This window comes from Bradyrhizobium sp. BRP22 (genome assembly GCF_020194175.1).
Classification (GTDB): Bacteria; Pseudomonadota; Alphaproteobacteria; order Rhizobiales; family Xanthobacteraceae; genus Bradyrhizobium.
This window is the reverse complement of the sequence record NZ_JADYVX010000037.1, coordinates 1-56,431: the sequence shown is the minus strand read 5'-3', so window position 1 is coordinate 56,431 and position 56,431 is coordinate 1. Positions and strand designations below refer to the sequence as shown.

54 protein-coding genes (1 of these 54 cut by a window edge) are annotated in these 56,431 nt (G+C 63.0%); 24 read left to right on the top strand and 30 right to left on the bottom strand.

What is annotated here, in order from left to right:
- Nucleotides 1-1,488: the 3' portion of a beta-(1-6) glucans synthase gene (locus I6F35_RS32345; RefSeq protein WP_225121689.1), read on the top strand. Its footprint begins 138 nt before the window's first position; only the last 1,488 of its 1,626 coding nucleotides appear in the window; its start codon lies off the left edge, out of view; its stop codon occupies nt 1,486-1,488.
- Here the strand turns inward: I6F35_RS32345 and I6F35_RS32340 are convergent.
- Both I6F35_RS32340 and I6F35_RS32335 read right to left on the bottom strand, forming a co-directional pair.
- Nucleotides 1,448-1,828, bottom strand: coding sequence for a hypothetical protein (locus I6F35_RS32340; protein ID WP_225121688.1), 381 nt, complete (start codon nt 1,826-1,828; stop codon nt 1,448-1,450). The genes I6F35_RS32345 and I6F35_RS32340 overlap by 41 nt on opposite strands.
- A gap of 97 nt (nt 1,829-1,925) precedes the next feature.
- Nucleotides 1,926-3,239, bottom strand: coding sequence for a hypothetical protein (locus I6F35_RS32335; protein WP_225121687.1), 1,314 nt, complete (start codon nt 3,237-3,239; stop codon nt 1,926-1,928).
- Between the two features lie 181 nt (nt 3,240-3,420).
- Between I6F35_RS32335 and glmU the strand changes: the two genes are divergently transcribed.
- The 5 genes from glmU (at nt 3,421) to I6F35_RS32310 (ending at nt 8,087) form a co-directional block, all read left to right on the top strand.
- Entirely contained in the window at nt 3,421-4,779 is a 1,359-nt protein-coding gene (glmU, locus tag I6F35_RS32330; protein ID WP_225121686.1) for a bifunctional UDP-N-acetylglucosamine diphosphorylase/glucosamine-1-phosphate N-acetyltransferase GlmU, read from the top strand.
- 919 nt (nt 4,780-5,698) lie between these two features.
- Entirely contained in the window at nt 5,699-6,508 is an 810-nt protein-coding gene (locus I6F35_RS32325; RefSeq protein ID WP_225121685.1) for a DUF4145 domain-containing protein, read from the top strand.
- A 7-nt stretch (nt 6,509-6,515) separates the two neighbouring features.
- Entirely contained in the window at nt 6,516-6,998 is a 483-nt protein-coding gene (locus I6F35_RS32320) for a hypothetical protein (RefSeq protein WP_225121684.1), read from the top strand.
- Between the two features lie 73 nt (nt 6,999-7,071).
- Nucleotides 7,072-7,851 carry a hypothetical protein gene (locus tag I6F35_RS32315; protein ID WP_225121683.1) on the top strand — a complete coding sequence of 260 codons (780 nt, stop codon included), beginning with the start codon at nt 7,072-7,074 and terminating at the stop codon, nt 7,849-7,851.
- Complete coding sequence (locus I6F35_RS32310) at nt 7,848-8,087, top strand: hypothetical protein (protein ID WP_225121682.1); 240 nt, start codon at nt 7,848-7,850, stop codon at nt 8,085-8,087. Before I6F35_RS32315 ends, I6F35_RS32310 begins: the two co-directional genes overlap by 4 nt.
- 314 nt (nt 8,088-8,401) lie before the next feature.
- Here the strand turns inward: I6F35_RS32310 and I6F35_RS32305 are convergent, their stop codons facing one another.
- The 11 genes from I6F35_RS32305 to I6F35_RS32255 form a co-directional block, all read right to left on the bottom strand.
- Nucleotides 8,402-9,184 (bottom strand): hypothetical protein, encoded by a 783-nt coding sequence (locus tag I6F35_RS32305; protein ID WP_225121681.1) that lies wholly within the window; start codon nt 9,182-9,184, stop codon nt 8,402-8,404.
- A gap of 97 nt (nt 9,185-9,281) precedes the next feature.
- Nucleotides 9,282-9,701: a hypothetical protein gene (locus I6F35_RS32300; protein ID WP_225121680.1), complete on the bottom strand. Its 420-nt coding sequence runs from the start codon at nt 9,699-9,701 to the stop codon at nt 9,282-9,284.
- Nucleotides 9,698-11,290, bottom strand: coding sequence for a hypothetical protein (locus I6F35_RS32295; RefSeq protein WP_225121679.1), 1,593 nt, complete (start codon nt 11,288-11,290; stop codon nt 9,698-9,700). Before I6F35_RS32295 ends, I6F35_RS32300 begins: the two co-directional genes overlap by 4 nt.
- A complete protein-coding gene (locus I6F35_RS32290) occupies nt 11,291-11,440 on the bottom strand; it encodes a hypothetical protein (protein WP_225121678.1) in 150 nt (49 codons plus the stop codon).
- A 3-nt stretch (nt 11,441-11,443) separates the two neighbouring features.
- Nucleotides 11,444-11,935 (bottom strand): hypothetical protein, encoded by a 492-nt coding sequence (locus tag I6F35_RS32285; protein WP_225121677.1) that lies wholly within the window; start codon nt 11,933-11,935, stop codon nt 11,444-11,446.
- 234 nt (nt 11,936-12,169) lie between these two features.
- Entirely contained in the window at nt 12,170-12,574 is a 405-nt protein-coding gene (locus tag I6F35_RS32280; protein ID WP_225121676.1) for a hypothetical protein, read from the bottom strand.
- Nucleotides 12,575-12,834: 260 nt separating this feature from the next.
- Complete coding sequence (locus tag I6F35_RS32275) at nt 12,835-13,329, bottom strand: hypothetical protein (RefSeq protein WP_225121675.1); 495 nt, start codon at nt 13,327-13,329, stop codon at nt 12,835-12,837.
- 39 nt (nt 13,330-13,368) lie between these two features.
- Entirely contained in the window at nt 13,369-14,319 is a 951-nt protein-coding gene (locus tag I6F35_RS32270; RefSeq protein ID WP_225121674.1) for a hypothetical protein, read from the bottom strand.
- Between the two features lie 95 nt (nt 14,320-14,414).
- Nucleotides 14,415-15,371 carry a hypothetical protein gene (locus tag I6F35_RS32265; RefSeq protein ID WP_225121673.1) on the bottom strand — a complete coding sequence of 319 codons (957 nt, stop codon included), beginning with the start codon at nt 15,369-15,371 and terminating at the stop codon, nt 14,415-14,417.
- A gap of 113 nt (nt 15,372-15,484) precedes the next feature.
- Nucleotides 15,485-15,811 (bottom strand): helix-turn-helix domain-containing protein, encoded by a 327-nt coding sequence (locus tag I6F35_RS32260; protein WP_225121672.1) that lies wholly within the window; start codon nt 15,809-15,811, stop codon nt 15,485-15,487.
- Nucleotides 15,812-16,146: 335 nt separating this feature from the next.
- Nucleotides 16,147-17,394, bottom strand: coding sequence for an integrase family protein (locus I6F35_RS32255; protein WP_225121671.1), 1,248 nt, complete (start codon nt 17,392-17,394; stop codon nt 16,147-16,149).
- Nucleotides 17,395-17,666: 272 nt separating this feature from the next.
- On the opposite strand from I6F35_RS32255, the gene glmS reads away from it, so the two are divergent.
- The 3 genes from glmS (at nt 17,667) to I6F35_RS32240 (ending at nt 21,314) form a co-directional block, all read left to right on the top strand.
- Nucleotides 17,667-19,493, top strand: coding sequence for a glutamine--fructose-6-phosphate transaminase (isomerizing) (gene glmS / locus I6F35_RS32250; RefSeq protein WP_225121670.1), 1,827 nt, complete (start codon nt 17,667-17,669; stop codon nt 19,491-19,493).
- A 92-nt stretch (nt 19,494-19,585) separates the two neighbouring features.
- Nucleotides 19,586-20,368 carry a DUF502 domain-containing protein gene (locus tag I6F35_RS32245; protein WP_225121669.1) on the top strand — a complete coding sequence of 261 codons (783 nt, stop codon included), beginning with the start codon at nt 19,586-19,588 and terminating at the stop codon, nt 20,366-20,368.
- Between the two features lie 91 nt (nt 20,369-20,459).
- Nucleotides 20,460-21,314 (top strand): NAD(P)-dependent oxidoreductase, encoded by an 855-nt coding sequence (locus I6F35_RS32240; protein WP_225121668.1) that lies wholly within the window; start codon nt 20,460-20,462, stop codon nt 21,312-21,314.
- A gap of 106 nt (nt 21,315-21,420) precedes the next feature.
- Here the strand turns inward: I6F35_RS32240 and recG are convergent, their stop codons facing one another.
- Nucleotides 21,421-23,529: an ATP-dependent DNA helicase RecG gene (gene recG / locus I6F35_RS32235; RefSeq protein WP_225121667.1), complete on the bottom strand. Its 2,109-nt coding sequence runs from the start codon at nt 23,527-23,529 to the stop codon at nt 21,421-21,423.
- A 161-nt stretch (nt 23,530-23,690) separates the two neighbouring features.
- Between recG and I6F35_RS32230 the strand changes: the two genes are divergently transcribed.
- The 3 genes from I6F35_RS32230 (at nt 23,691) to I6F35_RS32220 (ending at nt 28,091) form a co-directional block, all read left to right on the top strand.
- Nucleotides 23,691-23,975, top strand: a complete 285-nt coding sequence (locus tag I6F35_RS32230) for a succinate dehydrogenase assembly factor 2 (protein WP_225121666.1) — start codon at nt 23,691-23,693, stop codon at nt 23,973-23,975.
- The gene (gene mfd, locus I6F35_RS32225) at nt 23,972-27,490 is read left to right on the top strand and encodes a transcription-repair coupling factor (protein ID WP_225121665.1); all 3,519 of its coding nucleotides are present in this window, start codon (nt 23,972-23,974) and stop codon (nt 27,488-27,490) included. Before I6F35_RS32230 ends, mfd begins: the two co-directional genes overlap by 4 nt.
- Nucleotides 27,491-27,647: 157 nt before the next feature.
- Nucleotides 27,648-28,091: a hypothetical protein gene (locus I6F35_RS32220; RefSeq protein WP_225121664.1), complete on the top strand. Its 444-nt coding sequence runs from the start codon at nt 27,648-27,650 to the stop codon at nt 28,089-28,091.
- On the opposite strand, the gene I6F35_RS32215 is transcribed toward I6F35_RS32220, so the two are convergent.
- From I6F35_RS32215 to I6F35_RS32185, 6 genes are all read right to left on the bottom strand, one after another.
- Entirely contained in the window at nt 28,085-28,738 is a 654-nt protein-coding gene (locus I6F35_RS32215) for a helix-turn-helix transcriptional regulator (protein WP_225121663.1), read from the bottom strand. The two genes, I6F35_RS32220 and I6F35_RS32215, sit on opposite strands and share 7 nt — an antisense overlap.
- A gap of 312 nt (nt 28,739-29,050) precedes the next feature.
- Nucleotides 29,051-29,278, bottom strand: a complete 228-nt coding sequence (locus tag I6F35_RS32205; RefSeq protein ID WP_225121661.1) for a hypothetical protein — start codon at nt 29,276-29,278, stop codon at nt 29,051-29,053.
- Nucleotides 29,279-29,448: 170 nt separating this feature from the next.
- Nucleotides 29,449-29,631: a hypothetical protein gene (locus I6F35_RS32200; protein ID WP_225121711.1), complete on the bottom strand. Its 183-nt coding sequence runs from the start codon at nt 29,629-29,631 to the stop codon at nt 29,449-29,451.
- Between the two features lie 126 nt (nt 29,632-29,757).
- The gene (locus I6F35_RS32195) at nt 29,758-30,984 is read right to left on the bottom strand and encodes a GGDEF domain-containing protein (RefSeq protein WP_225121660.1); all 1,227 of its coding nucleotides are present in this window, start codon (nt 30,982-30,984) and stop codon (nt 29,758-29,760) included.
- An 86-nt stretch (nt 30,985-31,070) separates the two neighbouring features.
- The gene (locus I6F35_RS32190) at nt 31,071-32,573 is read right to left on the bottom strand and encodes a class I adenylate-forming enzyme family protein (RefSeq protein WP_225121659.1); all 1,503 of its coding nucleotides are present in this window, start codon (nt 32,571-32,573) and stop codon (nt 31,071-31,073) included.
- A gap of 30 nt (nt 32,574-32,603) precedes the next feature.
- The gene (locus I6F35_RS32185; protein WP_225121709.1) at nt 32,604-34,319 is read right to left on the bottom strand and encodes an extracellular solute-binding protein; all 1,716 of its coding nucleotides are present in this window, start codon (nt 34,317-34,319) and stop codon (nt 32,604-32,606) included.
- A 378-nt stretch (nt 34,320-34,697) separates the two neighbouring features.
- On the opposite strand from I6F35_RS32185, the gene I6F35_RS32180 reads away from it, so the two are divergent.
- Entirely contained in the window at nt 34,698-35,525 is an 828-nt protein-coding gene (locus tag I6F35_RS32180; protein ID WP_225121658.1) for an invasion associated locus B family protein, read from the top strand.
- A 111-nt stretch (nt 35,526-35,636) separates the two neighbouring features.
- Here the strand turns inward: I6F35_RS32180 and hspQ are convergent, their stop codons facing one another.
- Nucleotides 35,637-35,969: a heat shock protein HspQ gene (gene hspQ, locus I6F35_RS32175; RefSeq protein ID WP_225121657.1), complete on the bottom strand. Its 333-nt coding sequence runs from the start codon at nt 35,967-35,969 to the stop codon at nt 35,637-35,639.
- A gap of 118 nt (nt 35,970-36,087) precedes the next feature.
- On the opposite strand from hspQ, the gene I6F35_RS32170 reads away from it, so the two are divergent.
- Nucleotides 36,088-37,041 (top strand): AEC family transporter, encoded by a 954-nt coding sequence (locus tag I6F35_RS32170; protein WP_225121656.1) that lies wholly within the window; start codon nt 36,088-36,090, stop codon nt 37,039-37,041.
- A gap of 6 nt (nt 37,042-37,047) precedes the next feature.
- Here the strand turns inward: I6F35_RS32170 and I6F35_RS32165 are convergent, their stop codons facing one another.
- Complete coding sequence (locus I6F35_RS32165; RefSeq protein WP_225121655.1) at nt 37,048-38,238, bottom strand: UbiH/UbiF family hydroxylase; 1,191 nt, start codon at nt 38,236-38,238, stop codon at nt 37,048-37,050.
- A 134-nt stretch (nt 38,239-38,372) separates the two neighbouring features.
- Here I6F35_RS32165 and pcsA point away from each other — a divergent pair, with 134 nt between their 5' ends.
- The 3 genes from pcsA (at nt 38,373) to I6F35_RS32150 (ending at nt 40,889) form a co-directional block, all read left to right on the top strand.
- Nucleotides 38,373-39,113, top strand: coding sequence for a phosphatidylcholine synthase (pcsA, locus tag I6F35_RS32160; protein WP_225121654.1), 741 nt, complete (start codon nt 38,373-38,375; stop codon nt 39,111-39,113).
- Nucleotides 39,110-39,853 carry a TerC family protein gene (locus I6F35_RS32155; protein ID WP_225121653.1) on the top strand — a complete coding sequence of 248 codons (744 nt, stop codon included), beginning with the start codon at nt 39,110-39,112 and terminating at the stop codon, nt 39,851-39,853. The genes pcsA and I6F35_RS32155 overlap by 4 nt, the downstream gene beginning before the upstream one ends.
- A gap of 61 nt (nt 39,854-39,914) precedes the next feature.
- Nucleotides 39,915-40,889, top strand: a complete 975-nt coding sequence (locus tag I6F35_RS32150) for a quinone oxidoreductase (protein ID WP_225121652.1) — start codon at nt 39,915-39,917, stop codon at nt 40,887-40,889.
- Between the two features lie 875 nt (nt 40,890-41,764).
- On the opposite strand, the gene I6F35_RS32145 is transcribed toward I6F35_RS32150, so the two are convergent.
- The 3 genes from I6F35_RS32145 to rimO form a co-directional block, all read right to left on the bottom strand.
- Nucleotides 41,765-42,961, bottom strand: a complete 1,197-nt coding sequence (locus I6F35_RS32145; protein WP_225121651.1) for an acetylornithine transaminase — start codon at nt 42,959-42,961, stop codon at nt 41,765-41,767.
- A 228-nt stretch (nt 42,962-43,189) separates the two neighbouring features.
- Nucleotides 43,190-43,831 (bottom strand): hypothetical protein, encoded by a 642-nt coding sequence (locus I6F35_RS32140; RefSeq protein WP_225121650.1) that lies wholly within the window; start codon nt 43,829-43,831, stop codon nt 43,190-43,192.
- A gap of 274 nt (nt 43,832-44,105) precedes the next feature.
- The gene (gene rimO, locus I6F35_RS32135) at nt 44,106-45,431 is read right to left on the bottom strand and encodes a 30S ribosomal protein S12 methylthiotransferase RimO (RefSeq protein WP_225121649.1); all 1,326 of its coding nucleotides are present in this window, start codon (nt 45,429-45,431) and stop codon (nt 44,106-44,108) included.
- 113 nt (nt 45,432-45,544) lie between these two features.
- On the opposite strand from rimO, the gene I6F35_RS32130 reads away from it, so the two are divergent.
- From I6F35_RS32130 to I6F35_RS32110, 5 genes are all read left to right on the top strand, one after another.
- Complete coding sequence (locus I6F35_RS32130) at nt 45,545-46,135, top strand: ANTAR domain-containing protein (RefSeq protein WP_027578578.1); 591 nt, start codon at nt 45,545-45,547, stop codon at nt 46,133-46,135.
- Entirely contained in the window at nt 46,132-47,295 is a 1,164-nt protein-coding gene (locus tag I6F35_RS32125) for a CmpA/NrtA family ABC transporter substrate-binding protein (RefSeq protein WP_225121648.1), read from the top strand. The genes I6F35_RS32130 and I6F35_RS32125 overlap by 4 nt, the downstream gene beginning before the upstream one ends.
- A 351-nt stretch (nt 47,296-47,646) precedes the next feature.
- A complete protein-coding gene (locus I6F35_RS32120) occupies nt 47,647-49,431 on the top strand; it encodes a NirA family protein (protein ID WP_225121708.1) in 1,785 nt (594 codons plus the stop codon).
- A complete protein-coding gene (locus I6F35_RS32115; RefSeq protein WP_225121647.1) occupies nt 49,428-51,026 on the top strand; it encodes a sulfite reductase subunit alpha in 1,599 nt (532 codons plus the stop codon). Before I6F35_RS32120 ends, I6F35_RS32115 begins: the two co-directional genes overlap by 4 nt.
- 175 nt (nt 51,027-51,201) lie before the next feature.
- The gene (locus tag I6F35_RS32110) at nt 51,202-51,354 is read left to right on the top strand and encodes a hypothetical protein (RefSeq protein WP_225121646.1); all 153 of its coding nucleotides are present in this window, start codon (nt 51,202-51,204) and stop codon (nt 51,352-51,354) included.
- A gap of 134 nt (nt 51,355-51,488) precedes the next feature.
- Here I6F35_RS32110 and I6F35_RS32105 read toward each other — a convergent pair whose 3' ends face one another.
- The 4 genes from I6F35_RS32105 to pxpB all read right to left on the bottom strand — a co-directional run bounded on the left by I6F35_RS32105 (nt 51,489) and on the right by pxpB (nt 54,569).
- Nucleotides 51,489-51,866 carry a hypothetical protein gene (locus I6F35_RS32105; RefSeq protein ID WP_225121645.1) on the bottom strand — a complete coding sequence of 126 codons (378 nt, stop codon included), beginning with the start codon at nt 51,864-51,866 and terminating at the stop codon, nt 51,489-51,491.
- A 125-nt stretch (nt 51,867-51,991) separates the two neighbouring features.
- Entirely contained in the window at nt 51,992-52,765 is a 774-nt protein-coding gene (locus I6F35_RS32100) for a 5-oxoprolinase subunit PxpA (protein WP_225121644.1), read from the bottom strand.
- 32 nt (nt 52,766-52,797) lie between these two features.
- Nucleotides 52,798-53,841, bottom strand: a complete 1,044-nt coding sequence (locus I6F35_RS32095) for a biotin-dependent carboxyltransferase family protein (RefSeq protein ID WP_225121643.1) — start codon at nt 53,839-53,841, stop codon at nt 52,798-52,800.
- Nucleotides 53,838-54,569: a 5-oxoprolinase subunit PxpB gene (gene pxpB / locus I6F35_RS32090; protein WP_225121707.1), complete on the bottom strand. Its 732-nt coding sequence runs from the start codon at nt 54,567-54,569 to the stop codon at nt 53,838-53,840. The genes I6F35_RS32095 and pxpB overlap by 4 nt, the downstream gene beginning before the upstream one ends.
- Nucleotides 54,570-54,779: 210 nt before the next feature.
- Here pxpB and I6F35_RS32085 point away from each other — a divergent pair, with 210 nt between their 5' ends.
- On the top strand, nt 54,780-55,478 hold the full coding sequence (locus I6F35_RS32085) for a ribonuclease activity regulator RraA (protein WP_225121642.1): 699 nt from the start codon (nt 54,780-54,782) through the stop codon (nt 55,476-55,478).
- A 23-nt stretch (nt 55,479-55,501) separates the two neighbouring features.
- On the top strand, nt 55,502-55,906 hold the full coding sequence (locus tag I6F35_RS32080) for a cupin domain-containing protein (protein ID WP_225121641.1): 405 nt from the start codon (nt 55,502-55,504) through the stop codon (nt 55,904-55,906).
- A 140-nt stretch (nt 55,907-56,046) separates the two neighbouring features.
- Here I6F35_RS32080 and I6F35_RS32075 read toward each other — a convergent pair.
- Nucleotides 56,047-56,431 (bottom strand): DUF2147 domain-containing protein (locus I6F35_RS32075; RefSeq protein WP_225121640.1); only part of this gene is annotated, 385 nt, incomplete at its 5' end.

Below are 56,431 nucleotides of genomic sequence, written 5' to 3'. Positions count from 1 at the left end.
GTCTCTTATGCGCCGTTCCGCGACACGCAGACGCCGCTGATCCGCACCACGCAGATTCCGGCCGAGCAGATCGCACAGGATCTGGCTGACCTCGCCAAGGTGACCGATTGCGTGCGCACCTATTCGATCGAGAACGGGCTCGACCAGGTGCCCGGCCTCGCCGCGAAGGTCGGGCTGAAGGTCATCCAGGGCATCTGGCTCGGCAGCGACCGGCTCAAGAACCAGGCGCAGATCGCGATCGCGGTCGGGCTCGCCAAGCAATATCCGGGCGTGATCACGGCGCTGGTCGTCGGCAACGAAGTGCTGCTGCGCGGGGAGATGACGACCGCGGATCTCGCGGCCTATGTCCGCGCGGTGAAGGCGCAGGTCCAGGTGCCCGTGACCTATGCCGATGTCTGGGAATATTGGCTGCGCAACCGCGAGGTTTATGACGCCGTCGATTTCGTCACCATTCACATCCTGCCTTACTGGGAAGACATGCCGGTGCGGGCGAAATTCGCCGCCGCCCATGTCGACGCCATCCGCAAGCGCATGGCGGTGGCGTTTCCGGGCAAGGAGATCCTGATCGGCGAGACCGGCTGGCCGAGCATGGGCAGGATGCGCGAGGGCGCGCTGCCGTCGCGCACCAACCAGGCGCGGATCGTCTCGGAGATCCTCGACCTCGCCAAGCGCGAGGGCTTTCGCGTCAATCTGATCGAGGCCTATGACCAGCCCTGGAAGCGCCAGCTCGAGGGCACGGTCGGCGGTTATTGGGGCCTGTTCGATTCCGTCAAACGGGTGGTGAAGTATCCGCCCGGCATCGCCGTCAGCAATTATCCGCTGTGGAAATGGTATATGGGCGCAGGCCTGGGCCTGGCCTGCATCATCTTCGTGGTGGCGTGGTTGACAGTCCGGCGGCGGCCATGGGCGCCGCGGATCATGTCCTGGATCGCGGTCGGCATCTCCGCAACCAGCGCCGGGATCCTGCTCGGCGTCGCCATCGACAAGATGATCTATGAGAGCTACGGCACCGGCGGGTGGGTGCAATGGGGTGCACTGCTGGCGGCCGCGGTCCTCGCGCCGATCCTGTCGGCTTACGCGCTGATGGCGGGGAAGTCGCTGCCGACCTTCCTCGAACTGCTCGGGCCGCGCCAATACCGGCAGGGCACGCTGCTCACCGCGCTGCTCGGGCTTTCGCTTGTTGTGACGACCGTGATCGGGGCGGAAACGGCGCTCGGCTTCACCTTCGACCCGCGCTACAAGGACTTTCCGTTCGCATCGCTCACCATGGCCGTGGTGCCGTTTGCGCTGCTGATGCTGCTCAACCGGCCTCAGGAAGGGATACGGCCGATCGCGGAGGCCGTGTTCGCCGGCCTTCTGGTGGTCGCGGCCGGCTACACCTTCTTCAACGAGGGCACCGACAACTGGCAGTCGGTCTGGACCTGCGCGATGTATCTGTTGCTGGCGATTACGCTGTGGCGGGCGCGGGTCGCGCAAAGCCCAAAATGAGCAGGCCGATCGCGATCCCCGACAGCGCGACATTGTAGAGCACGATCCCGAGCCCGGCGGCGATCAGCCCGCCGGTCATCAGGACGATCGACGGCCGCAGCACGTGCAGCGTCGCGATGACGAGCGCCACGATGCCGAACACCGAGTTCTTGAACAGGGTCGTCGCCAGCACCCGCATCTTGCAGTTCATGGTCTGCAGGCCAGCATCGCAGGCGAGCGCGACCGGCGAGAACTCGACCACGAGATAGCGCAGATACAGCGCGTAGCCGACGGTCAGGAAACCGACGATCAGCAGGAACTGCACTTGATAGGGCGTAAGGCGAAACGGGGGCTTTGTCATCGCGCGAATATGGTCGGGAAACAGATTGAGGACAAGTCGCTTCAGGCGGCGTGAAAGCGGGTGAAAATGTGGCCGCAACGTCTTGCGGTCACGCCGGTTATTGCTCCTTGCGGCCGAACAGCGACGTGATCGTCGAGACCGCGGAAGGAGCAGGTGGTGGCTCCGGCTTGTTGGGCGGCTCCTCGACCACCACCGCCGCCCGTTTCGGCGTTGCGTGCCGGCGTGGTGCAGGCTTGGCGGGCGCCGCGGTGGCCGGCGGCGGCTCGTCCTTGAGCGTCAGGCGCTGGCCATCAAAGATCGCCGTTTCGCAGGCCCGGCCGTTCTCGGCAAGCACTGCGCAGATCTTCGCCGCGGCGCCGGCGTCGCGGAGCGGGCCCGCGACCAGGCGAAGCTGCATGCCGAGCCCGTTGGTGCCTTCCCTGATCACGATGATCGGGCGCAGCTTGAACAGCGGTGCGTTCGAGCGCGATTTCAACAGTCCCCGCCATAGCGCGCGCAGCCCCGGCACCGAATTGGCGGTGCCGAGATCGACCCCGAATTCGGTGCGCTGTATCTCGGCTTTCGGCGCGTTCACGTCCTCTTTCACCTTCTCCCCGTCACCGGCGGCAGGCGCGGCGGCGACCACCTCCGGCATCGGGCTGGCCGTAACGGCTGCGGGCTTTGCTGAGTCGGCCGGCTTGCTCGCAGTCGGATCGGGCGGCCCGATCATCGGCGTCGGGGCGACCAGCGGCATCGTCGGCAGAGACGATGCCGCGGCGTTGGCCGGGTCCGGATTGCCTGCCGGCGGGGCGGTGGCCGGCGGCGTGTCAGCGGCGACGACTGGCGGTTTCTCCGCAGGAGGCTTCTCGGTCGCCACGGCCACTAGCTTGTCCAAGGCCGCCGGCTTTTCGGCGGCGGGCCGCTCCGGCGCGGCTGCAGCGGGTGCCGTTACGGCGATTGGCGCCAAAACCGGCGTTGGGATCGGCTGCGCCGCCGGCTCCTGCACAGACACGGGAACTGGCGCTGGAGCGGGCTGCGGCGCTGCTGCTGCGCTCTGCTTCGTAATCGCACCGGTGACGGAATCCAATCCCTGCTCCAACTCGGTAACGCGGGCGTAAAGCCGGTCGCGGTCGGAATTGAGCGTCTCGATCGCCGACGCAAGCCGCCGCGCCTCGTTCTGGCTCTCTTTGTTGAGCATCTGGATCTGCTGCGCCTGCCGCGTCACCGCCGCGGCGTCGCGGCGCCAGCCGAGCGAGGACTGGTTGGCGAGCACCGCCAGCGTGACGGCGCCCACGGCGGCAAAACCCCAGGAGCCGAGGCGCCACAGCGTGCGGCGGTCGAATTCGTCTTCCTCGGCAAGGAAGCCTGTGAAGAGACCGCCGGTGCTTTCTGCGCCGAGATCGCCAGCCAGATTGTCACGATCCTTGGCCAAAACCCCTTTGGCCCTCCTCAAGGCCCGCCGAATCACGCCGCAAAGATTAACAGGAAATGCGCGGGGAACTTGAATCCGTAACCAGCCGGGAGGCGAACAGGTTTCTTCTCCCCGGGAAACCAATTAAGACGGCTTGTAGGACGGTTTGGCGCGATCGGCGCACGATGTTTGAGGGTTCTTGATGACTGCACGATCCAGCCTGACGGTGGTGCTCGCGGCCGGCGAGGGCACGCGCATGCGATCCTCGCTGCCGAAGGTCCTGCATCCCGTGGCCGGGCAATCGCTGCTGTCCCACGTGCTCCATGCCGCTCCGAAGGGAGCAGGCGCTTCGCTGTCGGTCGTGGTCGGCCCGGACCATCAGGCGGTCGCGGATGAAACGCGGCGCATCCGCCCCGATGCCAGGACCTTCGTGCAGCGCGAGCGGCTCGGCACTGCGCACGCGGTGCTGGCGGCGCGCGAGGCGATCAGTGGTGGCGCCGACGATCTTCTTATTGCTTTCGGCGACACGCCGCTGATCTCGGCCGAGACCTTCGAGCGATTGCGCGCGCCGCTGAAGAACGGTGCGACGCTCGCCGTGCTCGGCTTCCGCGCCGCCGATCCCACCGGCTACGGGCGGCTTGTGGTCGAGAACGGCAGGCTCGTTGCCATCCGCGAGCAGGCCGATGCCAGCGCCGAGGAGCGCAAGATCACGCTGTGCAATGCCGGTGTGATGGCGTTCGACGGGCGCAAGGCGCTGGGCATCCTCGAGGCGATCGGCAATGCCAACTCCAAGGGCGAATATTACCTGACCGATGCCGTCACCATCGTACGTGAAAAAGGATTGGAGGCCGTCGTGATCGAGACCAGCGAAGACGAAGTGCGCGGCATCAACACCAAGGCCCAGCTTGCGGAGGCCGAAGCGGTGCTGCAGGCGCGGTTGCGCAAGGCTGCGATGGACGCCGGCGTGACGCTGATTGCGCCCGAAACCGTCTATCTCGCCGCAGACACCAAGTTCGGCCGCGACGTGACCATCGAGCCTTTCGTTGTGATCGGCCCCGGCGTGACCATCGGCGACGGCGCGGTGATCCACTCCTTCTCGCATATCGTCGAGGCCACGATCGGCAAGAAAGTCTCGATCGGTCCCTATGCGCGCCTGCGGCCCGGCACCTCGCTCGGCGACGGCGCCCGGATCGGCAATTTCGTGGAGACCAAGGCCGCGATCCTGGAGGAAGGCGTCAAGGTCAATCACCTTTCCTATGTCGGCGACGCGCATGTCGGCGCCAACTCCAATCTCGGCGCTGGCACCATCACCTGCAACTATGACGGCTTTCTCAAGCACAAGACCCTGATCGGCAAGGGCGCCTTTATAGGCACCAACTCCTCGCTGGTCGCACCGGTGAAGATCGGCGCCGGCGCCTATATCGGCTCGGGCTCCGTCATCACCAAGGACGTGCCCGACGAAGCAATGGCCGTCGAACGCAGCCCGCAAGTGACCCGCGAAGGCGGCGCCACGCGCTACCGCGAAATGAAGATGAAAGCGAAGGCGGCGAAGGGGAGTTGAGCGGGCTCTCGCAACCCGACAAGGTGAGCGGATAGATTGAGCAGGCCGCTCTCTCAACGTCATTGCGAGCGCAGCGAAGCAATCCATTGCGTCCGCGCGTGTGGAGGGGGTGGATTGCTTCGCTGCGCTCGCAATGACGGCGGTGGTTTGCGGCGGAACGGGAGGCGGCGGGACGGACATGTCTTTTGCCTGTCCGTTAATCTTCTCTTTAACGCTGTCTCAATCCGAAATAGGGTCAAATTCAAGTTAGCCCCGTCAAATCGGCACTTTCGACCTTTCCCTTGCGGAAGTTGAGTAAAGATAGAGAAGGTTTGATCTGCATTTTGATCCCCCGCTCCTTTAAGCCGGTAAGCAGGTAGTGCCAGTATTTTGACCCTTGTCCTAAGCTGATTTTGAGAGTGTCCTAATTTGCCATAGGCTGCCGCAATGGCTCACTCTTCATGGAAGCGAGAGGTTTACAAAGTCGCGGCACTCATCGCGGGCGCCTCGCTCGTGGTCGGCTTATCTGCTTGGTTTTTCGGGCTAGCTGGCGCCTTCGGAAGCTTGGTTGTGCTGGAGGTCTGTCGATTGGTCTATGACAGGCTTTCGTCTTCGAAAGCGGACAAGCCGCCTCAATTGCCTCCTTGAGCGTCCTAACTAGGACAGCACCGGTAAGGAGAGCTCTGGGGCGGGTTTTCCCCGGGGAGGAGGATTTCCCCTCCGGGACGGACTGGACGCATGAGGGACGCCCGCACTGCGTCCTCGGGGAACGTAAAACGATCTCCAGCTTTGAAATTTACGGTTGTGAATAAGTGTACGAACCCGGAATGGGTAGGGACTCCCGCCTCCGGTTCCGTGGCAGATTGATGGACAACGACATGGGTCGTTCCCCAAGCCCACCGGTCTGGAAGATCGGATTGCATCAGGAGCCTAGCTAGACATGTCCCGCGCGCCCGTGCCCCCGACGTTTGGGGGGGAGAGCTTTTCATGCGCCCATTGTGGCGCACTCGCCGACCAGCATTGGTTCAAAGTCATTCCAGAGCACTTTCAGAAAGACAAGAAACCAAGCGTATGCACGGCGCAGATGGCTGCCGATCTCAGGAAAACCTTGAAGAACGCAAATCGTGACGCCGAAGATTTTGACGAGAGAAAGCAGACTTCTCTGCTCAGCTTCCTAGATCGGTTTGATAAGAACGAGGTGACATATCTCGTCAATCGGCATTCGGTCTCATCGACCTGGGAGATGATCAACCTGAACCTCAGCCAATGTCATAGCTGCAAGGGGTTCACCATCTGGGTGGGCGAACGCATAGTTTATCCGTCGCACGACGTTGCGATCTTGCCTCATGACGATATGCCTGCGGATATAAAGCCGGACTTCATCGAGGCGGCGGAGATCGTAGACAGTTCACCGCGTAGTGCGGCAGCTTTGCTTCGTCTCGCGATACAGAAACTGATGCCTCATCTGGATGAGGATGGCGACAACCTTAACAAGTCCATTGGCAACCTCGTCAAGAAGGGGTTGGACAAGAGGGTTCAGCAAGCGCTCGATGTCGTCCGCGTTACAGGCAACAATGCAGTTCATCCCGGCGAGCTCGATTTGAAGGATGACAAGGCAACTGCACTACAGTTGTTCTCGCTCGTGAACATCATCGTGCAATCAACGATCAGTGCAAAGGCCCAGATCGAGGCGATGTACGCGAACCTGCCTCCGGGAGCACTAAAAGCCATCGAAAAGCGTGACAGTTGAGAGAATGATGAAGGATGACGAGATCGCCGCGCTCAACGAGCAGCTGCGCGAAATCAAAGAATTTCTTACTGGCTCTGCGACGTCTGACGACTTCCACATCAAAACCGAACGCCGAGTGGAGTTGTTGGCGAATGCATACACGGAACCGCCTGCGAAAAAGAAGCGGGGCCGCCCTTCGTTACCTGGGGGTAGCGACAGGACATGGTTCTCGTTCAACGCCTTCGTCATTGTTCAACAAGAGCTGCAGCGTTACCGAAAACGGATTGGTAGGCGGCGCGTGCCCGACGAAGTAGCGGACGCCTTCATCGATATTGCGCTCAAGATCTATCCCGAGGCGGACCGGGACATAGTCCGAGAACACATCCGGAAAAACAACACGCTACCAATCGAAGCCGAGCTCAAGGGGCCAAACTGGCGCGAATTCGACGCGGCTCGTCCTATGACAAATCTGCGTCAGCCATTTAACGATGATCTCATTGAGGAACCATAACTCCGATTTTATGCCAGTTTCATTGGTGATCGACTGTGCTTGATGATGTGCTCCTGAAGAACGGAGCACCGTCATGATCAAGCGATTATCACCACTCACCCTGTTCAAGTTGGCTGACAAGGAAACGGAATGGAGAGACCTAGAACGTTCTTCTGATCCGATCACACCAGACCTTCCCCACCACGCCGAGATATCCCAAACCGGGCTGTTCATGCCGCCCGGACTCCACATTGAGCAATGGAAAGCCATCGGAAAGAGGCTCATGACCATCGAAACGGGCATCCAATGGGCGCTGGGCGATTGGTGGGTCTACGGACATCATAACTACGGCAACCGCGCCGAGGCGGCAAAGAAGCTTCCTTACGAATTCGGGAGCTTGATGAACCTGGGCACCGTGGCTCGCAAATTTCCTCCCTCATTACGAAATGAGGCTCTGAGCTTCAGCCATCACGTCGCCGTCGCGGCGCTCGAGCCCAATGATCGGGTTAGTTGGCTGAAAAAGGCAGCCGCTATGCATTGGTCAGTGAAGCGGCTGCGTGACGAATTAGACAAGCAAGAGCCGCGGAAGGAAAATGACTATGACCGCGCTCGACGATGGGCCTATGACTTCGTGGCGCAGGCGGAGCGGCAAAAAGTTGGCCTTGGCTACTACAACGTGGACAGCAATCAGTTAGACCAATTGGAGGATAATGTGGTGACTGAATTGGTCGAGTCTTCCACGTCCGCGGCCAACACTTGGGCTGAACTCGCAACAGTTCTTAAGCGATACCAGCAACGCCGAACCGATAAATCTAAGCGGGCATTGCCTAGAGAGCGCTTAGACGTCGCCGCCCAGATTGAGAGTGTACAATGAACTTGGAGCTCGATGAGTTCGGTGAGCCAGATGAATATCATTGCTGGAGTCCAAGCCTGCGAGCGGGAAGGGGCATCGAAGAAGTGCTGTTCGACATGATCAATTGGCACTTTGATCAAGAGCACGTTACGCTCGTCGAGGATTGGCTACGCGAGCGTGCTGTTGCTTACGAGGTGATGACGGAATTCCTCGCCAAGCATGAAGACGGGTCGGCTGTACAGTTTCCTTGCGACTAATGGCCCGCCGTCGCTCGACTGGGAAGGACAAACAGCGAGACGACGGCGGGCTTTCGATCGCGGGACGCTCTCCGCAATCGACTTGATCGTCGCACCAGCGCGGGCACGCGAGCCACGATCAAGAATTGGTGTCGGCCACGTCGTCGGGCGGCGACTGCCGACTCTGGGGTCTGGTTTGTCTAACACCATCTCCCAGCCCACTCCGCGAACGCGATAAAGCCACGCCCGTGGAGATCGAGCCGCGTCGGGCCACTACCAAAACCCGACCGCCCGGACTCGACAGCCCGGAGACCAAAAGCCGTCGAGGATCGTGATCATGCTGCGCTCGCCATCCTGCGGACCGCGAGACCAAGCAAAGCTCGAATATCGACGTTCGGCCGGTGCTCGATCAGCGTCCCTTCCTCACGCGCTGCATCGATATGCGCGCATTCAAGCCGTTCGAGTTCGAACAATTCTGCCTTGATCTCATCGAGACGCTGCTTGCGATCGGCTGCATCCATCTGCAGCGAGGGTTTGGGTCTTGCGTCGATCATCTCATAAAGCCGATGCTGCACGAGTGCTGGGTCAATCCAACTGAGCACTTCCAAAGGCGTTGGTGCTCTCTCCCCGATGACGCCGCGCCCGAATTCTAGCTCAAATTTGCCGTGCTCAATGATGAGGCGTGCCGGATATTGTTCAGCGAGAGATTGAATATACCGACGTGCCGCAGCCTTCATTTCCTTGGTGGTTGGCGATGCCCGTTCGACACGGCCGCGCTCCGAGACAAGGCCCATAATCTCGCCCCGCAGTCGTTGCACTGCTTGCAAGTGCGTCTCGTTCGGTTTTGCTTTCAGCTTGATCGGCTTCGCATCATCGAGCGTGACATGCGCCGGCAATAGCTCCAGGTATCTCGCGATTTTCGCATTGAGGTCGGCGAGGGCCCTGTGGCGGGCGCTATTGGCAGGCTGCATTGACTCCAGCCGCTCGATCTCCTGTCTGAGTGCGTCCGCTTTGTCGCCATGGGGGTTGATGCCATAGGCATGCTTTGCCTCGGAAATGGTGCGTTGAGTTGACGTCAGGATCGCGAGCGCCTGATGCTCCGCATCCTTGAGGGTCATGATTTTCGATCGTACGCGGGGCGGTAGTTCGAACATTGATGATTACCTTCGTATGGTTGTGAGGCCCGCCATTCGCTTTGGCGAGCCTCTGGTTGCTTTAGCTTTTCCAAGCTTCCGAGATGCGCTTGTCCCTCGCAGCGATTAGTTGTTCGTGGGTCAGGGTCGCGTTCGATGGCGCCGTCGTGGGCGTCATCTGCTGTTGATCGATAATCGGAGGCGGGTTGCGCCAGCGGTTCGACATGGCCGCGTCGCGTTGTTCCCGAAGATGCTCGGCGGTGACGGTTACCGCAGCATCCGCGACACGAAAGCCGGGCTTGTGTCCCGCGAGCGATGCATCGAACTGTTCGGCACGTCGCAAAGCCTGCGTTACTGCCGTCGCTGACTGCAGTCCGGGATGTGCGCTGTCCATCATCGACACACGAACACTGAGACGGTCGCCGTCCTCAAGAATGCTGTCACGCCGAACGCGTCGGCCGTGCTTGTCGATCACTTCGATACTTTCTGTGGTCGTAGTCATGGTAACGTCCTCATGTTGATCATTGTACTCAGTCGTTCTGCAGCGTTGCTGCGTTCACTATGTTCGGGGCCTCCTACCCAACTCAAATCGGCCACGTATCTGTAGCGACGAGTGCCCATGCTGACCAAACAACCAGCAGCGGCATTCGCCACGTCGTCTTTCCCATTGATCGGGTGGTCAATCTGCTCTCGACCTGATCGCGTAGTGCGGCGTTCGAGCGCGAGTAGCTGCGAGTGCAATCGAGGGTGATCGATCAGTTCGCATTTCTTGGAGTTGATCAGGGGCAATAGCTCGGCGTAGAGCGCCGTCTTCGGCTTCTCACTGTGCTCGAACGTGATGCGCTGCTTCAGGAACGCTTCCCGGACCCATTCGCCAGCGTAACGATCGCCCTTGACGGTGGAAATCCGATAGCTCTTGAGCAGCGTCGCGTATTGAGCAACGATCTCCTCCGGAGAGAACGGCGGTCGTGCCTCCCGAACTAGGTCGAGGATCGCGATGCCATTCTCGCGATGTCCGATCGCAAGCGTAAATGAGTCGGATGCGCCGCCTGACGGATCGGCGAACGCGAAATACTTGAACTGCGACATGTACGGACGTTCACGCTCGTCATCGGCGGTGACGGCATCCACAGCCTCAATCGACAGGAACTGCTCGACATCGGTGCGGAACAAGGCTCCGAAGTTCGCGGAGGCCTGCGCGGGATCGTCCTGATAGGCTTGATCGATCTCCGCGCGGACATAGTCGGGCGCGGTTGGCCGCATCGTGAGGGTATCGGCTTGCCAGACGAGGATGCGATCGGACTCCCGTCCGAAATGCTTCTTGTAGGCCTGCCAGAGCGCTCCCCTGCGAGCGTGAGGAGACGATGCGCAGAGCAGCATGGAATTCGGGATCGTCAACATCGACGGTCTAGCAGACGCAATCACTTCCGTGTCGGGGTTGCTGCTGCTATCCTCGCTCGACCAAAAAGCCAGTTCGTCTGCCAAAACGGCGACGACAGTGCGACCTCTGGAAGTCTTGTAGGATGCGGTCGTGACTTCGATCGAAACCGCATTCTTCAATCGAACCCATTTCATCGTCGAACTCTCGACAAGCCGGGAGAGCATCCGCGACTCGGCAAGAAAGCCCTTGATGTAGTCCATGATCTCGCGGGTCTGTTCGCGGTCTGCGGCCATGACCTGGACGACCGCACGCTGTCCGCGCGCAATGAACGGCTTGTAGTTGAAGAAAGAAGCTAGCCAGACGGCTATCAACGCGAGGATGCGCGATTTGCCCCCACGTCTGCCGACAACAAGCCACGCTTCTTTGACTTGCTGCGCGGGAGGAACTTTCCGGCCTGTGCATTTCTCGAACAGGGCCAACTGTTCGGGCGTCATGTCATAGGCGAAGATCGCCGCAACGAAGGCCCACCAAGCTTCCCAATCGTCAGGGTCAGAGAACGAGGGAAGGAATATCTGCGGATCGTGAACTGCATCTAGCAGCGTGAGGCGGCTTGATTGTCGCGGTGTGTCGAGCCGGAGCCTGATCGGTGTTTTGGGTGTGGTGGTGGTCTGAGTGTCGTCAAGCCGTTCGCGATGACGACGCGTTCCCATTCAGGTCACCAGTAGGAGGAGAATGACTTGATTGTCATAGGCGATCGCCTCGGCTTCCGTCATTCGTCCATCGGACGATGCAGAGGCAGTGCCGGGCTTGATCGTGATCGACACTTCGATGAGGGCACCGGCTGCAGTACCGTCTTTCATGCGTCAGTCTCCCAGACGTTCGCGGTGTGATCGGCGAGAGCCGCCACGCTCTGCATAGGTGAGGGGGTCTAGATCGTCCTCGTCATCATCACGCTGTCCTGGTGTGGACGAGAGCAAGCCGATGTTCTTCATCAGACGAGACTGGGTGTTGGACAGGCGCTGATATTCAAGCCGTCCGCGCTGGCTGGTGCTGCCGGTCTTGACGTAGTCGGCTTCGCAATCTTCGAGGACACACTGCAGCAACGCAATGTGCCGGATATGATTGCGCGTGGCCTCGCTGATCCGATCGTCTCCGCCGAGGTCTTCCGTGTAGACGCGGACGAGATCTGTGAAGCGGCGTCCCCGGGGCGAGTCGGCAGGGATGCGATCCGCGAACAGGCGGCGTCGCGACGTGACGGCCGATCGATTACGGCGGGCTTTGGGAGGTCGTTTTATCGTCCCGTGCACAGTACTTGCCTCGTTTTCACGAATACTTTGCGTTGTTGGGACGTCCAATCACTCTACCTGTACGGTACTTTGTCAAGCCCAATAGCATAACAGGTTGTAAAGGCACGCCTATTCGATGACGAAATTGTCTCGGGGGACAATCGTGTGACGCCTCACTCCCGATTTCAGGTGTTGAGCACTTAATAGAAATGAAGATGAGTGCGTGGCCGCCACCAAATTTTGGATGTATTCGATCCTGACAAATCGGATGCCAGAAATCACATCATGCTTAGGCTTCACACTTCATCTGCGTGATTTCATCCTGCTCCTGTGGCGCTTGAGGTCTCGCCTGTCGATCAGACCCGCGTCTATCAGGAGCTTGATGCTCTGGATCATGTGGCTTCGCACACTTGAAATCATGATGACCGTTGCCGGATACCCATCGCGTTTCAATTGGGCCTCAATGTCGAGCGCACTCAGATCGTGATCGAGAACAAGTGCTCTGATCCGTTCCACGACGCCGCGCGCATTCTCGTACTGCTCCGATTTTTTCAGTTCCTTTTCTTTGCGTTTTTCCGATTTCGGTGCTCCCTGGTAGGGACGCCAGTGTTTGCTCCGTTCAATCTTCTGCGGGATTTCTTCGAGACGGACACGGCGTCGCTTCGCTCCCGGTCCCGCAAAGGAGTAGTCGTTTCGATTGTCGAGCATGTTGGGATTTCCCTCGGTTTGATGTCGCGAGGGAGCGGCAGGATAGGCGCCGATTGCTGTCCTGACTAGGTCTGGACGGATTTGCAGGGGAAATCTCTGTCCCTAGGATGCCGATTGCAGCGGGTAGGAGCGTCATGGAGCGGCGTTTCGATGTGCAGACGATCTCTGGCCCCCGGTCCTGCATCGCTGCGCCCTATGCTGGATGCATCCGGGCGTTAAGCACTGGCCATTCTTAGCGACTCACTCAAGTCAGCAACTTCCTAGAGCGATGATCGGGTAACAACTCTGACTGGCAAGCTGCGCCATTTCGGCTTGGGCTCTTTAGTCGAGTACGCCACCGTGACGGTCGCGATCTTCTTCGCGTTATGAGCAGGTTGAAATATAAGGAACTGTTTTGTCGTCGTTCCGCCAGCAGCGACTGAAAGGCTATCGAAGCTGAGCAGCAGGGATTGAGGATTTAGCTTGATCGTCGCGGGCAGGACACGGTTGCCGTAGCCGTCGTCAACGAGCACGTCATTCATGTCGGCAAGCCTAAAATCAGGCAGGCTGATGCTGACCTTCATTACCGCAATATCGAGATGTGACGGGTTCTTTACGGTCAGGGTTGCAAGGTGCCATTCACGCTCTTGGGTTGGGACAATATCGACCCAAGCATTAACGTTCGATTTTTGCGCTGTCCGCCACGAAATGTAGAGGCTCAATGCCGAGACGCACAACGCAAGTCCCGAGAAGACATCGCGTATCCAGTCTAGCATCTCTTCATCCGATCAGCTCTGCATTCTTCCTCGACTGGCTTATGCATCCGCCGTGCTTTTCTGTGCCAACTTGGGAAACTTCGATGCATCAGGTGGCTCTATCGTCCTGGTGTCACTTCCGCCTTCGAGGACAAGCGCCGGCTGAACACCGGCCGCCGCGTCTGCCATCTCTTGCGCCATCGCGATAATCAGGCTCTCCCCATTGGCGAAAAGCATCCGTGCATCACTTTCGGTGAGTACGACGCGCGGATGTACAATTGGATTGCGGTAGTCCTCCCGCATTTGATCGAGTTCGGTAAGCGTCTTCTTTGATGGGCACGGGGTAGGCTTGTTGTCGGCGATTTTTTGCAGAGCGTCGATGTATGCTTTCCAGCCGTGGAGTGTTGCGCCGGGCTTACCACTGAACAATTGATAGTACGACTCCAGACAAGCTTCGACTGCACGAGCCACGTGAAATCCCGACGCGGAAAGCAAATTGAACGCTAGGCAGCGTCCAGCCGCCTTCCAATCATCCTTTGCTTTCTGCGGAATAATAGGCTGAAGCTCGGCGGGGAAAGTGCCGTCTGCCTCGTCTACGAGAGCAGGGGTGTGATAGATGCCTCGACGTGGTACGAAGTACGTGGCAGTTTCCCGCATTTCTTCGGCGAACACCGTTTCGAATTCTGCGACGGTTCTTCTGACCCAATCCATTTGCCATACAACGACCGGCTCATCGCTAGGGTCCGGCATACGAAACACAGGCGCGCCGTCTGCGCCTTTTGTCTGAAAGCGGGCATCGAAGATCGCGTCGATGCTCTCTAGGGCACTTCGAACTTTACCCGCCGAGATACCAACTGGGATTGGCTTTCCAACTAGGAGCGCCTGTAGTTTGCCGCGAACTTGGAATAACGGCCAGAATAGGTGCTGGGTCGAGACGTTTCCTTGCAGTGCGATGAGCGCTTGTATCTCTTTGCCAAATTCGTAGAAAGAGAATGGATTGATACGTTCCAATTGTGTGCCCCCCGACTCGCCATAAGTCGCGTAATCTTACTACAGGTTGCAGCAGAGGACATTAAACATTCGGAGAAGATCGGTTCTTTCAAACGCTACAGTCTTTCACGCTGTACCTTCGGCTTGAATGACGTAGGGGGTAACAAACAACGCAATTCCCCCACTTTGTCATCACACTGCAAATCCGGCGAAGCCCAATTCCAGCCTTCTTCAACGTCCATGCAATCCCAATGCTTCAGACGTTCAAACTGCTTCGGATAACGTCGTGCAAAGATGGATGCGTGATCCAGACCGATCCTGCCGTAGATTGCGCGAATGCGCCTTTCAATGTGTTTGCGGTCTACGTCCGGATAATCTGCGCATGTGAGCTTGATCCCGCGTAGCGTGATCTTTTTGAGCATGTTCCGGATATCTTTTACGACGATTTGCTTTGCGACGATTTCGATGGGCTTGATCTTGAGGAGATCGGCAGGCTCCTCGATCCCCGCGGCTTGAACAGACCGCTTCCTTTCCAATCTGATCTCCAAATGGATTGCGTCGAGCTCGCCAGTGATCTTCGAGTGTTTTCCGTCGTAGAAGATCGTGTTGCGATATGGGCGTGATTTCCGGCCTCTGGTACGGATCGAATATAGGCTGCCTTCCTCGTAGTGCAGTTCGTCCTTGCCTCTGCGGTATCGCAGATGCACGAGCTTCGTCAGTACTTCGGCGACGTCCTCTCGCGCCAAGGCATCATAGATGGTGATGACGTCGAATGCGGGATGAACGCGATAGACCGATAGTTTGGGATCGTGCAGCTTATAGCGCTGAAGCAGTTCGATGCAGAGCCGCGACGGCTGATTGATCTTGAGGAGATGTCTCCGGACCCTCTTGGGATCGAGCCTGTCGTAGACCTCATCGGGCTTCATGCTTCCGCAATTCGCGCGGACGCATGACATCAGTTCCGGACGGAGCCAGTGAGGCGTGGATACCTCGATGCTGTCGATATAGGGCGCGAACAGCGCGATTTTCGGAGGCTTGTTCTGTGTAGGGGCAGCAGATATTATTCTCGACATCGACGATCTCTTCAGCGGTGATCGCTCGTTTCATGAGCTGGACTTTGGACGGTCTGCGTTCGTGATGTTTTCGAGGCCCCCGCGTCGGATGAAAACGTGGGGGCCTCTTTCTTTCAGGCGGATGCCTCGTCAACGACCTCGCGATAGGTCTTGCCGTTCACGACGATGACGGAGCCGAGATCGGGGAGAAGCCGACTAACTTTGTTGACTTGCGCGAGGGCGAGAACGTCAGTGACGGCGAACATCCATCGCGAATGTTTCGCTTCTGTCAGCTTGCGGCCCTTGAGCTTGCCGCGTCGCTCTAGATTGCGGATGGATGAGTAGGACACGCCGAGCAACTGCGCAGCCTGCATCCGATCGCAGAGCTGGGCATCTGGACTTAGAGGACGTGGGGGAGGGGCTTGAACGGTCTTGCAGGCGGGCTTCTTCGAATACTCCATGGCAACAATCCAATAGCTACCGCATCTCGCCCAGCGATGGACGAGCTTGCGATGGTTACTGGTTGTTGCCTGAGCTTTGTAAGCACGAGCGCTAACAACGAGAGGCCGGGAACTTCCCCCCGGCGTCGCCACTCATGTGGCCTGTCAATATTCTGCACGAATTGACAGCAGGCGCAATACGTCGATGGACGGACATCCTGTCCTCCGTGCGTCCGGAGGGCGATTGTCGGCCAGTACGGAGGGCCAGGGGAGCGTTTTCGAGGAAGGAGGGGCTCCGGACAGGGGGACGTCGAGAAATCGCCCCTGTGCTGCCCCGTTGCTGGAGCGATCGGATGTCAGTTCTGGCGACTACGTTTGGTCCTGAGACGGACGACATTCGCAGGCGGCGGATTGACGAGGTTCGACACGTAGCTGTTGAGCGCGGCTACAGCCTGCGCGATCTCGGGGAGGAAGTCGTAGTGGGAGTAAGTCCGCGAGACCTTCGAGCCGACGGCATGCCCGATCGCGTGCTCCTTCACTTCAAACGGTATCGCGGGTTTCAGCGTATCCAGCTTCGTCCGGAAGGTGCGCCGCAGATCATGAATGGTGAAAGGCCGCATATGCGGAAGATGCTGACGCATTCTGTCCTGCAATGCCTCCGTCATCTGGCCCCATGCGTTGAACGCCCCCTTTCCACGCGCCGCGGCGAAGACGAACGGGCATTTATAGATTTCGGGCTGCGCCTCGGCGATCTCGAGCGCTAGCGGAGGGAGCTTGATCTCGGCCGGATGGCCTTTTGCGCCCTTGATGACGGGAAGATGCCAAACGCCGTCGCGCAGATGCTCCCACTCGAACTGGTTCGTCTTCTCCCTCCGCTGGCCTGTGAGAAGCAGGAAACGACAGAGCGCCCCAAACGTCCCCATTTCCGCCGTCACGCGCCACAGGACAACGATCTCCTCATCGGAGAGGATGCGGGTTCGGGCGCGCTTATCGTATTTCGCCATCCCCCGGATCACGGGGTTCACATACTCTTCGGTCGGATCGAGGTTGAGCGCATAGTAGTTAGCCATCGTCCGGAAGATCGTCAGAATGGCGTCGCGCATCGACGGGCTCTTGATCGTATCGTCAAGGTGCTTGACGAGGCTCGCGCGCCGGACGAGCGCGAACTCCTGATCCCGGAAGGCAGGGATCAGATGCTTGCGGATGCGCTGCTCCATGACGTCGCCTGTCAGCAAGCCGCCTTCCTTGACGTGCTTCGTGATGAAGGTCTCGGCGACGTCCTGAAACAGGGAGGGAACATCCTCGGCCAGCGCCTTCTGGGGATCACGGAGGAAGTCGATCGCTTTGTCCCGAGCCTGCGCGATGCTCATCACGGGATAGCGGCCGAGCTTCGTAACGCGCGTCCGCCCATCGGAGAGGTACCACATGACGCGCCAGGTCACGGTTCCCTCGGGATTGACGCGCAGGATGAGGCCTCTCACACGGTCGTCATAATAGTCTTTGGCGACGACTATAGGCTTGCCATCCTTGTCCGGCTTGTGCGCGGGCTTGAGGCTCCGGATTTTGAAATCCGTGAAATCGATCCGTTCGATGCGACGTGACATTGTTCTGAACGCAAACAATTATTGAGTGTAAGTTGAGTACAATGCGGTGACAGGCAGCGCCTGATCGCGACAGCCAGTATAGTCCAAATCGACGAAAATGTCAGTAAAATCATTAGCTTAACTGCAAGGAAAAGCAGGGCTTGACAGCGCTTAGCAGGTTAACGGAATGACAATCCGCAATAATTATTGAGTTTGTTGCTGCCCGCGTTTCCCGTTAAGGGAGCGTGTCGTCGGTTTGGCAAATTTTCGGCGATTTGGGGATTTTCATCCGCATGTGCGGCATTATCGGAATTCTCGGAACGGCTCCCGTCGCGGAGCAACTGGTCGACTCGCTGAAGCGGCTCGAATATCGGGGCTATGATTCTGCCGGGGTCGCCACGCTTGAAGGCGATCATCTGGTGCGCCGGCGCGCCGAAGGGAAGCTGAAGAACCTGGAAGCGCGGTTGCGCGCCGAGCCGCTCGCGGGCCACACCGGCATCGGGCATACGCGCTGGGCGACACATGGCCGGCCGACCGAGGGCAACGCGCATCCGCATGCGACCGAGAATGTCGCTGTCGTCCACAACGGCATCATCGAGAACTTTCGCGAATTGCGCCAGCAGCTCGAGAAGCAGGGCGCGAAATTCGCAAGCGAGACCGACACCGAGGTCGTCGCACATCTCGTCAATTCCTATCTCCTGAAGGGCCATTCGCCGCAGGAGGCGGTGAAGGCGTCGCTGCGGCAGCTCCGCGGCGCGTTCGCGCTGGCGTTCCTGTTCAAGGGCCACGATGATCTCCTGATCGGCGCCCGCAAAGGCTCGCCGCTCGCGGTGGGGCACGGTGACGGCGAAATGTATCTGGGATCGGATGCGATCGCGCTGGCGCCGTTCACGGATACGATCAGCTATCTCGATGACGGTGACTGGGTGGTGCTGTCGCGCGAGGTTGGCGTGATCTATGACGAGCATGGCGCGGTCGCCAACCGCGACGTGCTGAAATCCGGCGCATCGGCATTCCTGGTCGACAAGGCGAATTACCGCCATTTCATGGCCAAGGAGATCCACGAGCAGCCGGAAGTGGTCGGCCACACGCTCGCCCGCTATATCGACATGGCGACCGAGCGGGTGACGTTGCCGGTCAAGCTGCCGTTCGATTTCAACGATATCCAGCGCGTCTCGATCTCCGCCTGCGGCACCGCGAACTACGCGGGCTATGTCGCGAAATACTGGCTGGAGCGGTTCTCGCGCCTGCCGGTCGAGATCGATATCGCTTCCGAATTCCGATACCGCGAGGCGCCCCTGCGCAAGGGTGACCTTGCGATCTTCATCTCGCAATCCGGCGAGACCGCCGACACGCTGGCCGCGTTGCGTTACGCGAAAGAGCAGGGCGCGCATACGATTTCGGTGGTGAACGTGCCGACCTCGACGATCGCGCGCGAGAGCGAGACCGTGCTGCAGACGCTGGCCGGCCCCGAAATCGGCGTCGCCTCGACCAAGGCCTTCACCTGCCAGCTCATGGTGCTGGCGGCGCTCGCGGTTGCGGCCGGCAAGGCGCGCGGCGAACTGTCCGATGCGGACGAAGCCAAGCTTGTGCACGGCCTCGTCGAGATTCCCCGCCTGATTGCGGCGGCGCTGACCACGGAGCCGCAGATCGAGAAGCTCGCGCGCGAAATCTCCAAGTCGCGCGACGTGCTCTATCTCGGCCGCGGCACCAGCTATCCGCTCGCGCTTGAGGGCGCGCTGAAGCTGAAGGAGATCTCCTATATCCACGCCGAGGGCTATGCCGCCGGCGAGCTCAAGCATGGCCCCATTGCGCTGATCGACGAGAACGTGCCGGTCGTGGTGATCGCGCCGTTCGACAAGGTGTTCGAGAAGACCGTCTCCAACATGCAGGAAGTTGCGGCCCGCGGCGGCGGCATCATCCTGATGACCGACGCCAAGGGAGCGGCGGAGGCGACCATCGAGTCCCTGGTCACGATCGTGCTACCGGACATGGCGGCGGCGTTTACGCCGATAGTCTATGCCATTCCGGTGCAGCTCCTCGCGTATCATACTGCCGTGGTCATGGGCACCGACGTCGACCAGCCGCGTAACCTCGCGAAGTCCGTTACGGTCGAATAGCCGCAACCGCCGGGATTACATTGGCCCTTCAAAAACCTGCTAGGATGGCTTAGCTGGCAGATTCTGGCTGCGCCTCGCGACCTGGAACCCTAATGAGCCCCGACAAATCGCCTCCGATCCCGCCCCCGGACGAACCCTCGGCAGACGACCCGCGCGGCCTGATGGCCCGCTTCCGAAACTATTTCCTGACCGGGCTGGTCGTTACGGGGCCGGTAGCCATCACGCTGTATCTGACCTGGTGGTTCGTGACCTGGGTCGACGGCCTGGTGCGGCCATTCGTGCCTTCGGCCTATCGTCCCGAAACCTATCTGCCGTTCGGCGTGCCCGGTTCCGGGCTGGTGGTTGCGGTGGTCGCGCTGACGCTGCTCGGCTTCCTCACCGCCAATCTGATCGGGCGGACGCTGGTCGATCTCGGCGAGCGGCTGCTTGGCCGGATCCCGGCGGTGCGCGCGATCTATCGTGGCCTCAAGCAGGTGTTCGAGACGCTGTTCTCGGGCAACGGATCGAGCTTCCGCCGCGTCGGCCTGGTCGAATTTCCCTCGCCGGGCATGTGGTCGATCGTCCTGATCTCGCAATCGCCGAGCGCCAACATCGCAGCGAGCCTTCCAGGGCAGGAGGAGCACATCTCGGTGTTCCTGCCATGCTCGCCGAACCCGACTACCGGCTTCTTCTTCTACGTGCCGAAGAGCAAGATCATCGAGGTCGAGATGACCGCCGAGGACGCCGCGACATTGATCATGTCCGCCGGCGTCGTGCAGCCCGGCTCCGGCGATGCAAAGCGCGTCGCTGCGCTCGCCGGGGTGGCCAACGCCGCCCGGATCGCCAACTCCGCCTCCACGCTGCAGACCAAGCCCGCGCCTGCAAAAGTGGAATAGGGCTCTCCTGATTTTGAAGGTGAGGCGAACTCGTGTTCGCCGGCGGATCGTTCTACAAAGTGCGATCTGCCCGAACCCTTCAGGATCCATCATGTCCAATACGATCGCGATCCTCGCGCCAGGCGCCATGGGCAGCGCGGTGGCGCAACGCCTGGCCGAGCATGGCGCACGCGTCCTGACTTCGCTCGGCAGACGGAGCGAAGCGAGCGTCAAACGAGCCGCTGCCGCCGGCATGGTCGCGGCTGACGACGCAGATATTGCCGGTGCAGATATCATCCTTTCGATCGTGCCGCCCGCGGAGGCGATCGCGCTGGCCGAAAAGCTGGCCGCCGATATCGTGAAATACCGGACCACGCCTGTCGTCGTCGATTGCAACGCCGTCAACGTCGAGACGGTGCAGAAAGTCGGCGAGGTTATTGCTTCCTCCGGCGCGCGCTTTGTCGACGGCGCGATCATCGGCTTGCCGCCGAAACCGGGCAGTGGCGGGCCGGCGTTTTATGTCTCCGGCGAGCATGCGCCAGACGTCGCCGTGCTGAAGCAGCTCGGCCTCGATTTGCGCGTGGTCGAAGGACCCATCGGCGCGGCGTCCGCGCTGAAAATGTCGTATGCCGGCATCAACAAGGGATTGACAGCCGTCGGCGCCGCCATGGTGCTGGCGGCCACGCGCGCGGGCGCCGCCGAGGCGTTGCGCGACGAACTGGCGCTGAGCCAGCCGCATATCCTGGCGCGGCTCGGCAATGCGCTGCCGGACATGGTGCCGAAGGCCTACCGCTGGGTCGCCGAGATGCGCGAGATCGCGGCGTTCCTTGGCCCCGATCATCCAGCGGGTCTCGTCTACGAGGGATTCGCCAGGCTGTTCGAGCACATCGCCGCCGACGCCAACGGCGCGGGCACGGACGTGGCGAAGCTGAAAGCATTCGCCGAGAGCTGCAAGAAGAAGGACTAAGGCGCATCCCCGTCATTGCGAGGAGCGAAGCGACGAAGCAATCCATCTCTCCGAACGCGCGGTGACAATGGATTGCTTCGCTGACGCTCGCAATGACGGAGGTGCGTCAGCCCGCGCCGATCAGCGGGATCGCTTCGTCGCGTTCGAAGAGATAGAGCAGGCAGCGCAGGGCTTCGCCGCGCTCGCCTTTCAGCTTGGGATTATCCTTCATGGTGCGCAGCGCCTCCTCGCGGGCCTGCGCGATCAACTGGCCGTGCACCTCGGGCCGCGCGATACGGTAGCCGGGCAGGCCGCTCTGGCGGATGCCGAGCACGTCGCCTTCGCCGCGCAGGTTCAGGTCCTCCTCGGCGATGCGGAAGCCGTCGGTGGTTTCGCGGATCACTTTCAGCCGCGCTTTGGCGATCTCGCCGAGCGGCTCCTGGTAGAGCAGCAGGCAGGTCGAAGCTTCGGAGCCGCGCCCGATCCGGCCGCGCAATTGATGCAGTTGCGCAAGCCCGAAACGTTCGGCGTTCTCGATCACCATGATGCTCGCCGCCGGCACGTCGACGCCGACCTCGACCACCGTGGTGGCGACCAGCAGCGTGATCTCATGCGCGGCGAATTGCGCCATCACGGCGTCCTTCTCCGCGCCCTTCATCTGGCCGTGGACCAGGCCGACGCGGTCGCCAAAACGCTTCTGCAGGCTTTCGAACCGTTTGGTCGCGTTGGTGAGATGCTCGGTGCCTTCGGCTTCGGATTCCTCCACCAGCGGGCAAATCCAGTAGACCAGCTTGCCGGCCTTCAGCGCGCGGCCGACGGCGTCGATGACATCGCTGATGCGGCTCGCCGGTACGGTGCGGGTGTCGATCGGCTGGCGGCCCGCCGGTTTCTCGCGCAGTTCGGAGATGTCCATGTCGCCGAAATAGGTGAGCACCAGCGTGCGCGGGATCGGCGTAGCGCTGAGCACCAGCACGTCGACAGCTTCGCCTTTCGATGTCAGCGCCAGCCGCTCGCGGACGCCGAAGCGATGCTGCTCATCGACGATCGCAAGCGCCAGCGACTTGAAGATCACGTCGTCCTGGATCAGCGCATGCGTGCCGACCAACAGGTCAATCTCGCCGGCCTCGAGCCGGGCGAGCAGTTCGCGCCGCTCCTTGCCCTTCTCGCGTCCGGTGAGGATCGCGACACGAAGACCGGCGCGCTCGGCAAGCGGGGCGATGGTCTTGATGTGCTGCCGCGCCAGGATTTCGGTCGGCGCCATCAGCGCGGCCTGCTTGCCGACTTCGGCGACGGCGGCGGCCGCGAGCAGCGCCACGACGGTCTTGCCGGACCCGACGTCGCCCTGCAGCAGGCGCAGCATGCGCACCGGCTGGCGCAGATCTTCCGCGATCGCCGCCATTGCGTCGCGCTGCGAGGCGGTCAGGGCATAGGGCAGCGCGTCGATGATCCTGTGGCGCAGATGGCCATCGCCGGCATTGCGGTCGCCGGCAGGGCGGCGGAGCTGCGCGCGGATCAGCGCCAGCGCCAATTGCCCGGCGAGCAGCTCGTCGAATGCGAGGCGCGACCAGAACAGGCCGTCAGGCAGGATGTCGGTCAGTTCGGCCGGCACATGGACGCGCTGCAGCGCTTCGGCGATCGGCGGAAAGCTGCAGCGGCGCAGCACCTCAGGGCTGATCCATTCCGGCAATGCGGGGAGCTTCTGCAGCGCCTGCGCGATCGCGCGGCGGAGCGAGCCGATCGCAAGCCCTTCGGTCAGCGGATAGACCGGATCGATACCGGAAAGTTTTGCAAAGCCTTCCTCATCGACGACGCGGTCGGGATGCACGATCTGCGGGATGCCGTCATACATCTGCAAGGTGCCGGAGACGTAGCGCTTGGCGCCGACCGGAAGAAGCTTTTCGACATAGCCCGGCTGCGCGCGGAAGAAAGTCAGCACGACGTCGCCGGTGTCGTCGCTGGCATAGACGAGATAGGGCGCGCGCGAACTGCGCGGAGGGGCGGGGCGATGGCGGTCGATGGTCACCTCCAGGGTCACCACCGTGCCCGGAACCGCGTCGCGGATCTTCGGCCGCGCGCGGCGGTCGATCACGCTTGCGGGCAGATGCAGCAGGAGATCGACCAGCCGCGGCGTCTCGCTGCGGTCGAGCAGATAGCGTAACAGCTTATCCTGCTTCGGCCCGACGCCCGACAGGCTCGTGACCGGCGCAAACAGGGGATTGAGCAGGGCAGGGCGCATCGGTGCATCCGTCATCACGCAGCCGCGTGTCGTCAAGCCCGGCAATGACGCGGGCAGTTGATAAATCCGGGAACAAGAAGGGCTGACATTCGTCAAGTCAGTCGCTATATCACCCCCGCCCGGCACGTCCGGGCTTTTGGCGTTCGGATGGATTTGGCGACATGACGGGAACGACACGGTCGAGCGGCGGGCTCGACAACCGCCGCAAGCGGCTATTGTTTCGCTGCTGGCATCGTGGCACCCGCGAGATGGACCTCATCCTCGGCCGCTTCGCAGACGCCGAAATCGGCAATCTCTCGGACACCGAACTGTCCGAACTGGAGCACCTGCTCGAGTTGCCCGATCCCGACCTTTATGCCGCGCTGACCGGCGACAGGCCGCTGGAAGGGACCGGCGCGCTGTTTGCCCGCATCAAGGCGTTTCGCGCGGTGGAACACGACGTATGAAGCAACAAGTCAAATCGCCCGCCGCACTGCTGGCCCCCGGCCGCGCGGTGACCTTTGCCAATGTCGCCGAGGGGGCAGAGGGGCTGGTCATCGCCGATCTCGCGCGCGCGATCGCGGCGAAGCCGAAGCGGCCGGCGGTCAGCCTTGCCGTGGTGTGCCGCGACGGGCCGCGGATGCAGCAGCTTGCCCGCGCGCTGGAGTTCTTCGCGCCCGATCTGGCCGTGATGCAGTTCCCGGCCTGGGATTGCCAGCCCTATGACCGCGTCTCGCCGCATGGCGGCATCCTGGCGCAGCGTCTGACCACGCTGGCGCGATTGTCGCGGCTTGCCGGCAGTGACAAGCCGCTGATCGTGCTGACGACCGTGAACGCCATCGTCCAGCGGGTGCCCGCGCGCGAGGTGGTGGCGGCGCAGGCGCTGTCGGTTGCGCCGGGCCACGTCGTGCCGATGGATTCGATCGTCGCCTGGCTCGAGCACAATGGCTATATGCGGTCGTCAACCGTGCGCGAGCCCGGCGAATATGCGGTGCGCGGCGGCATTCTCGATTTGTTTCCCGCCGGGCTCGACCAGCCCGTGCGGTTCGATTTCTTCGGCGACTCGCTGGAGTCGATCCGCACCTTCGATGCCGAGACCCAGCGTACGCTCCTGGACATGCGTGGGCTCGACCTCGTTCCGGTTTCGGAATTCCAGCTCACCACGGAGACCATCCGCCGCTTCCGCATGGGCTATGTCGCCGCTTTCGGCGCGCCGGAGCGCGATGACGCGCTCTATGAGGCCGTCACCGAAGGCCGCCGCCATCCCGGCATGGAGCACTGGCTGCCGCTGTTCCAGGAGCGGATGGACACGCTGTTCGACTATCTCGATGACGCACCTGTTGCAATCGAGCCGCAGGGCGAGGACGCCGCGCGCGAACGCTTCAAGCAGATCATTGACTATTACGATGCCCGCCGCGAGGCGATGGAGCATCCCGGTGGCGGCGCGATCTACAAGCCATTGCCGCCGGACCGGCTCTATCTGACCGAAGCGGAATGGACCAAGCTGTTGAATGACGGCGCGCTGGCGCGGCTGACGCCGTTCGCCGTGCCGGAAGGCAGCACCGAGGTGTTCGATGCGGGAGCGCGGCAGGGTCGCAATTTCGCGCCGGAACGCGCCGATACCTCGGTCAACGTGTTCCAGGCTGTGGTCGCCCATGTGCAGGCCCTGCAGGCCCAGCGCAAGAAGGTCGTGATCGCGCTGTGGAGCGAAGGCTCGCGCGACCGCATGGGCTCGATGCTGAGCGACCACAGGCTGCACAACGTCACCAACGTCAATACCTGGCGCATGGTGCAGGCCACCCCGCGCAACGAGGCGATGCTCGCCGTGCTCGGCATGGAATCGGGCTTCGAGACCGACGATGTCGCCGTCATCAGCGAGCAGGACATCCTGGGCGACCGCCTGGTGCGGCCGCGCAAGGCGCATCGCAAGCTCGACAACTTCATCTCGGAAGTCACGAGCCTGTCGGCCGGCGATCTCGTCGTCCATGTCGAGCACGGCATCGGCCGCTTCGTTGGCCTGCAGACGCTCGAAGTTTCCGGCGCACCGCATGATTGTCTCGAATTGCACTATGCGGCGGAGACAAAGCTCTTCCTGCCGGTCGAGAACATCGAGCTGTTGTCACGTTACGGCTCCGACGGCGCCAATGTCGAGCTCGATCGCCTCGGCGGCACGGGCTGGCAGGCGCGCAAGGCGAAGCTGAAGAACCGCATCCGCGAGATTGCGGGCGAATTGATCAAGATCGCCGCGGAGCGGATGCTGCATGAAGCGCCGAAGATGCCGGTGCAGCCGCATGTCTATGACGAGTTCTGCGCGCGCTTCCCCTATGAGGAGACCGAGGACCAGCTCGGCGCGATCACTTCCACGCTGAAGGATCTGGAAAGCGGCCGTCCCATGGACCGGCTGATCTGCGGCGACGTCGGCTTCGGCAAGACCGAAGTGGCGCTGCGCGCGGCGTTTGCGGTCGCGCTCGACGGCAAACAGGTCGCGGTCGTGGTGCCGACCACGCTGCTGGCACGCCAGCACAGCAAGACCTTTGCCGAGCGTTTCCGCGGCTTCCCGGTCAACGTCGCCCAAGCCTCGCGGCTGATCCCGGCGAAGGAGCTGACGCAGGTCAAGAAGGGGCTCGCTGACGGCAGCGTCGATGTCGTCGTGGGTACCCACGCGCTGCTCGGCAAGTCGATCAAGTTCAAGGACCTCGGCCTCCTGATCGTCGACGAGGAACAGCATTTCGGCGTCGGCCACAAGGAACGGCTGAAGCAATTGCGGGCGCAGGTCCATGTGCTGACGCTGTCGGCGACGCCGATCCCGCGGACGCTGCAACTGGCGCTGACCGGCGTGCGCGAGCTCTCGATCATTGCCTCGCCCCCGGTCGACCGGCTCGCGGTGCGCACCTTCGTTGCGCCGCATGATCCCCTGATGATCCGCGAGGCGCTCTTGCGCGAGCGCTATCGCGGCGGGCAGGCGTTCTATGTGGTGCCGCGGATCGAAGATCTCGCGAGCGTGAAGGATTTCCTGGACAAAAACGTGCCGGAGATGAAGGTCGCGGTCGCGCACGGCCAGATGCCGCCGACCGTGATCGAGGACATCATGTCCGCGTTCTACGACGGCAAGTACGACATCCTGCTGTCGACCACGATCGTCGAGTCCGGGCTGGATATCCCCAATGCCAACACGCTGATCGTGCACCGCGCCGACATGTTCGGCCTTGCCCAGCTCTATCAGCTCCGCGGCCGGGTCGGGCGCTCGAAGCTGCGCGCCTACGCGCTGTTCACGCTGCCGGCGCAGCAGAAGATCACGCCGCAGGCGGAGCGGCGGCTCAAGGTGCTGCAATCGCTGGAAACGCTCGGCGCGGGCTTTCAGCTCGCCTCCCACGACCTCGACATCCGCGGCGCCGGCAACCTGCTCGGCGAGGAGCAGTCCGGCCACATCAAGGAAGTCGGCTTCGAGCTTTATCAGTCGATGCTGGAGGAGGCGATCGTCAATCTCAAGGCCGGCGTCGCCGAGCCCGCCGCCGACCGCTGGTCGCCGCAGATCACGATCGGCATGCCCGTGCTCATTCCCGAGGATTACGTCAACGATCTCGCGGTGCGGCTGTCGCTGTACCGGCGGCTCGCCGATCTCGACACCGAGGAGGAGATCGACAATTTCGCGGCCGAGATGCGCGACCGCTTCGGCGTGCTGCCGGACGAGGTGCGCTATCTGTTCAAGGTGGCCACGATCAAGGCCTATTGCCGTAGAGCCAATGCCGAGAAGGTCGACGCCGGTCCAAAGGGCGCCGTGATCTCGTTCCGCGACAATGCCTTTGCCCAGCCCGACCGCCTGGTTGCCTTCATCCGCCAGCATGGCCAGGCCGCGAAGGTGCGCCCCGACATGAAGGTCGTGTTCTTCCAGGAATGGAAGACTCCGGAAGAACGGCTTGCAGGCACAACGGAAATCCTGCGGCAATTGGCCAATCTCGCCGAGGACAAGAAGGCGGCATAGGATCGCGCTTGGCGGTTCGTGATCTCAATGTTTTGAGACAATGGCGCCCTGTTAAGATTACTGCTTAACTACCAGTTAACTGTGTGTTTGCCGGCGCATTGGCGTCGGCCTAGCGTGCGCCGAGTGCGGCTCCGTAACCGGCGAGTTGGTGCGTACCATGAGCTATCGAATGTTCGGCGCGTTGATCGCGTCTGTCGGCGCAGCAGCGCTCCTGTTCGCTGCGAACGATGCATCCGCGAGGTCGGGAGGAGCACCGCGCGCGGGAGTTGCTTCGGCTCCGCCCGTTGCGCGTCCATCGGTCGGCCCTGCGTTCCGGCCACATCGGCGAGGCTTTGTTGGCGTTGGTGGCTTCTGGCCGGGCGCAGCGGGTTATCTCGACGCGCCGACGGCTCGCGAAGCCATCGCCGAGGTTCCGCAATCTGTCTCCGGCGATTTCCGCTACACCTACACCTATGATGTTCCCTGGGATTGGGCCCATCGCTACCCGCCGATGGTCGCTCCTTCCGATCGTCCCTACGTGTCGAGTTGCCCCGCCGAGACCGTGACAGTGCCCGGGCGCGGCGGCGGAGAGCACACCGTCAACATCACGCGCTGCTACTGACGAAGACGATCAGGGCTGCGCCGGCCGCCCCACGCCTCAAGGCCAAGCTTCCATAACGGCGGCAGATCGGCGAAAGGTGGCGTGGTGTGCGCGATGACGATGGCCGCACGGCGGCTGTCAGAATCGATCTTGCTGTTGATCGCTTTGATATGCGCCTTGATCGCGTCGACCCCGACGTCGAGGATGCCTGCGATCTCGTCGTTCGACTTGCACGGCGCAATCCACGACGCCACCTCGATCTGGCGCGGCGTCAGCGAAGGGAACGCCAGCCGCGACCGATCGGCCGGAGTAAGCTTTGCGAGCGGGTTCATCTCGACGCCAACGGCTTCAATGAGATCGGCGCCGGCATCACACCAGTTTCCGACTGACCACGGCATGCGGCTTGGCAGCCGCGCCCAAAGCGGTCCAACATATGTCGACCGTTCCGATGCGTTGACGTGGGACTTTGAAGAAGGGACTGACAAATGCTCTTCAAGGGTCAGTGTCACTGCGGTGCCATTCGTGTCGAGCTGACGACCGACCGGCAGCCGAGTGAGCAGGTGATTGGCGCATGCCAATGTTCGTTTTGCCGCAAGCACAATGCCAGGGCTTTCTCCGATCCCAAGGCGCAGGTGACATTGACGGCTGCCGATCCGCAGCAGCTTCAACGCTACTCGTTCGGCCTTAAGACCTCCGATCAAATCATCTGCCGACGGTGCGGCGTCTATGTTGCAATGACCTTGACCGTCGACGGCCGGGTGTGGAGCGTCGTCAACGTCGATACTCTCGATGACCGTGCACTGTTCACGCGCGCGCCCGAGGCACGCGATTACAGCGCCGAGGATCGCGAGGGACGCATCGCCAGGAGAATGGCTCGGTGGTGTCCGACGAAGCTCGTTGGCTGGCCTGCGCCTGCTTCTGTGTAGGCGAGGAGGCTTGCTCCGCGTCAAGAGCGGCGGCGCGTGCGAGGTTGTTTCAACTCAGACGGCGGCTCCAGCCAGCAGGAAAGCGCCGCCGAGCGCGACCAGCACAAGTCCGGGCCAGTTCGATTTGAATTCGAAGCCGCTGCCCGGCCTTTCAGGTTCTAGCGTGTCGCGCCCGGAGCGAAGCCGCCTTCCGCCGCTCAATCGGCCGCGCCAGATTGGCTGAAAGGCCATCTGGAGCACGCCGCCGAAAACAAGGAGCACGCCAAGCCATATGAGGGTCATGCTCGTCTCCATCAGTGAATGCCGAGAGCTTGCTCCGCCGAAACCGACGTTCGTTCGATGTCTGGCCGGTGCACTCGGGATTGGAAGAGCCGTCGGATCCGGCAGCGTGCCGCATGTAGGGGATCACGCTCTCCAAAATCTCGGGCTATGCCAATCCTGAAGCCTGCTGCTTAGCCTTCGTCCGGCTCGCGCACGACCGGCGGTTCGTCGGCTCCGTTCTCTTCGTCGTCTTGGTCGTCGTCCTCGTCCTCTTCGTCGTCATCAGGATCTCGGGGCGGCATCGTGTTGCCCATGATCGCAAAGACACGCCATTCGATCCTGGTGGGAACTACCTCTCGGATTTGTAGGGTCATGTTGTCGCTCCTCGCATGTGACCCCGGGGGCCTATTTTACCCCTTTTTCGGAGTGCGGTCACAAGCGGGATTGGAGGCCGCGCCGACGTCCAGAATGGCCCAAAAGCCGCATTTCGCGGTGCACCGCTACGACGCCGCGCGATGGGCCTCGTCATGTAGCCGCGCGAGCAGCGATTTCGCCGTATCGCTCGGCAGCAGCGTTGCGACGCTCACGCTGGGATCAGCGCGCATGTCCCGCTTGCCGTGGCTGGTGTGGCGCATGACGCTGGAGAGGCGCCGCGCGATCGCGTGCGCATTGCGCAGGTCGGCGCCGGCGAAGGCGACGATGACCGATCCGTCGTCCTGGGCCGCGCCGAAATCCATCTGCCGCATCAGGCGGCTGATGATACGCGCGCCATCGAACTGCGCGCGGGGATGAGCGGGATCGAAGGCGAAGCGGGCCACGCTCAACGCGCCGCCGCGCTCGACGGTCTGATAGACGGCGGTCGCGAAATCGCGTTCGAAGGCGGTACGGGTGAGCAGGCCGGTGCGCGCATCGATCAGGCCCTCGGCATCGATAGCGCGCAGCGTCCGGCTCAAATGCACTTCGAACGCATGCTGGCGCACCAGGGGCAGCGCGATCGCGGCGACATCGGCGGGCTCGCCCGCGACCAGCTCGAGATGCGGCAAGTCATAGCTCGGAGCGAGCCCGTCCGGCGTCACCACGACCGGGAGGTTGCGAAAGCGCGCGTCCTCAGCGAGCACCGTGAGGAAAGCATCGATTACCCGCAGCGTGAATCCTTCGCCGAGCACGATGCCGTCAACGTCGCGGGAATTGAGATGCTTGGCGGCCGCCTCGATGCTGAGCGCGCCGACCACGCCGCAGCGCTCGCCCAGCACGACCGAGAGCGCCGGGTAGGCGCCGCCGCGGCCGATCAGCAGCACGGTCGCGTCGCGGCTGGTATCGATATCCGAAAGCAGGATCGGCGAGGGCGGCACCAGCCGGCGCATCACGGTGGAATGCAGCGAGCGGATGCGCAGCACCGCGTTGAGACGCGCGAGCAGGCGGCTGGAATGTCCCTGGGCGTGAAAGAACGGAATGGCATTGTCGGGCAACGCCACCTCCGGATCGACGGCGACCAGCGGCAGATAGGGCTGGCGCGGCCCGACCGCCGCGGCCAGTTCAGCAAGTCCAGCTTCGTCTGCGGTCGAAGCCGCAGCGATCACGGCGGCCGGCTGCACCTGGGCAATGGCACGCGCGGCATCGGCCCATGTGGTCTCGACCACTGGAAACAGCCTGGCCTCATCGAGCGCGCGCGCAAAGGCCGGCCGACCCGTGGTCGAGGCAATCAGGATCGGGCCTTGCTGGGGCATTTGGCAACTCGGATCGGGCGGAAGCTTTGGCCGCGATGCTAGTTGCCGCCGCTTAATGCAGCGTCAACGCTGCGCGCCGGGTTCGCCTAGATGCCGCCGGTCCGATCGCGAAAGGCTTCGACCATCAATGGGTTGAGACCGAGTTCTGCCATGGCGTTGCGGGCGCGTGCATTGTCCTGCGCGCGCCCGGCAAGGCGATGGCCGGCGAGGCGGTCGGGCAGCGCGGTGAGCAGCGCGCCCTGTCCGAGCCGGCGCGACCATTCCTGCAGGTCGTTGGCGAGAAAGCGGTAACCGCCCACCGCCATGATGCCGGACGGCGGGGCAGTGATATTGATGGCACCAGTCGAACGGTCGAGCCGCGCAGCATATTCGGTATCGACGTAATCGCGTGGCGCAGGCTCGATCAACGAGTCGTTCGGCCGTTGTGGTGGCGCATAGGCCGCAGCCGGTACCATCGGCCCGCGCAGACCGAGCGTTCCCGTGGGCGTCAGCAGGATCTCGCCGGCAATCGAGGTGCCCGGGACATCGCGCGGGGCGCCATGCGGGCCTGGCGTGATCGGCGCCGGCGAGCCGTCCTCGGCAGTCCGGCGCGCGCCGAACAGACCAGCTTCGCCAAACAGATAGACGTCCGTCAACGTCGCCCGCTGGGCGATCCAGGATGCGCTGGAAGCGATCTGTTCGGGCGCCCGCCACAGCCCGATCACGTTTCGCAAGCTCGGCATGCTGGCGTCGAGGTCGAGTTCGGCCAGTCGCAGCGCCAGAGGCGCCGGCGCAACCAGCGTGTCGCAGGCATGATCGTTGATCTGGGTCTGCAGCACCTCTTCATCGAACGGGTGGTGCAGCACCAAGGTGCCGCCGGTGAGCAGCCAGACCGCAAGCGAAGACGCTAGGCCTGCGAAGGACATCGGGGCAAAAGTTGACATGATGGTTGCGCCCTGCGGCACGTCGCTCTCCAGCGACATCGCAAGTCCGCCGGCGATCAGGGCGAAATGCGCGCGCGGCACCGGGCGAAAGCCATCGGCGGTCACATCGAAGGAGATCAGCGAGGCCTTGCGGCCGTCCTGGATCACCGACCGCGTGGTCGCGGATTCCCGCAAGATGGCCTGGTCGAGCGAGGCCATGCCTTCGGGAAGGTCGCTGCCGAACCCGCAGACATGACGGATCGAGAACGCCTCCGCCGCCGCGTTCATCGCGACGTCGGCATACATGACGCCGTCGATCCGGCTTGTCGTCACGATCGCGCGCGCCGCGGTGCGGTTCAGTGCAGCGGTGAGCTCGGCGTGGCGCCAGAGCAGCGGCATCGGCGCGACCACGAGGCCGCAGCGATGGGCGGCCAGTACCGTCAAGGCGAACTCGACCGTGTTCGGCAATTGCACCGCCAGCACGGAATTGGCCGGCAACCCCGCTTCGATGAAGTGCGCTGCGATCGCCGAGATCGCGCGGTCGGCCTGCGCATAGGTCAATCGCTTGCGCGTCTGGCCGGTGATGCGCTCCTTGTTGAGCGGATCGACCAGCGCCAGCGCGTCCGGCTGCCGCGCCAGCACGCGCTTGAACAGCGAATCGAGCGTGGGCGAAGCGGGCTGGGTCACGGGGTCAATGTCGGTTGCATCGGCAGGCGGCTACTTCGGTTGCGGCTCTGGCTTCTGCCACCAGGTTTCCGGCAGGTAGCCGGTCAGGGCAGTGCGCTCCGGCCGTTCTATCCGATTCCAGCGCGCGATCCATTGCTCCGCGACGTTAAACACCGGAATAGCGTAGAAGCCGGACATCAGCGTGCGGTCCAGCGCCCGTACCGCCGAAACGAAGGCGGGGCGTTCCCGCGCCTCCAAAAGCGCGGCGATCAGGGCGTCGATGGCGGGATCCTTGGCGCCCATGTAATTCCTGGTACCGGGAATGTCGGCGGCCTGGCTGCCCCAATAGAACGACTGCTCGTTGCCGGGCGAGAGTGATTGATCCCAGCGATTCTGGAGCATGTCGAACTCATAGCCGAGCCGGCGCTGATCGAACTGGACCGGATCCACCGCGCGCACCCGCGCCTCGATGCCGGCACGCTTGAGGTCACGCTGGTAGGCGAGCGCGATCCGTTCCTGGTCGCGGGTCGTCACCAGGATCTCGAAGGCAAACGGGGCCTTGGTCGCGCGGTTGCGGAGCACCGTGCCATTGAGTTCGTAGCCTGCCTCCGACAGCAGCGCGAGAGCGCTACGAAGCGCCGCGCGGTCGCGGCCCGAGCCGTCGCTGACCGGCAGGTGATAACTGCCGTCGAGAATGTCCGGCGCAACATGTGCGCTCGCCCGCTGCAGCAATTCTCGTTCGCGTTCGTCGGCGGGGCGGCCATAGGCGGAGAGTTCCGAGCCGGCGAAGAAGCTGCCGCTGCGGGCATAGAGGCCAAAGAAGTAATTGCGGTTGATCCATTCGAAATCGAACAGGAGCGTCAGCGCCTTCCGCACGCGGACGTCTGCAAACAGCGGACGGCGGGTGTTGAACACCAGGAATTCGGAAGGCTGCGGCATCCCGGTCTTGATAGTGTCGCGGATCACCTCGCCGTCGCGGGCGGCGGGAAAATCATAGCCTTCGTGCCAGCGCAGAGGCTCGGCCTCGAGGCGGAAATCATAGAGGCCGCGCTTGAAGGCTTCGAACTGGCCATTGGCCTCGCGGTAGAAATCGAGCCGGATCTCGTCGAAATTGTAGAGCCCGCGATTGACCGGGAGATCGCGGCCCCAATAATCCGGATTGCGCACCAGCGCGACGCTCGCGCCCGGCTTCACCGCGCCGACGCGATAAGGACCCGAGCCGATCGGGCCGGTCATCGTGGTGTCCTCGAAGGTTGAGGGATCGACCGCGTGTTTCGGCAATACCGGCATCAGTCCGAGGATCAGCGGCAGTTCGCGGTCATTGGCGCCTGAGAGGTCGAAGCGCACGGTGAGCGGGTCGGGAGAATCGGCCTTCGCGACCTTCGCATAATACTGCCGATGGTTGGGACGGCCGTGGTCGCGCAACAGCGCCCAGGAGAACAGCACGTCCTCGGCCCTGACCGGCTTGCCGTCGGAAAAGCGGGCGCGGGGATCGAGATGGAAGGTGACATAGCTTCTCGCATCGTCGGTCTCGACCGTCCTGGCGAGCAGGCCGTAGAGCGTGAACGGCTCGTCATTGCCCCGCGCCAGCAGGCTCTCGACGACGAAGCCCCTGATCTGCTGCACGGCGAGGCCCCGAACGATCAGCGGGTTCAGGCTGTCGAAGGTCCCGAGAATGCCCCAGGTCAGCCGGCCGCCCTTGGGTGCATCGGGATTGGCGTAGGGCATATGGCTGAAATCGGCGGGCAGGGCAGGCACACCGTGCATGGCGATGGCGTAGCTTTCCGCCGCGCGCACCGGGGTTGTCCCGACCACTGCGAGGGCGATGCCGAAACCCAGCGCGGCGAGGGCGCCACGCCGAAATGCAACCCAGGAAACGCGCCGAGGAACGCGTCGATCTGATTCGCGAAATTTCACGGAACGAGCTTTATCACAGGACCTTGCAACTCGCCGTGACGTTGGGGCAAACATGCTTGTCGGCATTGATCTTTTCGTCTGCCGCTGTATTGAAGGCGTGCAATTGACCAGAGCGGCAACGCCTGTCACGTATCCGCCTCAATTGACTAGGAGACAGCCGCCCCAAACGGCTAGGTGTCGGTGCCTGCTGCGGTTTCGGGCGCCGCCGTTGAGAAAGGGTTTTCCGCAATGAATTTCCGTATCTTGGCCGCGTCGGCACGGCCGCGTGGGCGAATTTTCGCCGCCTTGACAGCGACAGCACTGTCCGCCGCCGTGCTTGTTCCCGAGGCGGGAGCCCAGCAGCCGGCGGCCCCGGCTGCGCCGGCGGCACCGAAGGCCGCGCCCAAGGCGGCGCCGAAGGCTGCCCCCAAGGCGCCCGCGCCGGCAGCCCAGGGCCAGCCGCCCGCGCAGGGCGCGCCGGCCGCGCAAGGCCAGCCGCAGCAGCCACCCCAGGATCAGCAGGTCCAGCTGATCTATGCGCCCTGGACCAAGTTCTGCCTCAAGGGCCAGGATGCCAACGCCAAGCAGGTCTGCTTCACGGGCAAGGACGGCCGCATCGAGTCCGGCCAGCCGGTGATCGCCGCCGTGATCATCGAGCCTGAGGGTGAGCCGAAGAAGATCCTGCGCGTGACGCTGCCGCTCGGCATGCAGCTCGTGCATGGCACCCGCATCATCGTCGACAACAACCCGCCGCAGCAGGCGCCCTATGTGATCTGCTTCGCCAATGGCTGCATGTCAGATTATGAAGCGACCCCCGAGTTGCTCAACAATTTGAAGAAGGGCCAGAACCTGGTGGTGCAGGCGATCAACGCCAACGGCGCGCCGCTGACGCTGCCGCTGCCGCTTGTGAACGAGTTCGCCAAAGCCTATGACGGCCCGCCGACCGACCCGAAGGTGTTCGAGGAGAACCAGAAGAAGCTGCAGGAAGAGCTGCAGAAGCGCGCGGAAGAGGCCCGCAAGAAGCTCGAGGCCAATCCGCCGGCGACGGGTGTTTCCAACGCGCCTCCGGCGAAGTAACGGCAGGGTTCTGCGAATGAACAAAAGGCGCTCCGGGAGGAGCGCCTTTTTGTTACAGAAGACATCCAATCCGCTTTGCCGCGGTGCAGTACGGCATCTACGGTGCGCGAGCTAGTTCAGCGAGGGGTTGCGCGGGCGGTAGCCGCCGGATTTGTCCTGAATGAAGATCTCGGCCACCTGGGAGTGTCGGATCGGTTCGCCGGAATTGTCGGGCAAAAGGTTCTGCTCGGAGACGTAGGCGACGTATTCGGTCTCCGCATTCTCGGCGAGCAGGTGATAGAAGGGCTGGTCCTTGTTCGGTCGCACCTCTTCCGGGATCGACAGCCACCATTCCTCGGTGTTGTTGAACTCCGGATCGATGTCGAAGATCACCCCCCGGAAGGAGAACACCCGGTGGCGGACGATCTGCCCAATCTGGAACTTGGCGGTACGCGCTTTTATCATAGCTCGTCGATAGACCATGATCGCGGCCGATGCTAGGGGCAAGCGCGCGAATTAACCTTTCGCTGCCTGCCCGATTTTCCGGCATTTCCTCTGGAAAACCCTCGAAGAGACGCCTTCCGTGGTCGACGTCCTCAATCTTGCGCTGCCGTATTTCGGCCTGATCTTCATCGGTTTCGCCTGCGGAAAAGCCAAGGCCCTGCCCGAATCCGGGCTCGCCTGGATGAATTTCTTCCTGCTCTACGTCTCCCTGCCGGCACTGCTGTTCGGCATCATGTCGAAGACGCCGTTCTCGGAGCTCAACAATCCTCCGTTCCTCATTGCGACCACGCTCGGAACAGTGCTCGCCTTCTTCCTGGCCATGCTGGTCGCCAAGTTGTTGGGGCGGCTGTCGCTGCGGGAGGCGACGCTCGCGGGGCTCTCCGGCGCCTACGGCAATATCGGCTACATGGGCCCGGGCCTGGCGCTCGCAGTGCTGGGGCCGAAGGCGGCGGCGCCGACCGCGCTGATCTTCTGCTGCGACAGCATCTTCCTGTTCTCGATCGTGCCGCTGTTGATCGAACTGACGGACCGCGACCATCCGTCGCTCCTGCATGCGCTCGGGGTGGTCGCGCGCCAGATCGTGCTGAACCCGCTGATCATGGCCGCGTGCTTCGGTGCGCTCGCCGCCGGCCTGCACCTGCGTTTTCCGGTTGCGCTGGATAACACGCTATTGTTCCTGCAGAACGCGGCGGCGCCGGTGGCGCTGTTCGTGCTCGGCGTCACGGTGGCGCTGCGGCCGCTCGATCGGATTCCGTGGGACGTGCCGGGCGTGATTGCCGTCAAGCTCCTGATCCATCCGCTGCTCGCGTTCGGTTTGATGCTGCTGTTCGGCCCCTTCGCGCAGCCTTGGGCCGCGACCGCGGTGCTGATGGCCTCGCTGCCGCCGGCGTTGAATGTATTTGTCATCGCGCGGCAGAACGACAGCTGGGTCAAGCCGGCCTCGGTTGCCGTGCTGCTCGGCACGTTTGCCTCGGTGGTGACGCTCACCAGCGTGATGTGGTTGCTGCAGACGGGACGGCTGAGTTTTCCGTAGGAGAGCTCAGCCGACTTGCCGCCATGACGGCGCGAGCCCCTCGCGCATGGCGAGCCGCCGCAGCGGGCCGATCGATCCGATCAGATGCATGCCGGCGGCGCGGATCGACTGCATGGGGAGGAAATCGCTGAGCAAGGAGCGGTTGGCGAGATCGATGACGAAGGTCCGGCTCAGGACATCGCTCCGCCGCGCCGAGTGGTAGCGCGCCAACACCTGCGGCGAGCCGGGGTCCTCGCCATGCGCGAGCGCTTCGCCGGCGAGCCTGGCGATATCGGTGGCATCACGCAGCCCCAGGTTAAGACCCTGCGCCCCGATCGGCGGCACCACATGGGCGGATTCGCCGACCAGCGCGATCCGGTTCCTGGCGAACTGCCTGGGCTGTTCGATCGCGAGTGGAAACAGATTGCGCCCAGGTTCAACCTCGACGCGGCCGAAAATCGAATGCGACTGCTTCTCGGCGGACTCGGACAGCTCCGCATCGGTGAGCGCCATCAGCCGCTCGGCTTCCGCGGTCGAGCAAACCCAGACCACGCTGCAGCGGTTGCCGGGCAGGGGCACGAATACGACCGGGCCCTGCGGCGTGTGGAATTCGGTCGAGATGTTCTTGTGCGGGCGGGCGTGGGTGAGGTTGAAGGTCACGGCCGACTGCTTGAGGTCGCGTCGGCTGATTTCGATGCCGGCCGCCTCGCGCGACTGCGACTGCCGTCCGTCGGCGCCGATCACCAGCCGCGCCGCCAGCGGCTCGCCCCGGCCGGACCGGATCGTGACGATGGCTTCTTCCGGATTGATGATCTCGGCCTCGTCATCGAAGCGCGTCAGACCGGGCAGTTCCGCTGCACGTTGTTCCAGCGCCGCGATCAACGAGCGGTTGTCGACGTTGAAGCCGAACTGCTCGAGGCCGATCTCATCCGAAGCAAATCTCACCTCGGGCGCCCGGATCAGGCGCCCGGTATCATCGACCAGCCGCATCACCTTCAGCGCTGCGGCCTTGTCGGCCAGCCGCCGCCAGACATCCAGCCGCTCGAGCAGGTCGACGGAGGCGCCGAGCAGCGCCGTGGTGCGGTTGTCGGCATAGGACGCGCGGCGGGCGAGCAGGGCGGTCTTCGCCCCGGCATCCGCAAGCGCGATCGCGGCGGTCAGCCCTGCGGGGCCGCCGCCGATGACCACTGCGTCATAGACATGCGGTGCATCGTTCATGTCGGGACATTTGACGGGATTGGCGGCATTTTCAAGCCGTCAAATTCGCTAAAATCTTTCCACCGATTTGCGCGGCGGAACGCCGCAAGCGCCGATATGCAAACATGGTCGATTCCTGATAGCACTGCCCGGCGATGGAGATCGACCAGACCAGCCAGCCAGCTACGTTTCCGGCATCGCTGCGGATGCGGATGGCGGCATTCTCCGTGCACATCTTCACGGCGATGGGGGCGGGCGTTGCGCTGCTCGCACTGATGGAGGCGGTGCGCGAGCACTGGGCCAATATGTTCGGCTGGCTCGGGGTGGCGCTGGTCATCGATGCGATCGACGGTCCGATCGCGCGCAGGCTCGACGTGGTGCGGCTGCAGCCGAACTGGTCCGGCGAGGTGCTCGACCTCGTCGTTGATTTCGTCACTTATGTCTTCGTTCCCGCCTACGCGATCACCGCCAGTCATTTGCTGCTGCCGCTGGCGGCGCCGATCCTCGGCATCGGCATCGTGATCTCGAGCGCGCTGTATTTCGCGGACCGCCGGATGAAGGCCGCCGACAATCATTTCCGCGGCTTTCCGGGCCTGTGGAACGCAGTGGCATTTTATCTGTTCCTCCTGCACCTGCCGCCAGTGTGGTCGAGTCTTGCCGTGGCGATCCTGATCGCGCTCACTTTCGCGCCCTTCCACGTGCTGCATCCGGTGCGCGTGGCGCGGTTGCGCTGGCTGACGCTGTGGCTGATGGCCGCCGGCGCGGTGCTGGCGCTGTACACGCTTGCCTGCGACTTCGATGTCGGCGCGCCGATCGTCGTGGCGCTCTGCGCGATCGCCGCCTATGTCGTCGGCAGCGACGCCGTCATCCGGTTGATAAGGTCACTCAGAACATGATCGAACTGTTGGCCAGCCCGGAAGCCTGGGCGGCACTCCTCACATTGACCGCGCTGGAAATCGTGCTCGGCATCGACAACGTGATCTTCCTGTCGGTGCTGGTCTCCCGCATCCCGCCGCAACAGGCCAAGCGCGCGCGGCAGATCGGATTGTTCCTGGCGCTTGTGTTCCGCATCCTGCTGCTCAGCCTTCTGGTCTGGCTGATCGGCTTGACGGAGCCGGTGATCACGGTGATGGAGCTCGCGCTGTCCTGGCGCGATATCATCCTGATCGGCGGCGGGCTGTTCCTGATCGCAAAGGCGACGCATGAGATCCATGGCGAAGTCGAAGCACGCGAGGGCGAGGAACAGGCCACGTCCGGCGGCAGCGCGTTCTTCTGGGTGATCGTCCAGATCATCATCATCGACATGGTGTTCTCGCTGGACTCGATCATCACCGCGATCGGCATGTCGCAGCACCTCGAGATCATGATCGCGGCGGTCGTGATCGCCTGTATCGTGATGTACGTCTCGTCGGGTCCGGTGGCGCGCTTTGTCGCGGAGCATCCGACCACCAAGATGCTGGCGCTGGCGTTCCTGGTGTTGATCGGCGTGGCGCTGGTCGCCGACGGTTTCCACTTCCACATCCCACGCGGTTACATCTATTTTGCGATGGCGTTCGCAGCCGCGGTGGAGACGTTCAACGTGCTGGCGAGGCGCAACCGGAAGAAGACGAAGCAGCCGATCCGGACCGCGAGTTGACAACTGGGCGCCGATGGCTTTCGGTTCGCTGGCAACCAAATAGTTGAGGGGAGAGCCCGACATGACCAAGGCCGTGCGCGTGCACAAGGTGGGAGGCCCGGAAGTCCTCACTTACGAGGATGTCGAGGTGCCGGCGCCCGCCGCGGGCGAGGTGCGGATCCGCCAGCACGCGATCGGGCTCAACTTCATCGACGTCTATTTCCGCACCGGTCTCTACAAGGCACCCGGTCTTCCCTTCATCGCCGGCAACGAGGCGGCAGGCGAAGTGGTTGCGGTCGGACCTGGCGTGACCAATTTCCACCCCGGAGACCGCGTCGCCTATTATTTCAATCTCGGCGGCTATGCCACCGAGCGCGTCATCCCGGCCGACAAGGTGGTGAAGTTGCCCGACCACATCACCTATGAGCAGGGCGCCGTGCTGATGCTGAAGGGGCTGACGGTCTGGTACCTCCTGCACAAGACCTTCAAGGTGGAGCCGCACCACCGCGTGCTGATCCACGCGGCCGCCGGCGGCATCGGATTGCTTGCCTGCCAATGGGCGCGTGCGATGGGTGCGCACGTGATCGGCACGGTCGGCTCGAAGGCGAAGGCCGATCTTGCGCTCGCCAATGGCTGCGATCACGTCATCCTCTACAATGAGGAGGATTTTGTCGCGCGGGTGAAGCAGATCAGCCGCGGCGAACTCTGCGACGTGGTCTATGACGGCGTGGGCAAGACCACGTTTCCGGGCTCGCTGTCGTGCCTGAAGCCGCGCGGCCTGTTCGTGAGCTTCGGCAATGCGTCCGGCCCGGTGCCGCCGTTCGCGCTCGCCGAACTCAACAACCACGGCTCGCTGTTTGCGACCCGGCCCAAGCTCAACGACTATGTCGCCACCCGGAAGGAATTGCTCGAAGGCGCCGACACGCTGTTTGCCGCCGTGATCAACGGCAAGCTGCACGTGCCGATCAACCATGCCTACGCGCTGAAGGATGCCGCGCGGGCGCATATCGATCTGGAGAGCCGCGCGACCACAGGCGCGTCGATCCTGAGGCCATAGCTCTCCGCCGTCATTGCTTCGCTGCGCTCGCAATGACGGCCGAGCGTCTCTGATTCAAATGTCAAACAGCTTTCCGCTGTCATCGTCCGGCTTGACCGGACGATCCAGTATCCGGAGGCGGCAGTGCTTGAATCGAGAGGCCGCCGGATACTGGATGCCCCGCCGGAGCCTGTCATCGGGCGGCGCGTACGCGCCGACCCGTTGGCGGGGCATGACCGTGGAGTCGGGGAGAAGATGTGAGGTCGCGTTCTCGCGGCGCGTTACGCCCGAGCTTTGCGTGTCCTTTCACCCTCTCGACATCAGAGGGCGCAGGGAAAGCCGGGTGCTGGTTGCACCCGTGGGCCCCGTGCAGCAAAAAGCACGGGGGTAGGGCCACAGGTTCAACCGATTCACACCGGCTTTCCCTGCACGATGGTTTACGGCTTACTTCGTGCTCTTCTCGGTGACCGGGCTTTCTTGCCACCGTCGCCCGCAGATCATCTCTACGAACTTAGCGCCAGCGTCGGGGCGCCAGAACCACACGACTTCGCCGTCCGCGAGTGCCACGCTCGTCAGTCGTGCCACTCTCGTCCACCGCATCCCACCGCAACGTTCGTGACGATCGCGAGCCGCCCCTCATCCGCCGTGAGACGCGCGGAGTTAAATCACTGATTTGCCCGACGACGGAAGCGGAATGTTTTTTCTGTGAGGGGTAGACAGACTTTCGACTGATTTGCCCGTCGGGTTGTTATGTCGCACCCAAAGTAACCACATTGTCATTGCGTGCGGAGCGACTCGTCCGCCGTAGCCCAACGAGCGAAGGCGGAAGCAATCGATAGCGCCGCGAGCGGAGGGATGGATTGCTACCTCGCATTGCTCCTCGCAATGACGGTGGCTTACGCCACCCGCCGCGCGGCGCCAGCCTGCGTCAGGATCGCATCGAGCGTTTCAATCATCTCGGCGATCTCGGCCCGCGACACGTTGAGCGCGGGCATGAAGCGCAGCGCGTCGGGTTGCGGCGAGTTGATCAAGAGGCCCTTCGAGAACGCCTGCGCTACGATGGCGGTGCCGATCGGCAGTTTCAGATCGAGCGCCAGGAGCAGCCCACGGCCGCGCACTTCGCCGAGCCCATGTCGTGCCGAGAGCCGCTGCAACTCGCTTTCCAGGAACAGGCCGGCATCGGTCACCGACTTCAGGAATTCCGGCTTGCCGACCTGTTCGAGCACGGCAAGCCCCACGGCGCACATCAACGGATTGCCGTTGAAGGTGCCGCCCTGGTCGCCATGCTCGAAGCAGGCCGCGTGCTCGGTCGCAAGCAGGGCGGCCAGCGGCACGCCGCCGCCGATGCCCTTGCCGAGCGTCATGATGTCGGGTGCGATGCCGGCGTGTTCGTAGTGGAAGAGTTTTCCGGTGCGGCCCATGCCGGTCTGGATCTCGTCGAGGATCAGGAGCAGACCGTGCTCGCCGGTCAGCGCGCGCAATTCCTTCAGGAATTGATCGGTCGCCGGCCAGACGCCGGCCTCGCCCTGGATCGGCTCCAGCATCACGGCAACCGTATTCGATGAAATCAATTCCTTCACCGATACGATGTCGTTGAGGCGAGCCTTGCGGAAGCCTGGCACCTTCGGCTCGAACAGCGGTTCGAATGCCTTCTTGCCGGAAGCCGACATGGTCGCCAGCGTTCGGCCGTGAAAGCCGCCTTCGAAGGTGACGATCTCGAAAGCGCCGTTCTTGTGCTTTGCGCCGTATTTGCGCGCAAGCTTGATTGCGCCTTCATTGGCTTCCGCGCCGGAATTGGCGAAGAACACCTGGTCGAAGCCGCTCTGCTCGACAAGCGCATTGGCAAGCTTGAGACTTGGTTCGTTGTAGAAGGCCGGGCTCGGGGTCAGGAGGCATTTCGCCTGCGCAGCAAGCGCGTCCGCGACCGCGCGCGGCGAATGGCCGAGGCAGTTGACGGCCCAGCCCTGCATGAAATCGAGATAGCGGCGGCCAGCGTCGTCCCAGAGGTAGGAGCCTTCGCCGCGGACAAACACGGTCTTCGGGCGCGCGGTGATGTCCATCAGCGCGTCATACGGATAGATGGCGTCAGGCATGTCAGGCTCCTTTATTCGGCGGGGATGAAAAGCAGGCGGAAACGCAAGAAGGCCGCACTTTTGAGGGTGCGGCCTTCTCGAAAACCTTAGGCTGAACTAGCTAGTCAGCGTTGGCGTCGGACACGGCGCAACCCATCATCGTCGCGGGTGCGACGACGGAAAGTGGCGCGGCGGATGGTCCGGTTCAGTTTCATGGCGATGGCCCATACAGCGCAAGGGCGGTGACTGTCAAGTCGCGCGCGGCGCCTCTTCGCTGTTCTCCTCGCCCCAATCGGCATCGGCGATGGAGGTGTCGATGAGCTCGCCGCGGAGCAGGGCGAGCGGCGATTTGTAGTACAGCGCGATGTTGTGGAAAGGATCGGTCAGGACCTTGCAGATCCATATCAGCCCGGTCGGCACGTCCTTGATGATGAAGAGCTGGATCATGCGCGCGAGCCCGCCGGCAATGCCGATCACGAGCCAGACGGCGCCGACATGACGGATGAAATCGAGCCGGGTGGCCGGCGGCGAGAACACGCCGAACAGCGTCGGGAAGGCGAACAGCGCGCCCGGCGCGAGACCCCAGACGACGAGCAGCACGATCTTGCGGCTCTGATTGTAGCCGACCTTGATCGCTTCCTTGTATTCGTTGGAGACCTTGTTCACGGCGTCGTAGCCGTTGGGCTCGAAGAAGAAGTGCCCTGTCTGCCGCGTCAACATCGCGAGCCAGCCGACGAGGCCGGCCATTGCCGGATCAGCGAACAGCAGGCCATAGCAGACCAGAAAGATAACGGCGCTGATCAGGTGCAGCACCTGATTGATGCGGCTCTGGTGATAGTAGCGGTAATCGTCCCAACGTTGCGTGCGCAATGTGTCGGAGAAGCGGCTCATCATTCACCCCTTGGATTTGAAGGTGCGCGAGCCATACGGCGAGTCCGTGAATGCAGCGTGACATCTTGAAGTTGTTATAATTATGATGACGCCGCTACGATTGTGCACATGACAGCCCGTTCGCGCGCTGCAAATTCGTCAGGCGACACGAGTCCGTTTCCGCCTCTGTGGCGGCAGATTCTCTGGATTTCAGGTATCGTTCAGCGGACGTCGAACCAGCATTGAGCTGGATCAAACCGTCCGAAGTGGCCGCAACGACGAGCGAGCCGGGAGCTCAAAAGCCGGCAACGCTGCCGTGAAGGTCGTACGCATCCGAGCGCTCGATCTTTGCGCTGACGATTTCGCCGACCTTGAGCGGACGCCGGCTCGAGAGATAGACCGCACCATCGATGTCAGGCGCATCGGCCTTCGAGCGGCCCCTTGCCACGGTCGGGCCGACTTCGTCGACGATGACCTGTTGCCTCGTGCCGACCTTGCGTTTGAGGCGGCGCGCGGAGATCTTCTGCTGGCGGGCCATCAGCGCGTCGTACCGCTCCTGCTTGATCTCGTCGGGCACGGCGTTGCCAAGCGCATTGGAGACGGCACCGGCGACCGGCTCGTATTTGAAACAGCCGACGCGGTCAATCTCGGCTTCGTCGAGCCAGTCGAGCAGATAGGCGAAATCGGAATCGGTCTCGCCGGGAAATCCGACGATGAAGGTCGAGCGCAGCGCCAGCTCCGGGCACTGCTCGCGCCATTGCTTGATCCGCGCCAGCGTCTTGTCCTGTGCGGCAGGGCGCTTCATCGCCTTGAGGACGTCAGGGCTCGCGTGCTGGAAGGGGATGTCGAGATAGGGCAGGACCTTGCCCTCGGTCATCAAGCCGATGACTTCGTCGACATGCGGGTAGGGATAGACATATTGCAGCCGCACCCAGGCGCCGAGCTCGCCGAGTTCCTTCGCCAGGTCGAAGAATTTGGCGCGAACGGCGCGATCCTGCCACGGGCTCTCGGCATATTTCAGATCGACGCCATAGGCGGAGGTGTCCTGGGAGATGACCAGCAGTTCCTTCACGCCGGCCTTCACCAGCCGCTCGGCCTCGCGCAGCACGTCGTTGGCCGGCCGCGACACCAGATCGCCGCGCAGTTTTGGAATGATACAGAAGGTGCAGCGGTTGTTGCAGCCCTCGGAAATCTTCAAATAGGCGTAATGGCGCGGCGTCAGCTTGACGCCCTGCGGCGGCACCAGGTCGAGATGCGGATTGTGCACCGGCGGCAGCGCGCGGTGCACGGCATCCAGCACACTCTCATATTGCTGTGGCCCCGTGATCGAGAGCACGCCCGGATAGGCGCTTTCGATCTGCTCGGGTTCCGCGCCCATGCAGCCGGTGACGATCACCTTGCCGTTCTCGGCCATGGCCTCGCCGATCGCCGAGAGTGATTCCTGCTTGGCGCTGTCGAGGAAGCCGCAGGTGTTGACGATCACGACATCGGCGCCGTCATGCTTGCGCGCAAGCTCATAGCCCTCGGCCCGCAGCCGCGTGATGATGCGCTCGGAATCCACGAGCGCCTTCGGGCATCCTAGCGAGACAAAGCTGATTTTTGGCGCGGCCGCCTGTTGCATATTCAAATCTGCCTGATTGATCGGCAGGAGCTAGTCCCAATTGCCCATAATTACAAGGCTTTGAGGTGGCTTCTGTCGTGCTATGGATAGTTTTCAGGGAATACGAGTGAGCGATGGCTGCCGAGTCGTCTCCGAAAATCGTCATCGTCGACGAAAGCCCGATCCGGGCCGCGATCCTGGAGGAAGGCCTCCGGGAGGCTGGCTATACCAGTGTCGTTCATATCAGCGAGATGCACAGCCTGCTGGCGCGGATCTACGCCGTCGACCCCGACATCATCGTGATCGACCTGGAAAACCCCAGCCGCGACGTGCTGGAACAGATGTTCCAGGTCAGCCGGGCGGTGCGCCGGCCAATCGCCATGTTCGTCGACCAGAGCGACGCCGCCTCGATCCAGGCCTCCGTCGAGGCCGGCGTGTCGGCCTATATCGTCGACGGGTTCAACAAGCAGCGGATCAAGCCGATTCTCGACCTCTGCGTTTCCCGTTTCAACGCGTTCGCGCGGCTGCAGGACGAACTGGACCGCACCAAGCACGCGCTGGAAGAGCGCAAGGTGATCGATCGCGCCAAGGGCATCCTGATGAAATTGAAGGGCCTCACCGAAGACGAGGCCTATGTGCTGCTGCGCTCGACGGCGATGCGCGAGAAAAAGAAGATCGGCGAGATTGCGCAGTCGATCCTGACCGCGTCGGAGTTGCTCAAATGACCACACCGCTTCGGATCGGTTTCATTCCGCTGGTCGACGCCGCCGCGCTGATCGTCGCTACCGACAAGGGCTTTGCCGCCGCGGAGGGGCTGGACATCACCCTGGCGCGAGAGGTGTCGTGGTCGAACGTCCGCGACAAGCTCAATATCGGCCTGTTCGATGCCGCCCATCTGCTGGCGCCGGTCGCCATCGCGTCCAGCCTTGGCCTTGGCCACGTCAAGGTGCCGATCGTGGCGCCGTTCAATCTCGGCCTCAACGGCAATGCGATCACGGTCTCGCCGCCGCTGCATGCCGCGATCATGGAAGAGATCGACGGCGACCGTTTCGATCCGATGGCAACGGCGCTTGCGCTTTCGCGCGTGGTTGCCAAGCGGCGCAAGAGCGGAGCCGAGCCGCTGATCTTCGGCATGACGTTCCCGTTCTCGACCCACAATTATCAATTGCGGTTCTGGATGGCGGCGGGTGGCGTCGACCCGGACGAGGACGTGCGGCTCGTGGTACTGCCGCCACCTTACATGGTCGACAGCCTTGCCAATGGCCACGTCGACGCCTTCTGCGTCGGCGCGCCCTGGAACTCGGTCGCGGTCGATCTCGGCATCGGCCACATACTGCATTTCGTGTCCGATATCCTGGTCGCCGCGGTCGAGAAGGTGCTGGCAATCAGGCAGAACTGGGCGGAGAAGAACCCCGACGTGGTCGCCGCGCTGGTGCGGGCGCATCTGCGCGCGGCCGAGTTCATCGAGCAGCCGGAAAACCGTGCCGAGGCCGCCGCGATCCTGGCGCAGCCGGAGCGGATCGGCGTCGATGCCGAGGTGATCCAGCGCACGCTCGACGGTCGGCTCAAGATCTCGCCCGACGGCGCCAAGCGCGAAAGCAAGCGCTATCTGCTTGTGGGCCGGGAAGGCGCCGCGCGGCCCGACCCGGCGCAGGCCGCCTGGCTCTATGCGCAGATGGTGCGATGGGGCCAGGCCGCCATGAAGCCGGAGGCCCTGAAGACCGCTATGGACGTATTCCGGCCGGACCTCTACGACGCGGCCGTCGGGCGGCGGCCGCCCACCGACGCACCCCAGGCGATCGGCGCGTTCGCCGGGCCGCCCTTCGATCCCAGCGATATCCGGGCGCATCTCGCCGCGTTCGAAATCGGTCACTGGAAGCCGTGAAGCCGCTGCAGCAATCTTAAGCAGTCGCCATAGGTCGGCTAAATTTTGAGCGGGCTGCCCGAAATTCGCGATTTGGCTAGCCGCCAGGTTCCCCAGCCGTCTACTCAATGGACTGATATAACGCGATATTTTCTTCGGCGGCGTCTGGCACGCAATTTGAATGTTGCACTGCGGCCAGCCTGTCGCAGATGCCTGCTGGCTCACGTCCAAGATGGATTTCCGCAGCAACGACGCTGATCGGACCGTTCCCAGGAATCAAGCAAGGCACGCCTAGCCAAGCCGGGTTCCGAGCGGTCGACGTTCATGTCGTTGACGCCACTCGCCGTGGCCGCAGGAGCTTCGTCGCAGACCATGAAAATCGAGCCCGTTGCAGTCGACTTCACCGACGAGCAGAAGCGCTATCTCGAAGGCTTTACCACCGGGCTGCAGATCAGCCGGGTCGGCCGCGGGCTGGGTGGCGGCGTTGCCAAAGCCAGTGCCGAGCCGACCGGCCCGGATGCCGCGCATATCAAGGCGCAGGACAAGGTCGTCGCGTCAGGCAAGAAGCTCGTCGACCAGGAAAAAATTAAACGCGACGGGCATCCCTTCGATGCCTATCCGCGCCTGAGACAACAGGCGCTCGACAACGCGCCGCCGTCGCCGGCGGACAATTTCCGCTGGCGCTATTTCGGCCTGTTCTATGTCGCGCCGGCGCAGGATTCCTACATGTGCCGGCTGCGCATTCCAAACGGCATCCTGAAGCATTGGCAGTTCTCAGGCCTTGCCGATCTTGCCGAAGAACTCTGCGGCCCGTTCTGCCATGTCACCACGCGCGCGAACTTGCAGGTGCGGGAAATCCCGCCGAAGAATGCGGTGAAGCTGATCGAGGGCATCCAGGATCTCGGCCTGTGCTCGCGCGGCTCCGGCGCGGACAACATCCGCAACGTCACGGGTACGCCGACTGCGGGCATCGATCCTCAGGAGATGCTGGATACACGGCCGTATGCGCGCGAGTGGCACTACCACATCCTCAATGACCGCTCGCTCTATGGCCTGCCGCGCAAGTTCAACGTCGCTTTCGATGGCGGCGGCCGGATCGCGGTGCTGGAAGAAACCAATGACATCGCTTTCACGGCGGTGGAGGTGAAGGACGGGTTTGGCGTGGAGCGAGGGGTCTGGTTCCGGCTTGGCCTCGGCGGCATCACCGGGCACAAGGATTTTGCCAAATACTCCGACATCATCGTCAAGCCGGAGGAGGCGACGAAGGTGGCGGACGCCATCGTCCGCGTCTTCATCGATCTTGGTGACCGCACCAACCGCAACAAGGCGCGACTGAAATATGTGCTGGACGGGATCGGTCACGATCAGTTCCTCAAGTTGGTCGAGGAGCGGCTGAAGAAATCCTTCATCCACGTGCCGGCGGAGGCGCTGGCGCCGCGACCCCTCGCTGATCGCATGGCGCATATCGGTGTGCACAGGCAGAAGCAGGAGGGACTGAACTGGATCGGCGTGTCGCTGCCGCTCGGCAAGGTCACCTGCGAGCAGATGCGTGGGCTCGCCAGGATCGCGCGCGATCTCGGCGACAGCGAGATCCGCCTGACAGTGTGGCAGAACCTGCTGATATCAGGCGTGCGCGACGAGAACGTCGAGCTCGCGATCGCCGCGATCAAGGCGATCGGGCTCGCGGTCGAAGCCTCGCACATCCGCGCCGGACTGATCGCCTGCACCGGCAATGCCGGCTGCCGCTTTGCCGCTTCGAACACCAAGCGCCACGCCGCCGAGATCGGCGACTGGTGCGAGCCGCGTGTTGCCATGGACAAGCCGGTCAACATCCATGTCACCGGCTGCCATCATTCCTGCGCGCAGCATTATATCAGCGATATCGGTCTGATCGCGGCGAAAGTGGATGTCGGCGAGGATGCCGATCCGGTCGAGGGCTATCATCTCTTCACCGGCGGCGGCTTTGGCCCCGATGCCGATGTCGGGCAGGAGGTCTATCGCGACCTCAAGGCCGAGGACGCGCCGAAGACGGTCGAGAAGCTGCTGAAAGCGTATCTCGCGCACCGCTCATCATCAGACGAAACCTTCCTTTCCTTCGCGCGCCGCCATGATGGCGAGACGCTGCGCAAGCTTGCTGACGCCGAGGCATCCGCATGAACCAGATCACGCCGCCACCGAAACTCGACATCATCCCCGCCAGCGCGCCGTTCTCCGAGGCGCAGCGCTCCTGGCTCAACGGCTTCTTTGCCGGGCTGTTGTCGCCCGACGCCGCAACGCCGTTGTCGGCGGAGCAGGGCGCTGCCGTGATGCAAGGCGCGGCCGGCGACGGCGATGACGGCGAGGCGCCATGGCATGACCAGACCATGCCGATCGCCGATCGCATGAAGCTCGCTGAGGGCCGGCCGCTGCGGCGGCGCATGATGGCGGCGATGGCGCAGCAGGATTGCGGGCAGTGCGGCTACAACTGCCACGACTATTCGGAAGCGATCGCCAGCAAGAGCGAAGCGCGGCTCAACCTCTGCGTCCCCGGCGGCAAGGAAACCGCGCGGATGCTGAAGTCGCTGTATGAGGAGCTCGACAAGGCGCCATCGGCACCCGCGGTCAGTGCGCCCGTACCAGCGGCTGCGCCCGCCGGCGAGCCGGGCCGCTCGCGCGACAATCCGGTCCCGGCCAAGTTTGTCTCGCGGCGACTGCTCAACAAGCCGGGCTCCGAGAAGGAGACCTGGCACGTCGAGTTCGATCTGTCAGGTTGCGGGCTCGACTATGTCGTCGGGGATTCTTTCGGCATTTTCGCGAAGAACGACCTCGGGCTGGTCGACCAGATCATCGCCCTGCTTGGCGCCTCGCATGTGACCGAAGTCCGCGGCAAGACGTTGCGCGACGTGCTGCTCAACGACGTCTCGTTGTCGCCGGCGCCGGACTCCCTGTTCGAACTGATCACCTACCTGACCGGTGGCGCGCAGCGCGAGAAGGCGCGGGCGCTGGCGCAAGGCGAGGACCCCGACGGCGATGCCGCGACGCTCGACGTGATGGCGGTGCTGCAGAAATTCCCGAGAGTACGGCCGCATCCGGAAGCTTTCGTCGAAGCGCTGGAGCCGCTGCAGCCGCGGCTCTATTCGATCTCCTCATCGCACAATGCCACGCCCGGCAAATTGTCGCTGACAGTCGACTGCGTGCGTTACGTCATCAACAAGCGCAAGCGGCTCGGGCTGGCCTCGACCTTCCTCGCCGAGCGCATCAATCCCGGCGACGAGCTCATGGTCTATGTGCAGAAGGCGCATGGTTTTGCACTACCACAGGATCCGAAGACGCCGATCATCATGATCGGGCCCGGCACCGGCATCGCGCCGTTCCGCGCCTTCCTGCTCGACCGCCGCGCCACCGGCGCGCAGGGGAGGAACTGGCTGTTCTTCGGCCATCAGCGCAGCGACTGCGATTTCTTCTATGCCGACGAACTCAATGCGATGAAGACGGCTGGCCTGCTCACGCGGCTGTCGCTCGCCTGGTCGCGCGACGGCGAGAAGAAATTCTATGTGCAGGACCGCATGCGCGAGGTCGGTCGCGAACTGTGGACCTGGCTTGCGGAAGGCGCGCATGTCTATGTCTGCGGCGATGCCAAGCGCATGGCCAAGGATGTCGAACGCGCGCTGGTCGATATTGTCGCCCAGTTCGGCGCCCGCTCGGTGGACGAGGCGATCGCCTTCGTCGGCGACCTCAAGAAGAAGGGCAGGTTCCAGCTCGACGTCTACTGAGCGGTAAATCCGGGCCAAATTCGAACGAAAAATATTCTTTTCCGCCTGCAAGGCGGAGAAGTTTTCGCTTCGAAGGAACCGGCTGGAAGCGTCGATATCGCTATTTTTCCGGTCGTCTTGCGTTCGACCGCGAACGCTATTCCATATGCGGCGGATGTTGCATTGGAGATCGACGATGCGCGAACTATCGGCGGAAGGCCGCCTGCATCTTTACGCGCGCAGCCTGTCGCGGAAATCGGGGACGGGGCTTCACATTGTTGCGCTCTACAGCGCATTCGTCGTCATCGCGGCCATCGTGTTCGGCACGCTCTCAGTCCATCCGTTCTAAGAGCACTGTTTGGCTCGATTGTCTCCGGCCGTCATTGGCGAGGAGCGATAGCGACGAAGCAATCCATGCCTCCGCAAGTGGTGAGATGGATTGCTTCGCTTGCGCTCGCGATGACGCGGGACAGGCCGCGCTGTTCAATAGCCGCACGAGGCGCAGCGCGGCGCGACCGGGGCGTAATACGAATAGCCCGGCGAGACCATCTCGACGCGCTCGCGCGTGGCATATTGCGGCGGGATGCGCTCGTAGGCGACGCCTTCGGGGGCGACCATCACGGTCTTCGGCACCATGATGGTGCGGTATTGCGCCGGCGTGCGGTGCGCGACGACGCTGCCCCGCGAGACCATCACCGTTTCCTGCACGGTCCGGTATTGCGGCGGCACGGTCTGCACCTGGTAGCAGGTGACGCAGGGCTGAGGCGGTGCGTAGCAATTGTAGCAGCCGGCCGACGCCGTGCTGACGAGCGCGGCCGATGCAATGGCGGCGATGGCGAGCGAGATGGATGTGCGCAACATGCTTTCGTACCTGTTCTGCTGAAGGTTCGGAAAGCTGCACCTATCAACCAATCCGCAAAGGTTGCGTTTATGAAGAGTCTTAACAAACGCTGAAGGATCGGGTGCGCCGACCCTTCAGCGGACCGTCAATGCGCCGTCTTGAACGGCGCGACCGCGATCCCGGCATCCTTCAAGGCCTGCCGCACGCCGCGCGCGATCTCGACCGCCCCGGGCGTGTCGCCGTGGATGCAGACCGTATCGGTGCGCATCTTGATCACTTTGCCAGTGACCGAGACCACCGCGCCGTCCTGCACCATCCGCACCACGCGGTCGGCGATCGCCTTCGGATCATGCAGCACCGCGCCGGGCTTCTTGCGCGAGACCAGGTTGCCGTCGTCCTCATAGGCGCGGTCGGCGAACACCTCATGCGCCATGCGCAGATTGGCGTCCTCGCCGGCGCGCACCAGTTTCGAATTGGCGAGCACGACGAAGATCAGGTTCGGATCGACCGCCTTGATTGCGCTCGCGATCGCCTTCGCCGTCATGTCGTCCTCGCAGGCGACGTTGGAGAGCGCACCGTGCGCCTTCACATGCGTGACCTTGTGGCCGGCCGCGGTCGCGATCGCCTGCAGGGCGCCGATCTGATAGGCGACCAGGTTCTCGATCTCGGATGATTTCAGGCCGGGAACCGGCCGGCGGCCGAAGCCGTGCAGGTCGCGGTAGCCGGGATGGGCGCCGATGCTCACCCCGCGCGCCTTTGCCAGATCCACGGTGTGGCGCATGATGTCGGCATCGCCGGCATGGAAGCCGCAGGCGATGTTCACCGAAGTCGCAAGCTCGATCATCGCGGCGTCATTGCCCATCTCCCATGGGCCGAAGCTTTCGCCGAGATCGCAGTTGAGGTCGATGGTCGCAGTCATGGTGCTTGTCCCGCTTTTCGTGGGGTTTTTGGTCAGGTAGTCGCCGGCTCCGCGACCTGCCATGTCGCGGCGTCGACGGCATTGACGGCGTATCCTGCGACATTGGCCGCGCTCAGCGCTTCGAGGTTGAGATCGAGGCCTTCGAGCGGCCGCAGCCGGTCAGGCAGGGTACGCAAGAGTTCGGCGAATTTTCGGGCCTCGGCCTGGGCCTCAGCCATCGTGACCGCCTTGAAGCGGAACGGGTGTCCGGCGGAAATCTGGGCGAAGCGCCCGAAATCGGCGGAGATCACGGTGGCAATCTTGGGATAGCCGCCGCTGGTGCCGCGGTCAGGCATTAGCACGATGGGTTGGCCGTTGCCGGGCACCTGGATGCTGCCGTTCACGGTGCCGTCGGAGACGATGTTGTGGCCGTGCAGATGTTTGATCGCGGGACCCTCGAGCCGGTAGCCCATGCGGTCGCTGGTCGCGGAAATCTTCCATTCGCTGTCGAGGAACAGTTTCTTGTTGTCCTCGGAGAATTCGTCGTCCTGCGGACCGAACAGGATGCGGATCGGCGCGTCCGGCAGTGCGGGCAGTTCGATCCGCCGCTCGGCCACGCCGCTGGCGGGCTGCACGTGCAGCTCGTCGCCGCTCTGCAGCGGGCGCGGATAGGGGCTGCCGAGGCCCGCGCGCGCGTTCACGGCAAGGCTGCCGAACATCGGTTCACCCGCAATCCCGCCCTCGATCGCGAGATAGCTGAACGCGCCGCCCTTGGCAAAGCCAAGCGTCAGCGTCTCGCCGTCGGCCAGCGTCGCCGAGGTATCGAACGCCACGGCTCGTCCAGAGATATCGACACTGCGCGAGGCGCCCGCGAGTCCAATACGTACCGCGCCGCAGCGTGCGGTGAAGGCCGCGCCGAACGGACCGATCTCCACTGCAGCGGCGAAGAGCTCATTGCCGACCAGCGTATTCGCGGCCGCGAGAGCCAGGCGATCCATCGCCCCGCTCGGCGTCAGCCCATAGCGCTGCGAGCCGGGACGGCCGCCGTCCTGTACGGAACTCGCCGGACCGATCGAGGAAATGACAAGCTTGCTCATGCGGCGACCAGTTCGGCGACGAACTCGCCGGCTTCCGCGGCGCGGTCCTGCTCAGCGAAGGTCTTGGCATCGACCGGCGTGAAGCTGACGGTGTCGCCCGGCTCGAGCAGGAAGATCGGATCGCGGTGAAGCTGGTAGGTCCGGACCGCAGTGCGGCCGAGCAGGTGCCAGCCGCTGGGTCCGGCGATGCACTGGATTCCGGTCTGTACGCCGCCGATCGAAATCGTGCCGGCCGGCGTCAGCACTCGTGGATTCTGCCGACGCGGCATGTGCAGGAACTTGTCCAGGCCGCTGAGATAAGACCAGCCGGGCGTGAAGCCGATCATGGCGACGCGATAGTCGCCGGCAACGTGGCGCTTCACGATGTCGTCGGGCGTGGCGTCGAGCGCCTTGGCAACATCCTCGAGATCGATGCCGTGTTCGCCGCCATAGGCCACGGGGATGCGCCAGCGCCTGGTTCTTGCGGCGGAGGGATCAGGACGCTGCGCCAGCGCGAGCAGTTGTTCCCCGAGCGCCTCGAAGCCGATCTGAACGGGGTCATAGTGCACGAGGAGTGAACGGTAGGTCGGAACGGTCTCGGTCACGCCGGCGATCGGGGCTGCGGCAAGGGTGCGGTCGAGCGCCAGCACCCGCCGGTTGGCGGCGTCATCGATATCGCGGCTGAATTCGACCGTGATGGCGCTGTCGCCACTCGGCAAAAGGCGGGGTGGCGCGTCGCGCGCGGCCATGGCGTCATTGCTCATCGCGCATCAAGCTAGCGTGTTTTGTCGCGGAGTGGAATTCGCCTTCCGAAAAATCACCAAGCAACTTCAATAAATTAAACCGCGGGCCGGCGATAAGATGAAGTAATAGATGATTGTATTCTCGCCCTTGACGCGAGTGCCGCGGCTCGCAAGATGCGCGCGCCAATTCATTCCCACCGGAGCCGATCTTTCAAGATGTCCCTGACTGCAGAAGCGATTGCGACGCTGTCGCATGTGTCCACCGCCACCATCACCACGGTCCTGCTCAAGAAGGGGCTGCGTAACGTCTGGATGCGCGGCACCAAGCCGCTCAGGCCGGGCCAGAAACGGCTGGTCGGAACGGCCTTCACGCTGCGCTTCGTGCCGGCGCGCGAGGATCTGGCGACGCCGGAATCCTGGTCGTCGCCGATCTCGACGCGCACCGCCATCGAGGCGATGCCGGAAGGCTGCATCGCCGTGGTCGATGCAATGGGCGTCAGTGACGCCGGCATCTTCGGCGACATCCTCTGCGCGCGGATGGCGAAGCGTGGCGTGAGCGCGCTGATCACCGACGGCGTGGTGCGCGACGTCGAGGGCGTGCTCGGCACGGGACTGCCGGTGTGGTGCAACGGCTTTGCGGCGCCGCCGTCGGTTGCCGGGTTGACCTTCGTCGGCTGGGGCGAACCGATCGGCTGCGGCGGGGTGGCGGTGTTTCCAAATGACGTGGTGGTCGCCGACCAGGACGGCGCGGTGCTGATTCCGCAGGCCTTCCTTGACCATGTGCTGGCCGAAGGGCCGGAACAGGAACGGATGGAAGCCTGGATCGTCAACGAGGTGAACAATGGCGCCCAACTGCCGGGCCTCTATCCGATGAATGCCGAGACCAAGGCGCGCTACGCCGCCAGCAAGAAATAACTTCAAGAGAGCGAGGTAAACCCATGGAAATCCAGATCGCTGGCTCGCGGCCGACCCGTCGTGGGCCGGCCGAATATTTCACCGGCACGGTGCTGCAGGACCCCGTCATCATGGCGCCCGCGCCGGCACGGCTGAACTCTTCGCGCGTCTCCTTCGAGCCGGGTGCACGCACCGCCTGGCACACCCATCCGCTCGGACAGACGCTCTATGTGATCTCCGGGATCGGCCGGGTGCAGGCCGAGGGCGGTCCTGTCAGGGAGATCAGGCCCGGCGACGTGGTCTGGATTCCGCCGAACGAGAAGCATTGGCATGGCGCTTCGCCAACCAACGCCATGACCCATATCGCGATGCAGGAAGCGCTTGACGGCGTCTATTCGAACTGGATGGAGCACGTCACCGACGAGCAATACAACGCGAAGCTCAGTTAGTTTTCACGCAGGACCGGTCATCACCCGTGGCGTCCCGTAGCCCGGATGGAGCGGAAGCGTAATCCGGGAGCGGTCGAGCCGCGCATCAGATTTCCCGGGTTACGCTGCGCTTCACCCGGGCTACGATTCTTCGTCAACGGTTAATTCACCCGCGTCCAGGTTTGGCCGCCGCAGAACATGCCGCCGAAGGCGCAGCCTTGGACGCGCAGCGTATCGGAGCTCTTCAGCGCGATCGTCGAGTCATAGGTGCTGCCGGTGTTGGGATCGAGGATGCGGCCGCTCCATTTGTCCTTGCCGGGCTTCATGTTGATCAGGACCTGCTCGCCGTTCTGGTTCGACTGCTTGTCGACGGCGTAGCCGCAGAGATTGGTGCCGCATTGCTCGATGCGGACCTTGCCTTCCTTCTCCTCCGTCAGCCACACGCCGATCGGCGAATTTGCTAGCGCCGCGACCGCGGGGACCGCGGGTTTCGCGACCGGCGCGGGCGCACCTGTGGCGACCGTCGGGGTCGAGGCTGGAGGCGGC

Excerpts from the sequence above, each read along its gene's own strand:
- I6F35_RS32340 (WP_225121688.1), bottom strand. The coding sequence starts at position 1,828 with ATGACAAAGCCCCCGTTTCGCCTTACGCCCTATCAAGTGCAGTTCCTG.
- glmU (WP_225121686.1), top strand. The coding sequence starts at position 3,421 with ATGACTGCACGATCCAGCCTGACGGTGGTGCTCGCGGCCGGCGAGGGC.
- I6F35_RS32325 (WP_225121685.1), top strand. The coding sequence starts at position 5,699 with ATGTCCCGCGCGCCCGTGCCCCCGACGTTTGGGGGGGAGAGCTTTTCA.
- I6F35_RS32320 (WP_225121684.1), top strand. The coding sequence starts at position 6,516 with ATGAAGGATGACGAGATCGCCGCGCTCAACGAGCAGCTGCGCGAAATC.
- I6F35_RS32315 (WP_225121683.1), top strand. The coding sequence starts at position 7,072 with ATGATCAAGCGATTATCACCACTCACCCTGTTCAAGTTGGCTGACAAG.
- I6F35_RS32310 (WP_225121682.1), top strand. The coding sequence starts at position 7,848 with ATGAACTTGGAGCTCGATGAGTTCGGTGAGCCAGATGAATATCATTGC.
- I6F35_RS32305 (WP_225121681.1), bottom strand. The coding sequence starts at position 9,184 with ATGACCCTCAAGGATGCGGAGCATCAGGCGCTCGCGATCCTGACGTCA.
- I6F35_RS32300 (WP_225121680.1), bottom strand. The coding sequence starts at position 9,701 with ATGACTACGACCACAGAAAGTATCGAAGTGATCGACAAGCACGGCCGA.
- I6F35_RS32295 (WP_225121679.1), bottom strand. The coding sequence starts at position 11,290 with ATGGGAACGCGTCGTCATCGCGAACGGCTTGACGACACTCAGACCACC.
- I6F35_RS32290 (WP_225121678.1), bottom strand. The coding sequence starts at position 11,440 with ATGAAAGACGGTACTGCAGCCGGTGCCCTCATCGAAGTGTCGATCACG.
- I6F35_RS32280 (WP_225121676.1), bottom strand. The coding sequence starts at position 12,574 with ATGCTCGACAATCGAAACGACTACTCCTTTGCGGGACCGGGAGCGAAG.
- I6F35_RS32275 (WP_225121675.1), bottom strand. The coding sequence starts at position 13,329 with ATGCTAGACTGGATACGCGATGTCTTCTCGGGACTTGCGTTGTGCGTC.
- I6F35_RS32265 (WP_225121673.1), bottom strand. The coding sequence starts at position 15,371 with ATGTCGAGAATAATATCTGCTGCCCCTACACAGAACAAGCCTCCGAAA.
- I6F35_RS32260 (WP_225121672.1), bottom strand. The coding sequence starts at position 15,811 with ATGGAGTATTCGAAGAAGCCCGCCTGCAAGACCGTTCAAGCCCCTCCC.
- I6F35_RS32255 (WP_225121671.1), bottom strand. The coding sequence starts at position 17,394 with ATGTCACGTCGCATCGAACGGATCGATTTCACGGATTTCAAAATCCGG.
- glmS (WP_225121670.1), top strand. The coding sequence starts at position 17,667 with ATGTGCGGCATTATCGGAATTCTCGGAACGGCTCCCGTCGCGGAGCAA.
- I6F35_RS32245 (WP_225121669.1), top strand. The coding sequence starts at position 19,586 with ATGAGCCCCGACAAATCGCCTCCGATCCCGCCCCCGGACGAACCCTCG.
- I6F35_RS32240 (WP_225121668.1), top strand. The coding sequence starts at position 20,460 with ATGTCCAATACGATCGCGATCCTCGCGCCAGGCGCCATGGGCAGCGCG.
- recG (WP_225121667.1), bottom strand. The coding sequence starts at position 23,529 with ATGCGCCCTGCCCTGCTCAATCCCCTGTTTGCGCCGGTCACGAGCCTG.
- I6F35_RS32230 (WP_225121666.1), top strand. The coding sequence starts at position 23,691 with ATGACGGGAACGACACGGTCGAGCGGCGGGCTCGACAACCGCCGCAAG.
- mfd (WP_225121665.1), top strand. The coding sequence starts at position 23,972 with ATGAAGCAACAAGTCAAATCGCCCGCCGCACTGCTGGCCCCCGGCCGC.
- I6F35_RS32220 (WP_225121664.1), top strand. The coding sequence starts at position 27,648 with ATGAGCTATCGAATGTTCGGCGCGTTGATCGCGTCTGTCGGCGCAGCA.
- I6F35_RS32205 (WP_225121661.1), bottom strand. The coding sequence starts at position 29,278 with ATGACCCTCATATGGCTTGGCGTGCTCCTTGTTTTCGGCGGCGTGCTC.
- I6F35_RS32200 (WP_225121711.1), bottom strand. The coding sequence starts at position 29,631 with ATGACCCTACAAATCCGAGAGGTAGTTCCCACCAGGATCGAATGGCGT.
- I6F35_RS32195 (WP_225121660.1), bottom strand. The coding sequence starts at position 30,984 with ATGCCCCAGCAAGGCCCGATCCTGATTGCCTCGACCACGGGTCGGCCG.
- I6F35_RS32185 (WP_225121709.1), bottom strand. The coding sequence starts at position 34,319 with ATGCACGGTGTGCCTGCCCTGCCCGCCGATTTCAGCCATATGCCCTAC.
- I6F35_RS32180 (WP_225121658.1), top strand. The coding sequence starts at position 34,698 with ATGAATTTCCGTATCTTGGCCGCGTCGGCACGGCCGCGTGGGCGAATT.
- hspQ (WP_225121657.1), bottom strand. The coding sequence starts at position 35,969 with ATGATAAAAGCGCGTACCGCCAAGTTCCAGATTGGGCAGATCGTCCGC.
- I6F35_RS32165 (WP_225121655.1), bottom strand. The coding sequence starts at position 38,238 with ATGAACGATGCACCGCATGTCTATGACGCAGTGGTCATCGGCGGCGGC.
- pcsA (WP_225121654.1), top strand. The coding sequence starts at position 38,373 with ATGGAGATCGACCAGACCAGCCAGCCAGCTACGTTTCCGGCATCGCTG.
- I6F35_RS32155 (WP_225121653.1), top strand. The coding sequence starts at position 39,110 with ATGATCGAACTGTTGGCCAGCCCGGAAGCCTGGGCGGCACTCCTCACA.
- I6F35_RS32150 (WP_225121652.1), top strand. The coding sequence starts at position 39,915 with ATGACCAAGGCCGTGCGCGTGCACAAGGTGGGAGGCCCGGAAGTCCTC.
- I6F35_RS32145 (WP_225121651.1), bottom strand. The coding sequence starts at position 42,961 with ATGCCTGACGCCATCTATCCGTATGACGCGCTGATGGACATCACCGCG.
- I6F35_RS32140 (WP_225121650.1), bottom strand. The coding sequence starts at position 43,831 with ATGAGCCGCTTCTCCGACACATTGCGCACGCAACGTTGGGACGATTAC.
- rimO (WP_225121649.1), bottom strand. The coding sequence starts at position 45,431 with ATGCAACAGGCGGCCGCGCCAAAAATCAGCTTTGTCTCGCTAGGATGC.
- I6F35_RS32130 (WP_027578578.1), top strand. The coding sequence starts at position 45,545 with ATGGCTGCCGAGTCGTCTCCGAAAATCGTCATCGTCGACGAAAGCCCG.
- I6F35_RS32125 (WP_225121648.1), top strand. The coding sequence starts at position 46,132 with ATGACCACACCGCTTCGGATCGGTTTCATTCCGCTGGTCGACGCCGCC.
- I6F35_RS32120 (WP_225121708.1), top strand. The coding sequence starts at position 47,647 with ATGAAAATCGAGCCCGTTGCAGTCGACTTCACCGACGAGCAGAAGCGC.
- I6F35_RS32115 (WP_225121647.1), top strand. The coding sequence starts at position 49,428 with ATGAACCAGATCACGCCGCCACCGAAACTCGACATCATCCCCGCCAGC.
- I6F35_RS32110 (WP_225121646.1), top strand. The coding sequence starts at position 51,202 with ATGCGCGAACTATCGGCGGAAGGCCGCCTGCATCTTTACGCGCGCAGC.
- I6F35_RS32105 (WP_225121645.1), bottom strand. The coding sequence starts at position 51,866 with ATGTTGCGCACATCCATCTCGCTCGCCATCGCCGCCATTGCATCGGCC.
- I6F35_RS32100 (WP_225121644.1), bottom strand. The coding sequence starts at position 52,765 with ATGACTGCGACCATCGACCTCAACTGCGATCTCGGCGAAAGCTTCGGC.
- I6F35_RS32095 (WP_225121643.1), bottom strand. The coding sequence starts at position 53,841 with ATGAGCAAGCTTGTCATTTCCTCGATCGGTCCGGCGAGTTCCGTACAG.
- pxpB (WP_225121707.1), bottom strand. The coding sequence starts at position 54,569 with ATGGCCGCGCGCGACGCGCCACCCCGCCTTTTGCCGAGTGGCGACAGC.
- I6F35_RS32085 (WP_225121642.1), top strand. The coding sequence starts at position 54,780 with ATGTCCCTGACTGCAGAAGCGATTGCGACGCTGTCGCATGTGTCCACC.
- I6F35_RS32080 (WP_225121641.1), top strand. The coding sequence starts at position 55,502 with ATGGAAATCCAGATCGCTGGCTCGCGGCCGACCCGTCGTGGGCCGGCC.